Consider the following 55,628-nt stretch of genomic DNA (forward strand, 5'->3'; position numbering starts at 1 on the left):
GGGGGCGGCGGAACCGGATCAACCAAGGCCGGAGCCGGCGCCTCCGGTTCTGCGGGCGGGGCAGGCGGCAGGACGGCTGCCGGACGCGGCGGCTCGACGGGCGGCAGGGGCTCGGTCCAGGCCGCAGGAGGTTCGGGCCAGGCCGCAGGAGCAGGCGGCTCGCGCCACGCCGCGGGAGCGGGCGGCTCGGGCCAGGCCGGCGCGGCCGGCTCAGGCCAGGCGACCGGCGGCTCGGACCAGGCAGCCGGCGGCGTCACCGGGCGGCTCGGCACCAGCGTCTCGGCACGCGCCGGCGCGGCAGGCTCGGGCCAGCTCGGCTGCTGCCACTGGCCAGGCTGCTGGGTTGCATCCTCCTCGCGGGTTGCCCATTGCGGGCTGGCCGGAGGTTGGGGCTGGGGCACCTCGTGAAACCGCACCGGCTCGTGCCAGTGGCCCGACGCCGCGGCCGGTTCGGCCGGCGGCTGCCAGGGCGGCGCCGGCGGCAGGCCCTGCTGCTGCCCGACTTCGGCGGCTGCATTCATCGCCGCACCCAGCAGCGCATAGGGATCCGCATCCGGCACGGGGGCTGGCGCCAGCGTGCGGACCGGCTCGTTGCCGAAGCTGCGGTAACGGATAGCCGGGGCCCGCAACGCGGCAGCGACCCGTGCTACATCCGTATCTTGGCGCATATGAGATGAACCCCCAATCGCGGTGCAACATGCCGTGAACGCGAGGGTTAGGGAATACCTAATCTCAACACGTCGGCAGTTCTATATCGAAGCGAGTGTTGAATCCCGCCAAGCGAGACGTGCGAGCAAGCTAAGTACGGCTGAATAATAGTCCTGTGCCTCATTCGGCGAAGGCCAACGCGGTTGTGATGTGGATTCGGACTGCCTGCCAATAGTCAACTGCGCAACCGAACGTATGCCGGCGGAGGCCTGGTACGGAGAAACTGCATCCGATGCAAAATCCGTCCAGGCCGGCATGCGCTGATGCTGTGGATCGGTCCAGAACCGTGCCGCGCCGGCCGCCGCCGGCTCCCGCCCCATGCCGGCCCAGGCGAGATAGAGCGGCACGCGAAGCGCGTCGTAGGAGAACCGCGCCGGCCAGCCCGGGGCCGGTGCCGGCCTGCCGCCCAACCGCGGCAGCGCCACCCAATCCGCCGGCAAGCCCCAGCGGCCGAATCGCGCCCGGCGCAGCAGCGCCACGCCATCCACCGCCAGCCGCAGCCAGGTCGGGTCCGGCACCGCCTGGGCCAGGGCCCGCAAGGCCGGAAATGCGTAGTAGGAGGGGTTGATGACGATGTGCTCGCGCTGCTCGAACCCGGCGGCGCCGGGCAGCAGCACGGTCTCGTCCCCGACCTCCCGCACCAACAGTCGCAGCACGTCGCGCGCGATGGCGGTGCCCTGGGCGGTCAGGCCGGGCGCCTCCCAGCGCCGCCCGGCGCGCAGCAGCGCCCAGGCGATCATCAGGTCGCCGTCGGTGGCGTTGTTGATGTCATCGACCGCGCCGCCGCGCGCTCCGTCCGGGCGGAAGCGCCAGGCGGACAGCGCATCGTTGGGGCGCGCCAGCACCCGCCGGGTCCAGCCCAGCAGGCGGTCGAAGGTCTCGCGGTCGTCCATCTGCTCGGCACAGAGCAGCGCCCAGCCCTGCCCCTCGCTGTGCGAGATGCCGGCATTGGCGGTGTCCACCACCCGGCCCTCTGCCAGCAGGAAGCGGGCGCAGAAGGCGCGCCAGTGCTCCGCCTCGATCGGCGGCGATGGGTCCAGGCCGGCACGGCCGGGGGACGTGTTGGGGGGGGCCGCGAACGCCGGCATTGCCGGGCTTGCAGCCAGGGAAAGAAGGGCGCGACGGCGGAGCTGTTGGGACATGCAGTCCTAGGGTCGCAGCTGTGGGTGAAGCGGAGGTTGATGGTTAATTCAACAACCTTCTGATGCAAACGTAAAGAACAATACTCCCAGAGGTTGCAGTCGAACCATTCCGCTTCAGGCCAGACCCCCTTGACTGTATTTAGGCGAGCCGGGCGCAGGCCTTGGCTAGCCAGGCGGCGTCTCGTGGCGGCAGTGACGGTCCGACCAGCGCCAGCACGGCGGCGTGGTAGGCATCGACCTGGGTGCGCTCGGCTGCGGTGAGCATCCCTGCCACCACAAGCTGGCGCTCATAGGGGGCGAAGGTCAGCGTCTCGAAATCTAGGAAGGGGCGCGCCTGGCTTGGCAACTGCGCGGCCTGGCGCACCAGCAGCAGGTTCTCGATGCGGATGCCGTAGGCGCCGGGAAGGTAGAAGCCCGGCTCGTTGGACAGCACCATGCCGGGCCGCAGCGGGATCGGCCGCGCGGGCCGGCTGATCCCGGCCGGGCCCTCATGCACGGAAAGAAAACTGCCGACGCCATGTCCGGTACCGTGGTCATAATCCAGCCCGTGCGACCACAGCGGCCGCCGCGCCAGCGCATCCAAATGCGGCCCGGCGACACCTTCGGGAAACCGCGTCGCGGCGAGAGCGAGGTGGCCCTGCAACACCAAGGTATAGTGTAGCGCGAGCTCCTCGGGCGGCGCCCCGGGCCCGGTCCACAGGGTTCGGGTGACATCCGTGGTGCCGTCCCGGTACTGCGCACCGCTGTCGATCAGATAGGCCTCGCCGGGGCGGATCGGGCGGTCGGTCGCCGGTGTCGCGCGATAATGGATGATGGCGCCGTGCTCCCCGGCGCCGCTGATGGCCGGGAAGCTCTCCGCCACGAACAGGGGTGTCTCCGCCCGCAGTGCCAGCAGGTGGGCGGCGGCGGAGATTTCCGTTTCTCCGCCGCGCGGCGCCGCCTCGGCGAACCAGGCGAGGAAGCGGCACAGTGCCACCGCATCCCGCCGGTGCGCGGCGCGGGCGCCCTGCTGTTCCACCGGGTTCTTGCAGGCGCGCGGCAGGCGGCACGGATCCTCCCCGGCCACCGCCTCGGACCCGGTCTCGCGGAGCAGTTGGCCGAAGCGGGCCGGGGTGACGTCGGGGTCCAGGCGGACGCGCTTCCCGGCCAGGCCGCGTAGCACATCCGCCAGCGACTCGGGCCGATGCAGCGCCACGCCGTTGCCGAGATGGGCCCGCAGCGCCGCATCCGTGCGTGCCGGGTCCAGGAACAAGTCCACGCGCGCATCGTCGTGCAGCAGCGCGGTGGCCAGTGCCAGCGGGGTGTGGCCGAGGTCGTCGCCGCGGATGTTCAGCAGCCAGGCCACGGAATGCGGGTCCGCGAGCACCACGGCAGCCTGGCCGGCGCCGCGCAGCATGGCCGCCGCCTCATCCCGCTTCGCCTGCGCCTCACGCCCCGCGAACACCAGCGGGTGCGGCCGGGCCGGGCCGGCGGGTGGCGGCGGGCGGTCGCGCCAGACGGCGTCCACGGGATTGTCGGCCAGCGGCACCAGCATGGCGCCGGTTTCGGCCAGGCGCTCCACCGTGGCGGCCGGGTGCAGCCAGGGATCGTAGCCGATGCGCAAGCCGGCGGCATGGTCGCGCAGGAAGCTGGCGGGTGGCGCCTCGATCAGGTGCCGGAACTCCCACAGAGCCTGGTCCACCTCGGCAGCCGCCTGGGTGGTGTAACGCCCGTCCACGAACAGCACCGCGCGGTCGCGCAGGACCAGGGCGAGGCCGGCGCTGCCGGTGAAGCCGGTCAGCCAAGCCAGGCGCTCGGCGGAAGGCGGGACATACTCGCCGAGGAAGGCGTCGGCACGTGGCACCAGGGCGCCATCGAGGTTGCGGCGCGCCAGCTCGGCCCGGAGCGCGGCCAAGCGGCCTGCGTGTGTCATGGAATGTTTCATACAAGTCCTAACGAAGAAACATATGTCCGACATGTTTCATGCGTCGAACGCATGTCTCTGCTGTGGCTTCGGCGCATCACCTGTGACCTCCGTGCCTCTATATCCCGTCTGCGAAGCGCGGTGGCTCAGGTCGAGGACGACCAGGCCGCCACGCAGCCCAACAGAGGTCATCATGGACGCCCGCCAGAGCCTGGAACAGGTCACCCTGTTCTCCTACCCCACCCCGGACCGCGCCAGCCGCGAGATCGAAGTCCTGCGCCACGCCGCCATCCGCGCGCGCGACCAGGCGATCGCGGACGGGATCCGTCATTTCTTTGCCAGCCTTGGTCGCGGCCTGGTCTTCGTGGGTACGACCATCCGCAGCTGGCCCGACCGTCGCCGCACCTATGAGAACCTGCGCGCCCTGACGGACCGGGAATTGGCCGATATCGGCCTGGTGCGCGGCGAGATCAGCCGCGTGTTCGAGCCCGATTTCCGCCTGCCCGCGAAGCCGGCCGCCAATGGCAACCGCGCCCCGGTGCGCGCCGCCGCCGCGGCCTGATTCGGAACAAGTTACCCGTCGCGATCCTCAGGGATCGGGGCGGAAGCGCGGGGCCGGCACCGGAAGGGGCCGGCCCCGTCGCATGTCCCAGCGCATGTCCTGCGCAGGTTCAGTCCCAGCCCTCGTCGCGCCCGGGAACCCAGACCTCCAGCGTCCCCCGACTGGGGCGCGGGGAGAAGCTGGTGAAGCTGCGGGGCCGGAAACTTCCGCCCAGCGTGGCCGCAAGCCGCTCCGCCATCTCCCGATCACCGGGATTGAAGTAGCGAATCTCGCCGGTCGGCGGCGTGGCCGGCACCACCCGCACTTCCACCGAGCCGCCCAGGCGCTGCGCCTGCCCGGCCAGGCTGTCGGCCAGATCGCGGCGGCTGCGGTGGTGGTGGACGAAGATGCGGGCGGGCCCGCCCGATTCGGCTGCCTGCGGCGCCCGGCCCGGCTCCGGCCCGTCGAACCAGTCCCGATCAGCTTCAGGCGGCTTCGCCACGAACCATTCCGGCGGCAACTCACGCGGCGGCTCAGGCTCCGGCACGAAGGCCGGCTCGTCCGACCAGCGGGAGTCCGGCGCGGCGCGCGCCACAACCGGCCGGGGCGGAACCGGTGGCGCAGGTGGGGGCGGCAGCGGGATGGCAGCGGCCGCGGCGACCTGCTGTTCAGTCGGGGCCGGCGCAGCCGGGGGCGCCACAGGCCGGACCTGCTCGACCGGAACCGGCTCGCGGGCCGCCGCGGGCGGCGGTGGCGCCGGGATGGCCGGGGGCGGGACGGCGGGAGCGTCCCGCACCGGTGCGTCCGCCTCGGCGATCCGGGCCTGGACCGGAGCCGGCGCGGCGGCTTGGCGCGGCGGGCCGAGGTAGTGCAACAGGCCGAACGCGGTCCCCCCCGTCAGGACCGCGGCGATCCAGAACAGGTGCAGCATGCGGAACCGGCCCGGCCGCGCGGGGCGGGAGGCCGGCGCGAGCGGCTGGCGTTCCTCCGGCAATGGCAGCGCCGGACGCATGGGCCGCGCGGCGGCCACCGCACCGGCGGCTGCGGCCTCAGCCGGCTTGGCCGGCGAAGCCGACGCGACGGCGGCTGGCGCCGCCAGCAGGGCCTGCTGCGCCAGCGCCACCCAGTCGCCCTGAACCTCAAGGGGTGGCTCCGCCGCCACGGCGAAATCGAGCAGGCCGGTCAGCCGCCAGACATCGCCGTCGTTCAATTGCACCGTGACGATCGGCAGGAAACCGGGCGCAGCCTCGGCGAATCCGGACGCATCCAGACGCGCGCGAAGCTGCTCCGCCGCCGGGCGCTGGGCATGCGGAGGAAGCTGGACCAGAACGATGCCCTGCCTCGGATCGGCAAGCACGAAATCCGCCTCGACCTTCGATAGGCGCGGATCGGTGGGCGGATCGTTCCGCAGTACCGTCCAGCCGAGTTCGGAGAAGCTGTCGGGGCCGAGGCGCTGGCCCAGGATACGATGCACGCCGTCGCTCGGAACCGGGAGCGCGGAGAGGTCCGAAGTCTCGCCCATCATCCTCCGGGGGTCTGATGCGGCCCTGCATAGGCCGCATGCCCGGCACCCGGCCAGACGCTTCCTTCACGCCTCAGCGGAGTGTGAACAGCCTCAGACGACCATCGCCATCTGCTGCGGATCGAACGCCATCCAGACCGGTTCGCCAACTTCGTGGATCTGCAGCGGTGGCGCGGTGGCGCGCAGGCGCAGGTCGCTGCCCTGCGCCGTCACCACGTAATCCCAGGTCTCGCCGAGGAAGGTGCGCTGCGCCACCACGCCCGCCAGCATCGGTGCGCTGCCGAGTGGCTTCTCCCGATGCAACCCGATGCTCTGCGGACGGACGGAGACCAGGATGTCCCCGCCCTTCGCGGTGTCGGCACCCGGCACCTGCCCGGCCTGCATCGAAATGCCGCCGAAGCCGACCTCGCCGTTGCGGAGCTGCGCCGGCAGCAGGTTGGTGCGGCCGATGAAGCCGGCGACGAAGCGGGTGCGCGGGCGGGTGTAGAGAAGATGCGGCGCGTCCACCTGCTCGATCCGCCCGGCATTCATCACCGCGATGCGGTCGGACGTCGCCATTGCCTCGGACTGGTCATGGGTGACGTAGACGGTGGTGATGCGGAACTCGTCGTGCAGCCGTCGGATCTCGAAGCGCATTTCCTCGCGCAGGTTGGCATCGAGGTTCGACAGCGGCTCATCCAGCAGCAGCACGGCCGGCTTCACCACGATGGCGCGCGCGAGCGCCACGCGCTGCTGCTGGCCGCCCGACAATTCCGCCGGGTAGCGCGCGGCCAGGTGCGCCATCTGCACCACTTCAAGAATCTGCATGACGCGCTGCTTGATCTCGGCGCCGGGAAGCTTGCGCAGCTTCAGGCCAAAGCCGACGTTTTCCGCCACCGTCATGTTCGGCCAGATGGCGTAGCTCTGGAAGATCATCGACATGCCGCGCTTCTCCGGCGGCAACACCGACCCGGGCGCGGAGATTACCTGCCCGTCGAGCGAGATGCTGCCTTCGTTTGGATCGACGAAGCCGGCGATCATCCGCAGCGTGGTGGTCTTGCCGCAGCCGGAGGGGCCGAGAAGGGAGACGAACTCACCCTCCTCCAGCGTCAGGTCGATGCTGTCCACCACGCGGTTGGGGCCATAGGCCTTTGTCAGGCCCTGGATGGAAAGACGCGACATTCTCAGTTTCTCCGCAGCATGAAGTCGCGCCCGGCCAGCTTCATGCCGATGCCGACGAAGACCATGGTGACCAGAAGCAGCAGGCCACCGAAGGCGGCCAGAACCTCGAAATTGCCGGCCTCGCTGAGGTCGTACAGCAGCACCGACATGGTCCGCGTGCGCGGGCCGACCAGGAAGATCGCGGCCGACAATTCACGCGAGGCGACGATGAAGACGATGAGCCAGCCGCCGAGCAGCGATTTTCGAACCAGCGGCGCCGTGACCATGCGGATCGCGTGCAGGCGCCCGCTGCCCAGGATGCGCGCCGCCTCCTCCATCTCCGGATGCACCGCCCGGATGGCGGAGGACGAATTGGCATAGGCAATGGGCAGGAAGCGCGCCGTGAAGGCCAGGATGATGATCGCAGCCGTGCCGTAAAGCGCGAAGGGCGGCGAGGCATAGGCGGCGTAGAAGCCGATCGCCATGACGATGCCGGGGATGACGAAGGGCGCCATCGCCAGGAAGCCGAGCGCATCGCCGAAGGGCACCAGCTTGCGGTTGACGATGTAGGCGACCAGCAGCGCGATGAACACCGCGGCACTCGCCGCGACGGCGGAGAACCAGATGGTGTTCCAGATCGAGGTCATCGCCATCTCATGCTCGAAGATGAGCAGGTAGTAGTTGGCGAAGGTCAGATTGTCCCAGGCGAGGCCCCGTCCCCAGGCCTTGGCGAAGCTGGCCTGCAGCAGCACGAACAGCGGCGCCACCACCGCCATCAACCCGACCAGCGCGCACCAGCCGAACACCACCCAGCGCCAGGGGCCCAGCTTGATCGGCCGGCGCTCGCCGCCCTTGCCGGTCTGCGAGACGAAGCCCTTGCGGGCCAGCAGCAGCCGCTGCACCACGATCATGCCGGCGGTGATCAGCAGCAGCGGCATCGCATAGGCCGCCGCGACCTCGACCCGCACAGGGTATTCGAAGAACTGCCACAACTGCGTGGTGACGACGTTGATGCGGGCCGGGATGCCGATGATGGCCGGCGTGCCGAACAGCGCGATGGCCTCCAGAAACACGATGATGAAGCCGGCCATGATGGCGGGCCAGACCAGCGGCAGCGAGACCTTGCGCATCGCCGTCCATGTGCCGGCGCCCAGAATATTGGCGGCGTCCTCCATTTCCGAAGACACCAGGTCCAGCGCCGACTTGACGAAGATGAAGACCAGCGGGAAAGCGTTCAGCGCGATGACCAGCGCCATGCCGTTGAAGCTGTAGATGTTGAACAGAGGATCCTGCGCGCCGGTCAACCCGCGCCAGGCCAGGTTGAGGAAGCCCGAGTTTGGCCCGGCGAGGAGAATCCAGCCGACCGCGCTGAGATAGGGCGGCAGGATGAAGGCGCCCAGCACCACCGCCCAGGTCAGCCCCTTGAACGGCATGTCCGTGCGCGACACGGCCCAGGCCATCGGCACTGCCATCACCACGGCCATGGTGGCCGAGATCAGGCCGAGCAGCAGCGAGTTCACCAGCGCGTCGACATAGCGCGAACGGCCATAGGCGGAGACGTAGTTGGACAGCGTGAAGGCGCCCGTCCCGCGCGTTTCAAAGCTGACGACCAGCAGCTTGCCGAGCGGGAAGGCCACCAGGAACAGCAGGATCGCGATCAGCGCGACCCACAGCAGCATCACCGGCTCGATCCGCGCGAGCCGGTGCGACAGGCCGCTGCGTGCCGTCGCGGGATGGGAGAGTGCGGGCGCTTCGCTCATCGTTCACACACCGAATGTGTCACGCCAGAGTTCCTTGACCTCGGTCATCTCGTTCTGGATCTGCTGCGGGGTCGGCGTGATCAGCTTGATGTCATCGAGCGGCCGCGCGCCTTCCGGCGGCGGCACGTTGGGCCGCAGCGATTCGGCGTAGTACTGGCGGACGGTCCGCGAATAGGCATCACCGGTGACGAATTCCATGAACAGCTTTGCCGCGTTCGGCTTCGGCGCGTTGGCGATGGCGGCGCTCGGCGAAGGCACCATCAGCGTGCCGTCCGTCGGATAGATCAGCGCCAGCGGATTGCCACGGGAGATACTGAACAGCGTTGCCGCGGAAGGGATGCCGACGCCAACCAGGCGTTCGCCGGAGTTCAGCGTAGTCACCGGGTCCCCGGCGGAACGGCCGATCTGCGGACGGTTGCGCTCCAGCTGCTTGAAGAACTCCTCTCCATACGCCTGGCGCATCATGATCGCCCAGTTGCCGATCGCACCGCTGAAGCCGGGATGCCCGACCGCCAGCTTGTCGCGCCACTTCGGATCAGTCAGCTCCCGCCAGCTCTTCGGCGCCTCCGCCTCGCTCAGCCGGTCGCTGCGCCGGGCGAGCATGTACAGGGCCAGGTAGGTGATCTGGAAATGCCCGTCCGGATCCGCGGCGTCCCGCGCACCCTTGACCATGCCGGCCGCGTTTTCCGGCTTGTAGGGCATCAGCCGGCCTTCGCCCTTCAGGAAGGTGAAGTGGCTGTAGTCGGTGGAGCTGAACACGTCGCACTGCGCGACGCGCGCCCGGGCATCCTGCGACAGCCGCTGGAACGCAACCTGGGAGGTCGTGCGCACCACGTTGCAGCGGACGCCCGGGTAGCGTTCGGTGAAGGCCCGACCGACCGCCTCCGAGGGTTCCGCCTGGAGCTGGCCGGTGTACCAGGTCAGCTCCCCCTCGCGCTGCGCCGCCTCGTACAGCGGACGCTCATGCGCCGGCAGGTCCTGCGCCGCCTGGGCCGCCGCGTTGCGCGCCGGCAGGATGGCGGCGGCGGCGAGGGCCGCCGTGCCGCCGAGCAGTCCCCGCTTGGTGAGATCGGTCATGGTCTTCTCCCTGTTCTTGCTTCAGACGCCAAACGTGTCGCGCCAGGCTTCCCGAACTTCCGGCACGCCCTTCTCCTGTTCCTCCAGGCTCGGCGCCAGCAGTGTCACCTCGGCCAGCGGACGACCGCCTTCCGGCGGCGGCACGTCCGGGCGCAGCGGCTCGTTGAAGGTCAGGCGCACGGTCTGCGACAGCTGCGGGCTGAGCTGGAATTCCATGAACAGCTTCGCCGCATTCGGATGCGGTGCGTTGGCGATGATGGCAGATGGCGAAATGGCGGCCAGCACGCCTTCCGTCGGGTAGATCAACCGCAGCGGGTTGCCGCGGGAGATGGCGAGCGCCGTGGTACCGACCGGTACGCAGAGCCCGACGGAGCGTTCACCCGCATTCAGCGTGGTCACCGGGTCCTGGCTCGAGCGGCCGATCTGCGGGTTGTTGCGCTCCAGCTTGGTGAAGTAGTCCCAGCCATACATCTTGCGCATCTGCACGGCCCAGACGCCGATGGCGCCGCTGAAGCCGGGGTGACCCACCGCCAGCTTGTCCTTCCACTTCGCATCCAGCGCGTCCTGCCAGCTTTTCGGCGCATCCGCCTCGCTGACCAGCCGCGTGTTGTGCGTCATCAGGAACAGGCCGAGGAAGGTGGTGTGGAAGTAGCCATCCGGATCGGCATTCTGGATCGCCGGCAGCAGGCCGCTGGCATGTTCGGGCTTGTACTGCATCAGGCGGTTCTGCCGCTTCAGCATCGTGAAGTGACCCGAATTGGTCGAGCTGAACACGTCGCACTGCGCAACATTGGCGCGCGCATCCTGCGACAGCCGCTGGAACGCCACCTGGGACGTGCTGCGCACCACGTTGCAGCGCACGCCGGGAAAGCGCTCGTTGAAGGCGCGACCGACAGCCTCGGAGGTTTCGGCGTTGTACTGGCCCGAGTACCAGGTGATCTCGCCCTCGCGCTTGGCTGCCTCGTAAAGCTGGCGCTCATGCGCGGGCATGTCCTGCGCCGCGGCATGCTTGGTGGAGCCGATGATGGCGAAGCCGGTGGTGAGGGACAGGAGTTGGCGCTTGCTCAGGCGGCTCATCTTTTTTCCTCCCAGGTTTGGCACGCACGTCACGCGGGTTCAGCGCCCGGTGAACACCGGGGGTCGCTTGGCCATGAAGGCCGCGCGGCCTTCGGCGTAGTCGGCGCTGTCGAAGCAGGCGCGGTACAGCACGTCGAAGCGCGCCTCGTCCGCCTGCTTCGGGTCGCCGGCGATCTGATCGATCGCGACCTTCGATGCACGGATGGACAGCGGCGCGTTGCGCGCCATGGTCTGTGCCATCTCCCGCACCGTCGATTCCAGCTGGTCCGGCGGCACCACGCGGTTCACTAGGCCGACACGCAGCGCCTCCGCCGCATCCAGGAAGCGGCCGGTGAACATGATCTCCTTTGCCACCGCCGGCCCAACCAGCGCCACCAGGCGCCGCAGGCTGTGATAGGCGTAGGCGACGCCGAGCTTTGCCGCCGGGATGCCGAACTTGCCGTCATCCGCCGTGATGCGCAGGTCCGCGACCAGTGCCGTCGCGCAACCGCCACCAATGCAGAAGCCCTGGATCATCGCGATCAGCGGCTTGTCCAGCGCCTCCAACCGCTTGCGCGCAAGCGAGGAGGTGGCGGAGTATTTCGCCTCGGCCTCGGCGCTGTCGCGCATCTTCTCGAACTGGCTGATGTCGGCACCGGAGGCGAAGGCCTTGCCGCCGGCGCCGGACATCACCACAACGCGCACCGCCGGATCATTGGCGAAGCGCTCCGCCGCGGCGGCCACCGCCTCCCACATTTCGAGCGAAATGGCGTTGCGCTTCTCCGGTTGATTGAAGGTCAGCCAGCCAATGCCGTCCTCGATCCGCGCCAGGATCTTAGGCGTGCTCAGGGTGATGTTCATGCCGTCCATGGCGTCGGTTCCTACTGGATCACGCGCGCGGCGCGCAGCTTGGCGATGGCCTCGGCATCGAGGCCCAGCTCGGCCAGGACCTCGTCCGTATGCTGGCTGGCATCGGGCGTCGGCTTGCGGATGGCCCAGGCCACGTCGTGCATGTTGATGGCGCTGCGCACCAGCTTCTGGTCGCCCAGCCTTGGATGCGCCACGGGCTTGGCCATTTCCAGATGCTGCACCTGCGGGTCCGCGAAGGTCTGGTCGATGGTGTTGATCGGGCCGCACGGGATGCCGGCGCCATCCAGCACCTCGATCCAGTGCAGGCTCGGCTTCGTGCGGGTGATCTCCGCGATGGCGGCATTGATGGCGGCGCGATCGTCCGAGCGTCCATCGCGGGTGTCCCAACCCGCGCGCCGCTTCCATTCCGGCTGGCCGAGCGCGTCGCAGAAGCGGTCCCACATGCGCGGCGAGGGCGCGGCCAGTGCGATGGGCTTGTCCGCGGTTGGATACACGCCGGTCGGGATCGCCGTCGGATGGTCATTGCCCGCCTGCCCCGCGACCTGGCCCGCCAGCAGCCAGCGGCTGGCCTGGAAATCCAGCATGAAGACCATGACTTCCAGCAGGCTGGTGTGCACCCAGCGGCCACGCCCCGTCTTCACACGGTCGAACAATGCCATCATCACCGCCAGCGCCAGCAGGTTGCCGGCGGTGAGGTCGGCGACGGGAATGCCAACGCGAACGAAGCCGTGGCCGGGCACGCCGGTGATGCTCATCAGGCCGCCCATGCCCTGCGCGATCTGGTCGACGCCAGCCCGGTGACCGTAGGGCCCGTCCTGGCCGAAGCCGGAGATCGAGCCATAGACGATGCGGGGGTTGACTGCGCTGACGCTGGCGTAGTCCACGCCGAGGCGGAATTTCACCGCGGCGCGCATGTTCTCGATCACCACGTCGGCGGTCTTCGCCAGTTCGAAGAACAGCGCCTTGCCCTGCTCCGACTTCAGGTCGATCTGCATGGCGCGCTTGTTGCGGTGCAGGTTCTGGTAGTCGAAGCCGTCGTGGTCGCCGGCGATGTCACCGCCTTCCGTGGCCGGTGGCGCGATGCGGATGACCTCCGCACCCCAATCCGCCAGGTGGCGCACGCAGGTCGGGCCGGCACGCGCGACGGTCAGGTCCAGCACGCGCAGTCCGGTCAACGGCAGATGTGCCTGGTCCGTCATGCGGCGCGCGCCCGGCCCATGGTCTTGGCCAGCATCAACGTCCTCCCGAACGTGTTCTTTTCTCACTCGCGCCAGCTTGTCAGCCTCCACGTGAACTGTAAACACTTTCCGGGATGGTCGAAGTCGCTTTCCCGCCGACGCCACCCTCCGCAGCCGTACCGGCGGAGGCTCCGTGCGATGCTGCGTTGCGGCATCACGGACGGCTGTTGCGGCGACCGCGTGCCGAGGCGCTCGGCGTCGACGTGACGCGACGGATCGAGGCGCTGATCCTGGACGGGACCTTGGCGCCGGGCGAACGCCTGAACGAGGTGGCGCTGTCCCACAGCCTCGGTGTCAGCCGCGGGCCAGTGCGGGAGGCCGCGCGGGCGCTCGAGAAGACCGGCCTCGTCACCGTCATCATGAACCGAGGCGCCTTCGTCCGGACCCTAGCCATCGCCGAGGCCTGCGACATCTACGCCATCAATGCGGCGCTGCTCGGGCTTGCCGCGGCCGAGGCGGCAACGCGTCTGGGCACCGCGCAGTCCTTGATGCTGCGCTGCATGGTGGACGCCATGGACGCGGCCATCGCCCATGGCGAGCGCGACCGCTTCTTCGGCATCAATTCGAATTTTCATGCGCTCATCATGGCCTGCGGACACAATGCGGAGGCCGAGGCGCTTTACGGCCAGCTTACCCGCAAGTTGATGCTGCTGCGCCGACGGTCGTTCGACCGACCCGGCCACATGCACACCGCGAACCAGGAGCATCGCGCGCTGATGTGCGCCATCGTGGACGGCGATGCGCCGCGCGCGCGGGACCTGGCGGAAGCGCATGCCAGGCTCGGGCGTGCGCGCTTCCTAGAATCCATCGGCCACGCAACGGCTAGGGAGGACCATCCATGACACTCTTCGAACGGATCGGCGTCGATATCGGCCGGCGGCTGAAGCTCGAGGATGCGATCGAATGGGCGGCGGCGAACAACGTCCGCCACATCGACATCCAGCTCGACACCGGCGCGAATGCCGTGAACACCTTCGATGCCAGCCGCGCCCGCGGCATCCGCGCGGCGCTGGAGAAGCACCAGGTGCATCTCGGCCTGCACACGCTGTCCGCCGTGAATGTCGCGGAGTACTCGCCCTTCCTGTCGGAAGCGGTGGATGCCTACATGCGCGCCTACATCGACGCCATGCCGCTGCTCGGCGCCTCCTCCATCGTCGTGCATGCGGGCTACCACTTCACTGCGGATCCCGAGATGCGGATGCAGGCGGGGCTCGATCGCCTGAAGCGCATGGTTGACTACGCCGAGACGAAGAAGGCGCTGTTGCTGCTGGAGAATCTGAACAAGGAACCGGCGGATGCCGAGGTCCACTATCTGGCGCACACGCCGGAGGAGTGGCGCTATTACTACGACGCCATCGACAGCCGCGCTTTCGCGCTGAGCTTCACCGCCAACCATGCGCATCTGCTGCCGGAAGGTGTCGAGGGCTTCCTGGCGCAGATCCCACTGCATCGGGTGGTGGAAGTGCGACTCGCGGATTGCTGGCGCAACGGCCATGAGCAGCACCTGATCCCCGGCGAGGGCGACTTTGATTTCGGCGACATGTTCCGACGCATCGAGGGTGCCGGCTTCAAGGGCCACTACATGAACGCCTTCGGGACATTGGACGACATGGACAAGGCCCGCACCCGCCAGGTCGAAGCCGCCCGCGCCGCTGGGGTCGTCACGTGACACGCATCCGCAGCGTCACCGCCGCCGTCGAGAAGCTGGCGCCGGTGGGCGCGGCGCGCGGTTATGCGGGCCTCGACACGCCGGTCTTCGTGCGCTGCCGCGTGGAGACGGAGGATGGCCTGGCTGGCACCGGCGTCACCGGGCGCTTCCTGGCAGAGGAGGTCGCGGCCCTGCTCAGCCGGATGGGGGAGGCTCTGAACGGTGAGGATGCGCGCAGCATCGAGGCCATACGGACGCGCCTGACCGCGCGCTTCAACCCGCGCAGCGCCACGGGCGTCTTCGTCTCAGCCCTTTCGGCGCTCGACATGGCGCTGTGGGACCTGCGCGCGCGGGCGCTGGGGGAGCCGCTGTGGCGGCTGCTCGGCGGCGCGCGTACCGCCGTGCCCTGCTATGCCACGGTCGGACTGCCAGGCTATGAGGAGGCGGAACTCGTCGCCGTCTGCCGCAACGCCATCGATGCCGGTTTCGTTGGTGCGAAGATGCTCGTCGCCGCCGGCGGGCGCGGGGTGGAGGAGGATGCGCGCCGGGTTCGGGCCGTGCGCCACGCGATCGGCCCGAAGCCGCTGCTGATGCTCGACGCGAATTGCGGCATGAATGTCGCCACCGCGCGACGCCTCGCGCTGATGGTGGAGGAGTGCGATATCGCCTGGTTCGAGGAGCCGGTGCTGCACAACGACCTGGAGGCGCTGGCCACGCTGCGCCGCGCGACCCGCATCCCCATCGCGGCCGGACAGATGGTGCAGTCCATGGCCTGGTTCCGAGAGGCGCTGGCGCGCGGTGCCGTGGACTGGCTGCAACCCAACGCCGCCTTCTGCGGCGGCATCTCCGCCACGCTGCGCATCCTGGCGCTGGCCGAGGCGCATGGCACGCCGGTGGCGCATGCCGGCGGCTGGGACATCGCCAATGCGGCAGTAATGGCCGGGCACGCGGCGGGCGGATTGCTGGAGATGCACGGCGCGCAGCTTGCCCTGCGATCGCGCCTGACGGAGGACATGGTGCCGGAGGGCGGGCTGATGCACATGCCCGACCGCCCGGGCATCGGCTTCGCCTTCCGCGAGACCTAGTCAGCCGGTAGTGGAAACTGGTCGAGATGGCGCTGGTATTCCGGCTCCACGTCGATCCGCGCGGCGGCCAGGAAGCGCACGACGCCGGCGTAGAAGGCGATGATCACCAGCAGGTCGGTGATGCTGACGGCATCCAGGTGCTCCTCGAGTGCGGCGAAGCTTTCGGCGGAGAGATCACCCGCCGCCATCTCCCTCGCCGCGCGCAGTACGACACGTGCGGCGGGTTCCAGCGGCGAGGCCTCGCCACGGCTCTCCGCGGCGATGGCCGCGATATCGGCATCCGTCACGCCAAAGTCGCGGCTGATGGCGACGTGGTGCGACCATTCGTAAGGTGAGCGCGCGGTCCAGCCCATCTGCAGGATCGCGAGTTCGCGCAGGCGGCCATCCAGCACGCTGGTGTGGCGGATGTGATGCGCCAAGCCGAGGAAGGCGCGCGTCATGCCGGGGCTGTTGACCATGGCGCGATACAGGTTCACCGGGCGCACCAGCAGCGGCCGGTCCTCCGGCGCCAGGTCGGCCGGATCGAGGTAGGGCAGGCGTGCCATGCAGGTCTCCCGGACGGTCAGATCGAGTCGAAGGCCACGGGGAAATGTACGGGGAAGGGCGTACCTGCGCCATCCACCGGGCCGGTGCGCCGCAGGCCCTGGCATCGGAGCAACGGCTTCAGCAGTTGCGGGATCACGGCCTGGTTGATGTGCGCGCCGAAGCAGGTGTGCATGCCGTAGCCCCACAGGATGTAGGCATGCGCGGGGCGGTCGGCGCGGAAGGTCTCGGGCTGGTCCAGCGCGATGGGATCGAACATGGCGGAGAGGTTGGCCGCCAGCACCATGGCGCCCTGCGGCACCATCCGCGCGCGCAGCGTACCACGCGCGATCATCGTATCTCGCACCGCGCGGCGATAGATGAAGGGATTTACGGGGTCGAAGCGCAATGCCTCCCACAGCACGCGGGCCAGGGCCGCATCATCATCCTCCCGCGCCGCCCGCTGCGCAGCCGCCAGCGCATCCGGCCGATCCAGCAGCGTGTCCAGCGCCTTGACGCTGGCCTTGGACAGCGTCGGCACCAGGCCGATGAGCAGTCCGATCAGGTTGTTGCGAATGCGGAGGTCATCCATGCCAGGCGCGCCGGCCGCTTGCAGCGCCAGGCAGCGCGCCAGCACGTCGTCGGTACCGGCTGGCGCAGCCTTGCGTTCGGCAATCGCTTCGTCGAGGTAGGCGCGACAGGCGGCGGCGGCATCCAGGGCCGGGCGCGAGACCGCCTCCTCCCCCGCCAGGTCGACGAACAGGTACCAGAACATCCGCGTTGTCCATTGCGCCATTTCGGTGGCGGAGGGGCCGGGCGTGCCGAAGTAGGCGCCGACGAGGCCGGTCAGCACCGGCAGTGTCAGCGTCGCCGGTACATCGATCCGCCCGCGACTCGCCGCGACGATGGCCGCCGCCTCGCGCGCGACGTAAGGCACCACGACATCGGGGAGATCCGTGCGCCGAACCGCGAGGCGCATGTTCGAAACGTCCCGCGTGTAGGCGGCGCTGTCCTGCATGCCGAGGAAGAAGTTCTCGCCGGCGGTAATGGCACGCATCTTCGGCTCGTAGACCACGGCGAAGTCGGATTCGCGCTCCAGCACCTCCGTCACGTCGGCATGGCGGGTGACGATGACGGTGCCGGTGTTCTCATAGGCCGCGATCAGGCGGCGCGACAGCACCAGGTTGGGCGATGTTGCGCGCAGCAGCGCGAAGATCCGGCGCTGGTTCTCGGTGGTGCCGAGCAGTGCCGCGATGCGCGCGGCACGGCCCTCCGCACCGCCATAGGCACGCGCGCCACGCACGGCCAGTCGTCCCGCGGCGCCGAGCGCGGCGCCCGCCATGCGAAGCCTGATCCCTGCCGCGCTGGCCGCACTGCCCAGGAAGCCGCTCATGTCGGGTCAACGATACCAGCGGCGATCATGCGCAGCGCGGTCATGCTGGGCACGAAGAAGTAATCGCCACCGCGGGTCTCCACGAACTGCGGCAGCCGGTCGCAGATGAAGGGCGGCTTGCCGGAGGCCGGGTCCGCGGCGATCACGAACTTCGCGTCTGCGCCGTGGTTGCCGACGATCGGGCAAGTGTCGTTGCCGGTGTTGAAGTCGAGGCCGTACTGCATCCATTGCTGCTGGATGAATTCGAACTGGCGGAACAGGTTGGCGCAGGTAGCCAGCATGACGATCCCGTGGTCGCCCTCATCCGTGGCCGCGCCTGGCTCGGCATGACCATAGGGCAGGCCGCGCCGCAGAATTCGCCGGCGGTTGTTCAGCACGGAGCCATTCCACTGCTTCGGATCCGGTGCGTTCAGCAGCGGGTCCATCATGTCCCGCGTGTTGGACCGGCGCAGATGCGAACCGAACGGGCATTTCGCGCCGAGCGGATCGCCGCGGTAGCTGAAATCCACCAGCGCCCGGTCCAGGGCCGCCAGCGTTGCATTGTCACCGGCACGCATCGCCGCATCCCGACGGTCCCGGAAGGCCTGCCACTCGGCGTAGGTCGCGGCCGCCATCAGCGGCACGCCGTCGGACCAGCGGCCGGCGATCTTTGCCTTCAGCGTTTCGCAGGCTTCGTGCTGCGGCATCTCCATCACCACGGCGAACTGCACCGCCATGCGATCCATGCTGTCGCGGAAGGCGGCGACGTTCTGGTGCAGCTTGCGGTAGGCGATGAAGGTGCCGTTGCGACTGAAATCCAGCGGCATCGGGTTGCCGGCAATCTCCTGCGATTCATCGGGGTGGCCGAGCAGGAACTCGCCGGTGGCGAGGGGCGCCCAGCTCTGGTCGGCCAGCATCTTTCCCTGGCCGATGACGGCAGTGGCCATGCGGTCCGGCGGATACTGGCCCTCGAACACGGCATCGCCGATGGCGTCGACGAAGCCGAAATGCTCGGTCGGCAGCGGCACCATGCTGCCGTCCGGCTGCGCCTCCAGCAGCGCCGACAGGTCCTGCCAGCGCGCGTCGGGGCCGCGGTGGCCGGACAGCAGGGTGACGCCGCCCTCGGTCGCCTCGACCAGCGCCTCGATCTCCCGGGTCAGTTCATCCAGGCGGTCGACCGGCGTGCCGTCCGGGTTCATCTGCGCGTTCAGCGTCAGCAACACATGCACGCGCCGGCGCGGGTCGTCCTGCCACAGCCAGACCGGGTCCCAGGCTTCCGAGATGGCACGCGGAAAATTGTCGCACAGGATGTCGGCACGGGCAGGCATGCCATCGATGAACTCGTCCGGCATGCCGCGCAGCGTGCGGATGGGCACGCCGAGCGCCAGCAGGCCCCAGAAGGTGAAGGCGACGTTCACCGCGACCCGGGGCCGCTTCTGATAGATCGTGCCGGGCGGCTGCGGCCGGCGGTCCGAGGGCCAGCGCAGCGCGGTGGTGACGTAGGGCCGCACCATGTCCAGCAGGTTGCGCCCGGCGCGGGCGTTGGCGACGTGCAGCAGCAGCATACGCCCCTTGGGGAAGCCGAGCCGGCCATAGGCGGTCAGCACGTTGCCCTGGATATCCGCCAGGTCGAGGGTCACGGGCATGCTCATCGCCTCCTCAGCACCGCACCACGCCGGGTTTCTGGGTCGGCGCCGCCGTGTCCTGCGGCCGATGCGCCACGAGGAATTCGCCGAAGGCCGCGTGCAGCGCGGCCGGGCTCGCGCCCTGTGTATCGATCGCCAGTCGCGTGAACTTCTGCTGCAGGTACAGCGCCTTCAGCACGCCCGGCAGGTCCGAATGCGGGGCGGTGGGGAAAGGGTGCGCGGCGGCTGCGTTGATGCGGCCATAGGCCCACCACAGGACCAGCGGCAGCGCCACCAGCCCGGCCAGCGCCAGCAGCCAGAGATCATCATCGACGATCAGCCCGCCGAGCACGCCCAGCACCAAAGCGGCCGCGGCGATAATGGCCGGCGCCAGCAACGGCTTCAGCGGCAGCGGCGACAAGGGCGGCGCGCCGGTCCAATAGTCGTTGAATGGCATCGTCGTCTCGACCTGGCAGTCCCGCATCAGGCGCACGAAGCCGGCGGCATCGGACAGCCGCTCATGCCCATCGCAATGCATCAGGATCTCCCGCAGTTCGTCCTGCGCGACCGACCACAGATGCGCGAGGTATGCGTCGCGGGTGGCCTCGCTGCCATCGGCGGCGTCGAAATCCAGCACGAAGATCAGGTAGGAACAGGGTAGCCGGTCAACCGGGTCCGTGACGTTGGGCTGCGGCGAAAGCTTCAGCGCCACCTTGATCGGGTCGCGCTGCCCGCGCCCGTTGAAGGCGACGTCGTCCAGGATGGCGAAGCGGGCGAAATGCGTGCGGGTGCTGCGGGCGAAGGGACTGTTCAGGCCGATCTTTTCCGTCGCCGGCGTCTGCAACGCCGTGGGCAGCGCCGCCAGCGTCGCGCGCAGCTCATGCAGGTGCGAGGTCACCGTCGCCGCGGTGCGCGGATCGGCACAAAGACCGCTGCGGATCGGGATCAGCGTGGTGAGGAAGTAGTGGCCGCCGTCGAAGTTGGGCATGTCCGGTGCTCCGCCTCAGGTGGGAGGGCGGCGGATCAGCGCCTCCCGGTTCAGGTCGGCGTTCTGCGTGTCGTTGCTCGCCACCGGCGCGTAGCCGTGGGACGGCAGGTCGTTCTGCACCGCGACGAAGGCAAGGCGGAACGCTGTGGCGAATTCCTCCGGCGTCAGCGTCGCATGCTGCCGGGCCAGCGATTCCAGCGCCGCGCGCACCCGCAGCGCCGCCTTGATGTCGCGCTGCGCCGCGCCCGGGGTGGCGTTGTAGTAGTAGGAGGTGTCGATCTGGTTGGCGCGGATGTAGGTCTTGAAGGGCGTGATCGGGATGGAACCCGGGTACTTCGTGCTGGAATACCAGAACAGGTCGAGCCCGTTCGGGATGCCGTCGCTGAAGGCATCGATGTACTGGTCCCAGGTTCCGTTGAAGTTGCTGACGAACAGCATGTAGTCGTTGGCGATGGTGGGCTTTCCTTGGCCGAGATCGGGCCACTGGTCCCGGCGGATCATCACCCAGCGGGCGAAGTGGATGATGGAAAGGCCAAGCAACCCGCCGAGCTGCTGCGGCTGGGTGCGCGCCACCATGAACAGGAAGCGGTTGATCCAGGTCTTCCACGGCCGCATCGGGGTGACGACATTCATCCCGTAGGCCTTGCCCGCAACGTTCGACATGGGCGCCTCTCGTTCCCGAAGCCGCTACGCTATCGCGACGGCCGATCGTTGCAAGGCAAAAGGCTTCCTGCACGCCTTGCGCGAAACCGACTGAAACACGGGCCGCAATGCGCGAAACCCAACGATGGGCCCCTTCCACGGACCGTCAGAGGCCGGCTGTCGGCGCCGAGTCCGCTCTTGCATTTTATAAAATCTAATGGGCAGGATGCAGCATGGCCCTCCCGACCGCCTCCACCCCCGCCTATGCCATCCTGCGCGACCGCCTGCGCCTGGCGATCCTCGACGGCAGCTGGCCACCCGGCACCCACCGCACCTTGGGTGCGCTGGCGCTGGAACATCAGGTCTCCATCAGCCCGGTGCGGGAGGCGCTGCTGTCGCTCGAGGGTGAAGGGCTGGTCGAGATTCGCCAGCATCGCGGCGCCATCGTCCCGCTGCTCGACGCCAAGCTGTTCGCCGACCTGTACGACCTGCGCGGCGCCCTGCAATCCCTGCTCGCCCGTCGCGCCGCGGAGCGGGTGACGGCTTCGGAGCTTGCCGGCATCGCCACCCACGCCACGGCCTTCGAAGCCGCCGCGAAGCGCGACGACGCCGCCGCGGCGTTGCGTCACAACGAGGCTTTCCACGCCGCCATCGACGGCGTCGCCGCCAATCCGCAGGCGCAGGCCGTGGTCGCCGCGCGCACCGCCTTCGTCAACGCGGTCCGCCTCCGCCTCGGCTACGGTCCGGCGCGCATGCTTGCCGCCGCCCGCCAGCACGAGACGATCCTGCAGGCACTGCGGGACCGCAATCCGGAAGCGGCCGCGGAAGCCGCCTTCGCCCATGTCGAATCCGCCAAGCGCGACCTTCTGCAACGGTTTGCCGAAGAACAAGGAAGGAAACCCATGCCATGACCATCACGCGCCGGCTGCTGCTCGGCACCACAGCAGCGGGCCTCGCCGCGCCCCATGTCGCGCGGGCGCAGGGCTGGAAGCCGGACCGGCCGCTGCGCCTCATCGTCGGCTTCGCGCCGGGCGGCACTGCGGACCTGGTCGCGCGGCTGGCGGTGGCGGAGATGGCGAAGGCTCTTGGCCAGAACGTGGTCGTGGAAAATCGCGCGGGCGCCTCCGGCAACATTGCGACCCAGGCCGTGGTGCAGGCGCCGGCGGATGGGCACACGCTGGCGCTGGCCGGCCTGCAACTGGTGACGAATCCCGGGCTGATCGCGCAGCTCGGCTACGACCCGGCGAAGGACCTGCAGATGTGCGGGCAGCTCACGGCGCTGCCCGTGGTGGTGATGGCCAGCGCCAGATCCGGCATCACGACGATCGAGGAAGCGGTGGCCCGCGCCAGGGACCGCGGCGTCACCATCGGCACCGCCGGCGTCGGCACATCGTCCCACCTCGGCGCGGAGCTGCTGTTCCGCACCGTCGGCGGGCGGTTCGAGGGGGTGCAGTATCGCGGCGGCGCGCCGGCCCTCCAGGCGCTGCTGTCAGGCGACGTTGAAATGATGTTCGACCTGGTCGCCAGCTATCAGGCGCCAGCGGCGGCGGAAGGCCGCGTGCGCATCCTGGGCGTCATGCAGCAGGACCGCGCGGAGGGCATGCCGGAGGTGCGATCCTTCGGCGAGGCGGGGCTTCCCGTGGCTGCACAGATGCGGTCCTGGCAGGGCATCTGCGTGCGCGCCGGGGCACCAGAAGGCGCAGTGGCCGCGCTGCATGCGGCGACGGTGGCCACGGTGCGGTCGCCGGCCTTCTCCGATCGGGTCCGGGCGCTGTCCATCGCCCCCGCTGCCAGCGAAAGCCCCGCCGCCTTCGATGCGCTGTACCGCGCGGAACTGCTGCGCTGGACCACGCTGATCCGCGAAGCCGGGATCACCGTGCAATGAGCATGCAGGACCCCGCGGCGCGGCTGCGCGCTGAAGTCAAGGCGATGCGGCTGGACTGGCTGGTGGCGGACCGCGAGGCGCGGACGCTCGTCTCGCTGCCGATCCCGGAGCAGGCGCTTCTCGACCGCTACGCGCAGCTCTACACCGGCGCGGTGTCGGACGTGCTACGGGAACATGCGCTGATGGACCAGGCGCTGCCCCACCGCATCCAGCCGCTGCGCCCGGAACAGCCCTGCACCACCGGCTTCGCCTTCACTGCGAAAAGCGCGCCGAACACCCAGGTGACCGGCGAGATGACGCTGCGCGGCGCGATGCTGGAGGCGATGGGCGACGGCCACTTCGTGGTCTGGGATGCCGGCGGCGCGGAGGATTCCACCGCCTGGGGCGGCGTCATGACAGCGGCGGCCAAGGCGCGCGGCGTGCGTGGCGCGGCCATCGATGGGGGCGTGCGCGACACGCGGCAGGTGATGGATGCCGGATTCCCCTGCTTCGCCCGCTTCCGCCACCCCAACGCCGCGCTCGGCCGCGCCATGTTGTCGCATTTCCAGATCCCAGTCCGCATTGGCACGGTCATGGTGTACCCCGGCGACATCGTGGTGGCCGACATGGACGGCGTCATGGTGGTGCCGCGCGCCCTCGCGCTGCCGGTGCTGGAACGCTGCGAGGAGATCCTCGGACTAGAGAAGGAAATCTTCGGCTGGATCGAGCAGGGCGATTCCGTCGCCGAGATCAGCGCCAAGGGTGGGTATTTCTGATGGGGCCGCGCATCACCGCCGTCCGCACGCATCTGATGCAGGCCGGACCGCTCGGCGTCTCCGGCTGGGGCGACGTGAAAAGCAGCATCACCACGGGCACGCGCAACTGGCTGTTCGTGACGGTGGAGACCGATGCCGGAATCACCGGGCTCGGCGAGGGCAGCGGCTGGCCGCGCGTCGTGGAAACCGCGGTGGGCGATCTGGCCCACATCGTCATCGACCAGGACGCCTTCGATATCGAGCGCATCACCCAGCGCATGACCGTCGCCATGATGGGCCATGGCATGAGCGGCGTCGTCGGCCAGGGCGCCATCGCGGCGATCGACATGGCGCTGTGGGACATCAAGGGCAAGGCGCTCGGCGTGCCGGTGTGGCAGTTGCTCGGCGGGATGATGCGCGACCGCATCCGCGCCTACACCCACGCCTCCACGCCGGAACAGGTGAGGGACGCGGTCGCGCGCGGCTACACGGCCATCAAGACCGGCGGCGTGGCGAACCCGGTGGCGAAGGCGCATGCCATCCGCGCCGCCATCGGCGACGACTGCGACCTGATGATCGACCTGCACGGACCCCCCTGGCTGAGCCTGCCTGACGCCATCAGCATCAGCCGGGAGCTCGGCAAGCTGCGGCCCCTGTTCGTCGAGGAACCGCTGGCCCCTGAGAACATCGAGGGCTACCGCGCGCTGCGCCGTGCCGTGGAGGTACCGCTGGCCGCCGGCGAGCGACATGGCGGGCTGCACGGCGTGGCTCCGCTGCTGTTCGAGAACCTGGTGGACGTGATCCAGCCCGATTCCGGCCGCGCCGGCGGCCTGACCGGGATGCGCAAGCTGGCGGCGATCGCGGAGGCGCGCTTCGCGACGGTGGCGCCGCATTCCGGCTCGCTCGGCCCGGTGGCGGAATTCGCCGCGATCCACCTGCTGGCGGCGATCCCGAACGCGCTGATCCTGGAACGCATGGATCCGGATTGGCCGGGGCGCAGCCAGGTGATCAACGGCGCGGCGCCGCGGATGGTGGATGGGCATGTGATGGTGCCGGATGCGCCCGGCCTCGGCGTGACGCTGGACAAGGCCTTCGTCGCGGCCAACCCGTCGCTGCGTAATGTCGGCCTGCCATCCGGCGGCTGGCCGAGGGGGACGGAGACGGCGACGCTGTACAACCAGCCGCGCACGCCACGCGCCGGAATCCTGCCGGACTGAACGCGACGCCCCGGCCCGCGTTGTCCCTGCACCCCGCAACCTTGCCGGGTGCAACGGGGGAGTGCCGCGCTGGCCATGGTGGAGATCGAGCGGGAATTGCTGCTGGTCGGCGGCGGGCACGCGCATCTCGGCGTGCTGCGCCGCCTGGCGCGGCGCCCCCTGCCCGCCGGCCTCCGTGTCACGCTGGTCGCGCGGGAGGCGGAGGCCATGTATTCCGGGATGCTGCCCGGCCTGATCGCGGGCCGCTTCGCCGCCGAGGATTGTGTGGTGGATCTGCCGCGCCTGGCCCGCGCAGCCGGTGCGCGATTCCTGCGGGCCGAGATCGCCGGCCTGGACCTCACCGCAAACCATGTCCTGTGCGCCGGCAACCGTACGCCGCTGCGCTTCGACCTGCTGTCCCTGAACACCGGCGCCGCGCCCGCACTTGTGCCCGGCGCCGCCGAGCACGCGCTGGTGCTGCGGCCTTTCGATCGCTTCCTGGCCGGCTGGAAAGCCCTGCGTGGCACGAACGGTCCACTGTGCCTGGTGGTGGTGGGCGAGGGCGCCGCCGGGGTGGAAGTGGCGCTGGCGCTTCGGCAGGGCCTGGGCGCCGCGCCCCGCATCGGCCTGGTCGGGCGCGGCGACGCGCCGCTGCCCGGCATGGCACCTGCGGCGCGCGCGGCGGCACGGGCGGCGTTGGTGGCGGGCGATGTCATCTGGCATGGCGGTGCCGCAGTGGCGCGCGTGACGGCACAGACGGTGGTGCTGGCCGATGGTCGCTCCCTGCCCTGTGACCGCGCCATCTGGGCCGCCGGCGCCGCCCCACCCGCCTGGCTGACGGACATCGGGCTGACGCGATGCCCGGCCGGCTTCATCGCGGTGGATGCGGCGCTCCGCAGCCTGTCGCATCCCCAGGTTTTCGTCGCCGGCGACCTCGCGACCGTGGCAGCTCACCCGCGGCCGCGCGCCGGAGTCTTCGCCGTGCGACAGGGGGCGCCGCTGGCGGAGAATCTGCGCCGTGCCCTCGCCGGCGAGGCGCCTCGCCCCTTCACGCCGCAGCGCCGCCACCTTGCGCTGGTCTCCACCGGCTCGCAGGCCATCGCCAGCTGGGGCAGCACGGCGCGCACTGGGCGCTGGGCGCTGCGGCTGAAGGACCGCATCGACCGGCGCTGGATCCGCATGCACGCGGAGATGCCGCCGATGGCGCCACGGCCCGCCCCACCCGCGGCGATGCGCTGCGGCGGCTGCGGCGCCAAGCTGGCCGCGCCGGTGCTGTCGCGCGTGCTCGCCGCGCTGCCTGGCCTGCCACCGCCGGACGACGCCGCGCTGCTGCACCTGCCGGAGGTGCCTGGCCGCACCCTGGTGCAGACCGTGGACATGTTCCGTGCCCCGATCGACGATCCCTTCCTGTTCGGCCGCATCGCCGCCAACCACGCGCTTGGCGACATCGCCGCGATGGGGGGTGAACCGCGCGTGGCCCTCGCCATCGCGGCGCTGCCGCCAGCGGCGGAGGCGGTGCAGGAAGCCGACCTGCTGGCGATGCTGCGCGGCGGCCAGCTTGTGCTGGAAGCCGCCGGGGCACGACTGGTCGGCGGCCACACGGCGGAGGCGTCGGACGCCATGCTCGGCTTCGCCGTGACCGGGGAGGTCGCGCAGCCGATGCTGCGCGCCGGCCTGCGCCCCGGCGACGTGCTGGTGCTGACCAAGCCGCTCGGCACCGGCACGCTGCTCGCCGCCGCCATGCAGGGCGCCGGCCGCGCGGCCTGGGTGGAAGCCGCGCTGGTCGCCATGCAGCAGAGCCCTTTCCCCGCCAGCCGCATCCTGCGCGCCCACGGCGCCACCGCCTGCGCCGACGTCACCGGCTTCGGGCTGCTCGGACACCTGCTGGAGATGCTGCGCGCCTCCGACGTTGGCGCGGTGCTGGATGCGGAGGCCGTGCTGGCGCTGGAGGGCGCGGAGGCGATGCTGGCCGCTGGCCACCGCAGCACGCTCGACCCTGGCAACCGCGCCGCCGCGCTGCCCTTCCTGCATGGCGAGGTGGCGCCCGCGCGGCTTTCGCTGCTGCTGGACCCGCAGACCGCGGGCGGCCTGCTGGCCGGCGTGCCGGCCAGGCAGGCGGAGGCCTGCGTGGCAGCGCTGCGTGCGGAAGGCTATGCCGCGGCGGCGATCGGCCAGGTTGAAGAACAGACCCCCACGATTCGCCTGCAACTCACGCGCATGAACAGGGTTTCATGATCATGCGAACCATCGTGGGTACGATCTGCATCGTCCAGGAAAGCCGCTTTCGGCTGCTGACCGCGGTGGGCCGGGGCCTGCACTTCGTGCTCGCGCACAACGCTAATCTCGAACCGCAGGATCTGCCGGCGCTGGCGCATCGCCAGGTGCGGGTGGACTACGAGCCCGCGCCCGGCCTGCGCGCCCACATCGCCCACGTCCTGGAGGCCACGCCATGAGCAAGCCGCCGATTCGTCGTGCTGCGCGCGCCCTGCGCGACTGGTCCGTGCCGCGTCAGCTCCGCGGCGCGCCGCACAAGACAACGGCCGCCGAAAGCGAAGCCTCCCGCACGCTGCGGCCACGGATGGAACAGGCCGACAAGATCGGCACCTCCATCTGCCCCTACTGCGCCGTTGGCTGCGCGCAACTGGTCTACGCGAAGGGCAACAAGCCGATCCACATCGAAGGTGATCCGCGCAGCCCGATCAACCAGGGCACGCTCTGCCCGAAGGGCGCCGCCACCCTGTCCCTGCTGACCAGCCCCGAGCGCATCGACACATGCCTGCACCGCGCGCCAGGTGCGAAGCATTGGACGCGCGTCGATTTGGACTGGGCCATGCGGCGCATCGCGTACCTCACCAGGCGCACACGTGACGAAGGCTTCGTTGGCCGGCTACCGGACGGCACGCGGCTGAACCAGACGCTGAACATGGGCTCGCTCGGCGGCGCCACGCTGGATAACGAGGAAAACTACCTGCTGAAGAAATTGTTCTCCGGTGGCCTCGGCATGGCCTTCGTGGAGAACCAGGCGAGGGTCTGACACTCCTCCTCGGTGCCCAGTCTGGGTACCTCCTTCGGACGGGGCGCGGCGACGCTGCCCCAGTGGGACCTGGCGCGCGCGGACTGCGTGCTCGTCATGGGCTCCAACATGGCCGAGAACCACCCGATCGCGTTCCGCTTCGTCATGCAGGCGAAGCAGAAAGGCGCCACGGTGATCCACGCCGACCCGCGTTTCACCCGCACCAGCGCCATGGCGGACATCTACGCGCCGCTGCGCGCCGGCAGCGACATCGCCTTCCTCGGCGGCATCATCCGGCACGTGCTGGAGAACGACCTCTGGTTCCGTGACTTCGCGCTGCCCTACACCAACCTGTCCACCATCATCGACGAGGAATATCGCGGGCCGGAGGATCTGGACGGGCTGTTCTCCGGCTGGTCCGAGGAAGGCCGCCGCTACAGCCCGACGAGCTGGCAGTACGAGGGGATGATGATGCCCTCCTCGCTCGCCGAGGCGTTCATCGAGGCGGAGGGCTTCTGCGAGGCGGTAAAGCGGCTGCATGATGGACCGACGCCGAAGGACGAGACGCTGCAGCACCCGCGCTGCGTCTACCAGATCCTGAAGCGCCACTACGCCCGCTACACGCCCGAGATGGTGGAGCGCGTCACCGGCTGCCCGCGCGACGTCTTCCTGAAGGTGGCGGAGGAGATGGCGCGCAACAGCGGGCGGGAGCGCACCGGCACCATCTGCTACGCCGTCGGCTGGACGCACCACAGCACCGGCGTGCAGATGATCCGTGCCGCCGCCATCCTGCAGGCGCTGCTCGGCAATGTCGGCCGCCCCGGCGGCGGCATTCTGGCGCTGCGTGGCCACACCAGCATCCAGGGCAGCACGGACATCCCGACGCTGTACGACATGCTGCCGGGCTACCTGCCGCAGCCGCACGCAATGAAGCCGCACGGCACGCTGGCGGACTACCTGAAAGCCGAGACCAACCCCACGGGCTGGTGGCACAACTTTCCGAAGTATGCCGTGAGCCTGCTGCGTGCCTGGTATGGCGCTGCCGGCAACGCGGAAAACGGCTTCGGCTTCGACATGCTGCAACGCATGACCGGCGACCATTCGCAGTTGCCGATGACGGTCGCGATGCGCGACGGCATCATCAAGGGCCTGTTCGTGATGGGCCAGAACCCGGTGGTCGGCGGCAGCAACAGCCGCCTGGTGCAGCGCGGCCTGGCGCAACTCGACTGGATGGTGGTGCGCGACTTCGCCGAGACCGAGACCGCGAATTTCTGGCGTGACGGCCACATCATCCGCGACGGCGAAATGCGCACGGAGGATATCGGTACCGAGGTCTTCCTGATGCCGGCCTCGCTGGCAGGCGAGAAGGCCGGCAGCTTCACCAACACGCATCGCCTGATCCAGTGGCACGACAAGGTGGTGCAGGCGCCGGGCGACAGCCGGTCCGAGCTGTGGTTCGCCTACCACCTCGGCCGCCTGCTGAAGGAGATGTACGCGGACAGCACGCAGGAGGAGGACCGGCCGATCCAGTCGCTGACCTGGGATTATCCGGTGGATAGCGAGGGCGAGCCGGATGCGGAAGCGGTGCTGCGCGAGATCAACGGCTACACCTGGCCGGAGAAGGTGCAGGTCAGCGGTTTTTCCGAGCTGAAGGACGATGGCTCCACCGCCTGCGGCTGCTGGATCTACAGCGGCGTATTCCCGGAACCCGGCCGCAACCTGGCGCGCGCGCGCAAGCCGGATGGCCCGGACGGGCCCGGCACGCATCTGGGTTGGGGCTATGCCTGGCCGGACAACCGCCGCACGCTGAACAACCGCGCCTCGGCCGATCCTGCTGGAAAGCCCTGGTCCGCGCGCAAACGGCTGGTCTGGTGGGACGAGGATGCGGGCAAGTGGGACAGCCCCGACAAGGTTGATTTCCCGCCGAACAAGCGCCCGGACTTCCAGCCCGACTGGGCGAGCAAGCCGGCCGGCATGGACGCGATCTCGGGCCACCAGCCCTTCATCATGATCCCCGATGGCGTCGCCGGGCTTTTCGTGTCCTCCGGCCTAAAGGACGGCCCGCTGCCGACGCATTACGAGCCGATCGAAAGCCCGGTGCCCAACCTGCTCTACGCACAGGACGCCAATCCCGCGGCGAAGCGCTGGGAGCATGCCGACAACCGGCTGCATGAAACCGGCGACCCACGCTTCCCGCATGTGCTGACCACCTACCGGCTGACCGAGCACCACGCCGGCGGCACGCCGACCCGCAGCGTCGCCACCACGGCGGAGCTGATGCCGGAAGGCTTCTGCGAAATCCCGACCGAACTCGCGCATTCCCTCGGTATCCGCAGCAAGGACTTCGTTGTGCTGTCCACCTTGCGGGGCGAGGTCGAGACGCGGGCGCTGGTGACGGACCGCCTGCGGCCCTTCCGCATCAGGAACCAGCTTGTCTGGCAGCTCGGCATGCCGTGGCATTTCGGTTGGGAAGGCATGGCGACCGGCGACATCGCCAACGTGCTGACCGCCGTCGTCGGCGACGTGAACACGGCGATGCACGAGAACAAGGCGCTGACCTGCGCGCTGCGCCCGGGCCGGCTGTGGCGGGGAGGGCGATGATGGATGGCGGCCTGGCGCATCGGCGCGTGCTGGAGCACACCGACCTCGACCCGCAGAAGCCGATCCCGCAGGAATCGGAAATCACGGCGGGCTGCGTCATCGAGCCGGGGAAAAGCTACGGCTTCTTCACCGACACCACGCTGTGCATAGGCTGCAAGGCCTGCGAGGTGGCCTGCAAGGAATGGAACAACCTGCCCTCCGAAAAGGGCCCGATGACCGGCCACAGCTACGACAACACCGGCGAGCTGGGCGCCCACACCTGGCGCCACGTGACGTTCCTTGAGCGGCTCGAGGGCGCCACGACCATGCCGCCCTACCAGTCGAACTGGCTGATGATGTCCGACGTCTGCAAGCATTGCAGCCCGGCACCCTGCCTGGAGGCCTGCCCGACCGGCGCCCTGTTCCGCACCGAATTCGACACCGTCGTGGTGCAGCAGGATATCTGCAATGGCTGCGGCTATTGCGTGCCGGCCTGTCCCTTCGGCGTGGTCGAACTGGCGAAGGAGGATGGCAAGGCGCACAAATGCACCCTTTGCTACGACCGCCTGAAAGGTGGCCTCGAGCCCGCCTGCGCCAAATCCTGCCCGACGGACAGTATCCAGTTCGGTGAGCTGTCGGACCTCATCGCGCGCGCCGAGCTGCGCGTCGAACAGCTGCATGAACAGGGCCAGCCGAAGGCGTATTTGTACGGCACGCCGGACGGCCCCGGCACCGGCGAGGGCCTGCACCACCTCAACGCCTTCTTCCTGCTGACCGCGCAGCCGGAGCTGTATAACCTGCCGCCGAAGCCGACCCGCCCGGCGCGCAACGCGCGGCCTTCCTTCCTCGCAGGCCTCGCGACGATGGCGGGGCTGGCGCTGGCGGCAGCACTGGTAGGAGTAGGGCGCAGATGAAGCGTTGGAACGGCGAGACCTATCACGGTCGCCAGGTCGCCAAGCCGAGCAGCTTCGACTGGAAGGTCTCCGCCTACATCTTCATCCTCGGCGTCGCCGGCTCCGCGCAGGTCATCGCCGCGGTGGCACGCCCGAACCGCAGCCTGGTGCGCCAGGCGCGGCTGCTGGCGCTCGGCGGCAGCATCCTCGGCCCGCTCGTGCTGATCCAGCACCTGAAGACGCCGTCGCGCTGGTTCAACATGCTGCGCATCGTGCGGCCGACCTCGCCGATGTCGCTGGGGTCGTGGTTGCTGACCGCCTTCGGCGGGCTCAGCGCGCTAACCGCGCTCGGCAGCGTCTTCGGCCGCCGCTGGCCCCTCGCGCGCCGCGTGTCCGAGGCGACGCAAGGTCCCGCCGCCATCGCCGGCGCCGGGATGAGCGTCTACACCGCCTCGCTGCTGTCCTCGACCAGCACGCCGCTCTGGGCCGCCGCGCCGGCACCACTCGCCGTGCAGTTCGGCAGCGCGGCGATGGCCGGCGCGGCTTCCGCCCTGGCCCTGATGCAACGCCGTGGTGGGGAGGACGAGATCGCGCAGCGCCTGGAACGCCTGGCGCTGCTGGCCGGCGGCACGGAGATGCTGGCGAGCCAGGCGGCCAAGGCGCAGTGGCAGCGCGCAGGCGTCGTACCACGCGGCACGCCGAACGCGCTCATCAAGGGCGGCGGCACGATCGCCGGCGCCGTGCTGCCCTTCGCCGCGCATGTGGTTGGCCGTGCGCTGGGTGGCCGGGCGGAGAAGCTGCTGCCGGAGGCGGCGTCGATCGTCATGCTGCTCGGCGGCGCCGCGATGCGCCATGGCGTGCTGACCGCCGGCAATGCCAGCGCCCGGCGACCGGGCGACGTGTTCCGGACGACGCAGCGATGAACGCGGAGGCCTCCGCACGGCGGGTTGCGCTTGCGGCGCTTGATCGCCTGATTGCCGTGGCGCCGCCCAGCACCGTGGAGGAAGCCATGCACGCCCTGAAGTCCGTGGTCGCGCTGCGCGACCTGCAGGTGGCGCGACGCCGCGCGGATGGCGCGTCGGCGGACCTCGACCGGCGCCTGGCCTGCACCAACGCCGTGCTCAGCCTGACCTGGTCCGGCGCCGTTCCCATCATGGGTTTTCGCACCGAACGACTGCAGGAGGCGCGTGCCGCACTTGCGGCGTGCGACGCCGCATGAGCGAGACCTCCCCCGGCGAGATCCGCCCGCCGAAGAAAATCGCCATCGCCACCCGCGCCAAGGGCAAGACCAAGGCGGAACTCGATGCGCCGGTGCTGCTGATGCTGGCGCTGCTGGCCGGTGCCTACATCGCCTTCGGCGGGCTGTTCGCAATGACGGCGCTGGCCGGCACCTCCGATGCCCTGCCCTTCGGACCGGCGCAGGTGCTGGCGGGCGTGGTGTTCTCGCTCGGCCTGATCCTGGTGCTGCTCGGCGGGGCCGAGTTGTTCACCGGCAACACGCTGCTGGTTGTGGCCTGGGCGGAAGGCCGCGCCGGCTTCGCGCCGATCCTTTGGGCGCTGCTGCTGGCCTACATCGCGAACTTCGTCGGCTCCATCGCCATCGTGCTGCTGGCCTTCGCGGCCAACCTGCACATGGCGGGCGATGGCGCCGTGGGGGCGGCGGCGTTGGCCGGGGCGACGCGCAAGGTGGAGCTCGGCTTCGGCGCGGCGCTGGCGAGCGGCATCCTGGCGAACATGCTGGTCTGCCTGGCGGTATGGCTCGCCTTCGGCGCGCGCAGCGCGGCGGACAAGGTCCTGGTCATCATCCCGCCCATCGCCGCCTTCGTCGCCATGGGGCTGGAGCATTCGGTCGCCAACATGTCGCTGATCCCGTTCGGCTGGCTGGTGCAGGGCAGCACGGGGCCGATCGGCCTCGGCAGCTTCCTCGGCAATCTGGTGCCCGTCACCATCGGCAACATCATCGGCGGCGCCGCCATCGGCCTGGCCTATTGGTTCGCCTACCTCCGGCCGCAGCAGGAGTAGGCAGCGCCGCCTCAGCTCTGGCGGGCGGTCACCGCGTTCATGTAGGCGACCGCGTTGTAGTAGCCCTGACGCAGAAGACCCACGACGAAGGTGTTGGTGGGCACACGCTGCGGCACAGGTTCCGGCGCACGCGTCGCTGCCGGTGCGGCAGCCAGCCGTGGGCTGAAGGTGACGATGCAGGCTTGGGAGATGGGTTCGTCGCTCATGGGCCGAGAATACACGGCTTCGTGAGGCGGTATAGCACAAAGTTGATTAGAGCAGAAGATCAACCCTGGATTGCTGGCTGGCGGAGGCGGATGGGAATCGAACCCACCATCCGGGTTGAGCGGATCGCCGGTTTTGAAGACCGTGGGGGCCACCAGGCCGCCTGTCGCCTCCACGGCTTCAACCGCCCGGCACGGCATCCGGTTCCGCCACGATATGGCGCCGGTCGCCAGCGCGCCGCGTCAGCCCCTCCGCATCCAGCCGTTCCAGCAGCGGCACCGCGAATTTCCGGGAGATGCCCAACAGCCGCCCGCAATCACCCACCAGGAAGCCCTCGGCGCGGCCGCCGTAGGCCTGCCGCAGCGCCACCCGTGCGCCGGCGATCGCGGCGCGGTGGAACAGAACTTCCCGCTTCTGCACCGCATCCGGGGCACGCACCAGGCGGCCGGTGCGAACCAGCAGCGCCACGGCCTGCGCCCGCGCCCGCTGCCCCGCCACCACCGCCGCCGCGTCGGGTGGCGTCAGGCCGGCCTCCCGGAAGCTGGCTTCGGTGGCCTCGAGCAGGCTGCGGGCGGCCTGTGGCAGCAGCGCCAGCGGATCCAGGCCATGCCGTGTGAAGCGGCCGGCGGCAAGGTCCAGGCGGCGCGCCGCGACCAGCCGCGCCAGCATGCCCTCCACTGGCGCCCCGGCGGGCAGGGCGGCGCGCAACTCAGCCAGGCCCGGCCCCGGCTCGGCGGGGTTGTCCAGTTGCGCCGCCTCCACCGCCGCCACGGCCGCGGCTTCCAGTGCCGTGCACGCCTCCCGGTGCAGCAACAGGCCGCCCGACAGCCGCACCGCATCCGGCAGAATGAGCGAAGCTGGCAGCACACCCGCGACGCGCGCCAGCGCCGCCGCCGTCGCGCCCCGGGCGCCCGACGCGCGCAGGCGCGATGCCGCGGCATCCAACGGCCCCGCCGCCGCCATGGCCGCCAGCAGCGCTGCATCCCGCGCTGAACGGCGCGGCGGCGCCGGGTCCAGCACCAGCCCGCCACCCACCGTGCGGGACGGGCTGGCCAGGCGCAGCACAAAGCGTTCGCGCACCGGCATCGCCAGCGGCGCATCCAGCCGAAGCTGCGCCACCGCCGAATCTCCGGGCGCCAGCATCGCGCGGTCCAGCAGATGCAGCCGCGCGCCGACCTCCGCCGTGCCGGCCAGCAGGCGCAGTGCGGTGCCACGCGGCAGCGCGGCCGGCGCGGAGGCCAGCAAGTCCACCCGCACGTCCAGCCGCCGTGAATCGACCAGCAGCCCCGGCGCGGCCAGCGCGCTGCCCGGCGGCACCTGCTCCACCGTCACCCCGCGCAACGCCACCGCCACGCGGCGGCCGGGCGAGGCCTGTTCCACCGCCGCGCCATGCATCTGCACGGCGCGCACCCGCGCCGCGGTGCCGCCGGGCCAGATTTCCACCTCGTCTCCCACCCGCAGCGTCGCCCGACGCAGCGCGCCGGTAACGACGGTGCCCGCGCCGGGGCGGGAGAAGGCACGATCCACCGGCAGCCAGGCGCCTTCGGCCGCCTGCACCTCCGCGCGCGCCAGCCCTGCCAATGCCGCGGCCAGTTCCGGCACGCCGTCGCCTGTCACGGCGGAGGTTGCGGTCACAGGCCATTCGCCCAGGCCCAGCCGCGAAAGCAGTGCCCGCGCTTCAGCCTCGGCCGCCGCCCGGTCCTGCACGCGATCGCAGCGCGTCAGCGCCACCACGCCGCGCGAAACGCCGAGCAGCGCCGCGACCTCCGCATGTTCCACCGTCTGCGCCCGCACGCCTTCCGCGGCATCGACACACAGCAGGGCCGCCTCGATGGCGGTGGCGCCGGCGACCATGGTGCGCAGGAAGCGCTCGTGTCCCGGCACGTCCACCAGGTCGATCTCGGCATCGTCCCGCAGCAGGCGGGCAAAGCCGAGCACGATGGAAATGCCGCGCGCCTTCTCCTCCGGCAGCCGGTCCGTCTCCGTGCCGGTCAGCGCCCGCACCAGCGCCGTCTTGCCGTGGTCGACATGGCCGAGCACGCCGACCAGCGCACTTCTCATGCGAGCGCCGCGCGGATGGCGGCGCCCAGCACCGGCATCTCGTCCTCCGCCACGGTGCGCAGGTCCAGCAGCAGGCGGCCGCCGGCGATTCGCGCCATCACCGCCGGCTCGCCCTGGCGCAGCCGGGCGGCCAGCACCTCGGCCGGTCCGGGCAGCGCCAGCAGGCAGCTCGGCAGTTCGACCGCCGGCAGCGATCCGCCACCAACCAGGGAGGTGCCGGGCACGATCTCGCCCTGCGGCAGCAGCGCCAGAAGCCGCTGCGCACGCGCGGATACCTCCGCCACTGGCGCCGTCAGCATCGCCAGCGCCGGGACTGTGCGCACGACCGTCTCCGGGTCGCGATACAGGCGCAGCGTCGCCTCCAGCGCCGCCAGCGTCAGCTTGTCCGGCCGCAGCGCCCGCATCAGCGGATGCGCCGCCAGCCGCGCGATCACCGCCGCCCGCCCGAGCACCAGCCCGGCCTGCGGCCCGCCGAGCAGCTTGTCGCCACTCGCCACCACCACATCGAAGCCCTGCGCCACTGCCTGTGCCAGCGTCGGCTCCGCCGGCAGGCCATACCGGGACAGATCGACCATGGCGCCGCTGCCGAGGTCGACCACCGACAGCAGCCCCCTCTCCCGCGCCAGCGCCGCGATCGCCGCCGCATCCGGCAGCGCCGTGAAGCCGCGCATGGCGAAATTGCTCTGGTGGACGCGCAGCAGCAGGCGCGTCGCGGGGCCGATCGCTGCGGCGTAGTCGGACAGGCGGGTGCGGTTGGTGGTGCCGACCTCCGCCAGCGCCGCGCCGCCCTGGCGGATCACGTCCGGGATGCGGAAGCCGCCGCCGATCTCGACCAGCTCCCCGCGGGAGACCACCGCCTCCCCGCCCGCCGCCAGCGCCGTCATCGCCAGCAGCATGGCTGCGGCGCCGTTGTTCACCACCAGCGCGGCCTCAGCGCCGGTTAGTTCGGCCAGCAGCGCGCCGCAGGCGGCGTGACGGTGGCCGCGGCGGCCGGTCTCAAGGTCCAGTTCCAGGTTGCAATAGCCGCCGGCCAGCGCCGCGAATGCGGCCTGGGGCAGCGGTGCGCGGCCGAGATTGGTGTGCAGCACGACCCCGGTGGCGTTGATGACGCGGCGCAGGCCGGGCCGGGCCGCCGAATCCAGTGCCGCCGTGGCCGAGGCGAAGGCACGTGGCGCGGAGAAACCGATGCCGGATTGCCGTAGCGCCGCCAGCTCCGCTCGCAACGCCGCCACTACCGCCGGGCGCGGATGCCGCGCCAGCAGGGCCGCCCCCTCCGGCATGGCGAGCAGCCGGTGCAGGGCGGGCAGGGCGCGCGGGTTGAACTGGTCCATTACGGGCATGACGGTCCAGCCACGCCGGGGTTCCCGCAACCATTGCTCGGCCGGCGCTTTATCCGGACATGACAAGCCATGGACCGGGCGATTGGGTCGGCGACCTCGCCGAATGGGCGGCGGCCGGGCTGGAATTCGCGGGAGTGCTGGTGCTGCTGGTCGGCGTCATAGCCACGAGCGCACTGTATTTGCGCGCCGGGTTCAGCCGTGGAAAGCCGGGCTGGTCCGACTCCTTCAAGCCCTACCGCGCCAATCTCGGCCGGGCGATCCTGCTCGGCCTGGAACTGCTGGTGGCGGCGGATATCGTCCACACCGTCGCCGCGCCGATGACGTTGGCGACGGTCGCGGCTCTCGGCCTGGTGGTGCTGATCCGGACCGTGCTCAGCCTGTCGCTGGAAGTCGAGATCGAGGGTCGCTGGCCCTGGCAGGGCCCGAAGGGCTGAGGCACCACAGCAGCCACGCCGCGCCCATCCCCACCGCCACCGCCAGATCCAGCCAGGGCGCAGGCTGCGCGACCGGTGCGTCCGGCCGCACCACCCACCAGAGATGCGCGCCGAACTGCACCAGCAGCAGCCAGCACACCGCCACCATGCGCCAGCGCCCGTGGTCCGGCGGCGCTGCCAGGGCGATGGCCAGCAGCAGCGCCGGCAGGGCGAGGCCGAGTTGCACCCAGCCCCAATCCCCCAGCCGGCGCAGGTACCAGGCCGATTCCTCCGGCAGGTCGGCCATCCACACCACGATGAACTGGCTGAACCACAGCCACAGCACGGCGAGCCCCAGCGTCAGCAGCGCCCGTTCCAGCCCGGGCAGCCCATCCGAATCCGGATGCGGGCGGCCCGCGAGGATAGCCGCCGCCAGCGCCGCCGCCAGCCCCTGCACCCACAGCGAGAACCCCTGCAGGCTGGGGTACCAGGCAGTGTCGCGCGACAGCACCCAGTCGAAGCCGGCCAGCGTCATCGTCGGCAGCAACAGGGTCAGCGCCAGCGCCGACAGCCCCTGGTGCCGCCCCGGCCGCGCCAGCCACCAGCCGAGCACCGCCCAGACCAGCAGGTAGCCGGCGGCACGCAGCCGAAATCCAGTGGGTTGCAGCATCGCGGCGCGGAGGCCGTCATCCGGGCCGGTCTCCTCCGCTATCCAAGGATACAGCGTCTCGACGCTCCACAGCACCGGCAGCGCCATCAGCGCCAGCAGCGGCAGGCTGCGCGCGGCGGCTTCCAGTGGCGGGCGGACCGGCGCCAGCCATTCCTCCCGCAGCAGATGGCCGAGCGCCAGCACACCGATGGCTCCCACGCCCAGCAGCGTCCACAGCAGGAAACCGGCGAGCCAGGCCTCCGCCAGGACCGGCCCGCCGAAGCCGATGGCCAGGGCGACGGCCAGCGCCACGGCCAGGGCGGCGAGAAGCTTCACGGTGCCAGCCTCTCGACGAAGCGCGCGATCGCCCAGCGGTCGGCCGGGGCGATGCGATCGGCGAAGGGATGGGCGCGGGCGCGGTTCTCGGCGATCACCGCCATGCTGTCCGCTGCCTCCGCCGGCAGCGGCGGCGGCGCCGGGAAGCCGCGCGCGACGACGGGGCCATCGCCGGCGCCGGACTGGCCATGGCAGGGCGTGCAGTGGATGGCGTAGCGCGCCTCGCCCCGCGCCAGCAGCGCCGGCGTCACCTCCGGCCCCGGTGGCGCCAGCGCCTGGCGTCGCGCGGCCTCGCCCTGCGCCACCGCGCCAGGCGGAGGCGGGGCGGGCGGGGCGGGCGGCGTGCTGGCGGGCCAGCCATCGCAGGCTGCCAACAGAACCATCGGCAAGAGAAGGATGGGCAGCAGGCGCCTCATTCCGCCACCTCGCTGATGCGCAGCGGCTTGTGCGGGCGCAGCAGGTGGCGCGCCTCGGCGGCGTCGAGGCCAGGGTCGCCGGTGAACAGGCACAGGAAGAACCGGTCCTCGCTGGCGCGGCCGAAGCCGGGGGCGGCGAAGACTGGGTGGCTCAGCCGAGGCAGGCGGTTCAGTGCCAGCATGCCGACCAGCGCGCCGGCCGCGGCCCACAGGATCGCGACGATGGTGGTGGCCGGCAGGAAGGCCGGCCACGCATGAAGCGGCCGGCCCCCGACATTGATCGGATAGACCTGCACGCTGAGCCACCACTGCGTCGCATAGGCCAGCACCGCGCCGAACAGCCCGGCGCCGATCGCGATCCACGCCACCGAAGCACCATGCACGCCGAGCAGCTTCGCCGCATCCGGCACCGGGAACGGCGCATGCGCATCCATCCGGCGCCAGCCGAATCTGCGGGCGGCGCGCAGCGCTTCCACCATCGCATCCTGTTCGGCGAATTCAGCGACGATAGCGGCGGTCCTACCCTCGGTCATGGCACGTCCGCCTCGCTCTCCTCGTGCCGCGTCTCGAACATGGACACCACCGGGACGAAGCGGGCGAAGCCCAGCATCAGCAGCACGAACAGCCCCACCGTGCCGGCCAGCAGCGTCCATTCCGGCACCGTCGGCACATACAGCGGCCCGATGCGCGGCAGGTGGTCGCGCAGCAGCCCGCCGGCGACGATGGAGAAACGGTCGAGCCACACGCCGGCCGCGGCTGCCAGCCCGATCGGGACCGCCCAGCGCGCCTGCTGTCGGAACCGGCGCAGCCACAGCAGTTGCGGCACCAGCACGATCAGCGCGAAGCCGCCCCAGTACAGCCCTGCATAGGCGCCGAAGGCGCGGGCCAGCATGGCATCCCGCGTCACCGCATCCTCCAGCACCGCGACCAGCAGCGCCTCGGCATAGACGTAGCCGCACAGCAGGGCACTGGCCGCCATCAGCTTGCCCAGCAAATCGATGTCACCATCGTCGATGAAGCGTTCCAGCCGCAACCCGCCGCGCAGCAGCGCCGCCAGCGCCAGCACAACGCCGAGGCCCGACGGCACGCCGGTTGCCACCACATGCAGTGGCAGCCGGGCCTGATGCCATTCGGGGACCAATGTCGTGGCGAATTCCAGCGCGACGATGGTCTGCGCCGAGACCAGCATCGGCAGCACCAGCGCCGCGACAAGCCGGTAGGCCGCCTGGTGCCGCGCCCAATGCACCACGGAGCCACGCCAGCCCAGCGCGAACACGCCATAGATCCGCGCCGAGACCATGCGCCGCTTCGCCACCGCACGGTCGCGCATGGTGGCGAGATCCGGGATCAGGCCGGTATACCAGAACAGGCCGGTGACCACGACATGCGACATGATGCCCCAGAAATCCCACACCAGCGTGCTGCGGAAATTCGGCCACACCGCGTAGGTCGCGGGATAGGGCACGGTCCAGTAGAACAGCCACGGCCGGCCGAGATGCAGGATGGGATACAGCGCCGCCGCCGCCACCGCCGCCAGCGCCGCGGCCTCCGCAAAGCGGTTGACCGCCGTGCGCAGACCGTGCCGGCGCAGCACCAGGATCACGGCGAACAGGCTGGCGGCATTGGCGATGCCGATCCACCAGACATAGTTGATCAGGTCGAAGCCCCAGACGAAGGGCACGTTGGTGCCCCACAACGCCGTGCCCCGCAGCAGCAGCGCCACCACCGCATAGGCCAGCAGCAGCGTCGCAAGCGCCGCCGCCGCGACCGAGAGCCCGAAGCGCCAGCCGAAATCCGGCCGGAGCGGCGTGTCGGAGACCGGCCGCGTGTCGAAGTCGACACTCATCCTTCCGGGACCAGCCGCGCGAGGTAGGTGGTGCGCGGCCGCGTATCCAGGTTGCCGAGCAGCGCGTAGTTGCGCGGCTGCGCCTTGGCACGCGAAACGGCACTGGCGGGATCGTTGATGTCGCCGAAATGGATGGCGCGTGTCGGGCAGGCGTCCTGGCAGGCCGTGCGTACCTCACCGTCGCGAATCGGGCGACCCTCCTGCCGCGCCACGTCGCGCGCCGCCTCGATGCGGTGCTGGCAATAGGTGCATTTCTCGATCACGCCACGCGGGCGGATCGGCACATCCGGATTGCGCACCGGCACCGCATTCGCCTGCCGTCCGTAATCCGTCCAGTTGAAGCGCCGCACCTTGTAGGGGCAGTTGTTGGAACAGGTCCGCGTGCCGATGCAGCGCGGATAGACCATGACGTTCAGGCCCTCATTGTCATGCACCGTGGCGTTGACGGGGCAGACCACCTCGCACGGCGCCTTCTCGCAATGCATGCAGGGAACAGGCTGGAAATCCACCGCCTCCTCCGACCGCACGAGATCGACGCGCAGCCAATGCATCGCCCGGCCGCGCGCCATCTCCTCCGGCCCCACCACCGGCACGTTGTTCTCCGCCTGGCAGGCGATGGCGCAGGCGTTGCAGCCGATGCAGGTATCGAGATCGATCGACATGCCCCAGGCATGGCCGGGATACTCCCAGTCGTCGTACAGCGATCGCGGCGGCGGCAGCGGCGGGATGGCCGCCTCCACCCCGATGCGCCGCACCCGCGGTGTGCCATCCGCCAGGTCTTGACCATAGCTGGTGTCGAGCAACGCCACGGCCCCGTTGAGCGGCCGCAGCGCCAGCCCCGGCGCAACCCAGGGTGCCTCGGCGGGTCGGAGTCGGTAGGCGTCGAAGCCGACCTCGCCGGGAACCCCGCCCGCCGCGCGTCGCCCACCGCCCAGCGGCAGCGTCACCACCCCAACGGCCTGGCCCGGCATCACCAGCACGGGCGCGCGCAGCGTGCGGCCTGCCAGTTGCAGCTCGACCTCCGTGCCGTCCCGCAGCCCCAGCGCCGCAGCATCCGCGGGTGCGATCAGTGCGGCATTGCCCCAGGCAAGGCGGCTGAGCGGCCGCGGCAGTTCCTGCAACCAGGCGAGCGGCGCAAAGCTGCCATCCTGCAGGTGCGGATCGGGCGCAAAGACCGCGACCGGTCCGGAAGCGGCCGGCGTCGCGGCGGGCAACGCGAAATCGGTGCGCATCGCGGGCCGGCGCGCCGGCGGAGCGCTGTCCTCCACCACCCCGGCCTCCAGCCCCGCCAGCCAGCGCTCCTCGAGGGCCGCATCCCCCCACGCTGCGCGCCAGGTGTCCCGCACCAGCGCCTGCCCATCGCCAGGCAGCCCGGCCAGGCGCGCCAGGATCTCCTCCGACGTCGTCGCGGCCTCCACCAGCGGCACCGTCACCGGCTGGCGCAGCGCCGCCGTTCCGTCATGGGCGAGGCTGTCGCCCCAGCTTTCCAGCGGATGCCGCAGCGGCAGGTGCCAGCCGCAAGCCAGCGCCGTCTCGTCCGGATACAGCCCGGCATGCAGCGTCTGCGGCACGCGCCGCAGCAGCCCGGCCATGTCGAGATCCGCCGCCGAGTCCTGCAACGGGTTGGCATCGAGCACCAGCAGATGCGTCACCGCCCCGGCATCCCTCGCCAGCTCCGCCAGCGTGCCTGCCTCGGCGGCCACCGGATCTGCGATGTGCGGGACCTCCGCGCCCAGCGCCGCGTTCATCGCATGCGCCAGCGCGTGGACCGCCACGCTTTGCCCGCGCCCGGCCAGCACCAGCGCGTCCGGGCCCGCGGCGCGCAGCGCGGCGGCGATGCCGGCAGCGTCCGGATGCGTCGCACCCTGCACCGCCGTGACCCCAAGCGCCGCCGCCACGGCCCGCGCCAGCGCCTCGATCTGCGCCGGCGGCAGCGCCAGGCGACGATCCGCCTTCGAACCCGTCAGCGTCGGCGTCGGTTCCGCCACGATCAGCGCCGGCAGCCGTCCCGCCTCGCGCCCCACATGGCGCGCCAGCGCCCAGCCCCGCGCCTGCGCGATCTGCGCCGGGCCTGGCCCGAGCAGGTCCGCGCCAAGGGACAGCACGCAGCGGGCGCGCGCCAGATCCGGCAGCGGCACCAGCGCCTCCCCGAACGCCAGGCGCGCGGCCTCGGCCGCCGCCGCATCGGCCAGCGGCGCGTGCACATGCCAGCGCGCGCCCGGCCAACGCTGTAGCACGGCCGCGATCAGCCGGCGCCGCGTGGGCGAGGAGACCGGTCCGGTCAGGATGCGCAAGCCCTCCCCGCCCCGCGCCGCCAGCACGCCGCGCTGCTCCTCCAGCCACGCCGCGAGGGGCGCGGCGTCCCGCAGCACGCGCCCCTGCCGCCGAATGCGCCGCGACCGCGCCGGGTCGTGCAACCCCAGCACGGCGGATTCCAGGAAGATGTCGGTGGCACCCAGGCTGCCTGGGTGCCGCGGATTCCCCTCCACCTTGACGGCGTGGCCGGCACGGGTCCGCACCAGCACGCCGCGGCCGATGCCGTCGAGGTCGAGCACGGTGGCGTAGCGGCCGGTCTCCTCCGCCACGCCGCGCGCGCGCGCATACAGCGGGCTACCGAATTCGCTGCCCGCGTCGCAGCCGGCGGCCGCCGCCAGGGCCAGGGAGGCACCGGCGGCGCGCAGCACGCTGCGTCGGTCCGCGCTCGGCGGCGCCAAGGCATCGGGCGGCAAGGCGTCGGGCGGCAAGGCATCGGGCGGCGTCATGCAGGCAGCGTCATGAAGGGCGGCTCCGTCGGCACGCCAGGCCGGCGCTGCACCGGTGACGCAGCAGCAGGCCGCTTGGTTCCCGGCCGATGCAACCGTGACGGGCCAATCGACGTTGGCGAGGCATGGACCGGACACGACGCGGCCTCGCGCTGCTGCTGCTGCTCGCAGGCTGCGGGGAGGCTGCGCCTCCGGCGGAGTTGCGCATCGTCGGCGGCGATGCGGCGCGCGGCCGCGCCGTCATCACCGAGCATGGCTGCGGCTCCTGCCATGTGATTCCCGGCATCACCGGCGCCGTCGCCTGGGTCGGCCCGCCGCTGATGGAATGGGCACGGCGCGGCTATGTCGGCGGCAGCCAGTCCAACACACCGGAGAACCTGGTGGCGTTCCTGCGCAACCCGCAGGCGCTCTCTCCAGGCTCCGCGATGCCCGCGCTCGGCCTGACGGAAGCCGAGGCGCGCGATGCGGCGACCTACCTCTACACCATCGGGCAGGCGCCCGCCGTGCCCGCCGGGATGCCGCTGGCGGAAGGCGAAGCGGGCACGCGGCCAGAGCCACGGATGCGCCCCCGGGCGGAGGCGGGCCCGGCTCAGTAGCCGACTCCGCAGGGCGGCAGGACCAGCGACGGCGCCGCCTGGAACAGCACGGCGAGCATGGCGTAGGCGGCCGCGGCGGCGGTGAACCAGTGGCGGAACCCGGGCTCCGCCTCGCCGCCGCCCGTCAGTCGTGTGGTGCCGATGGCACGACGCAGCAGAAGCGCCAGGGGAAGCAGCACCAGCAGCGTGGCGACCACCACCAGCACCGGCACCCAGGGCAGGCCGAGCAACGTGGCGCCTTCCCTTCCGCGTTCGCAGGCGAAGGCGTTGATGGCGTAGATCATCGTGAAGTGCAGCGCCCACAGCACGAAACCCGCGGTGATGCCGACAACGGAGAAGGCGGAGCGTGGTGCGCGGGCTGGACTCATGCCAGCAGCCTCGGGAAGCCGTGCAGCAGTGCCAGCCCGACCAGGCCCTGCCCGACGGTGTACAGCCAGAACAGCCGGGTGTTGTCCATGGTCAGCCGCCGCTCGCCATCCAGCATCCCCGCCAGCGACCGCGCCAGCGTATAGCCGCCCATCAGCAGCGCGATCAGCACATGTGCCGCCTGCCAGACGTACATCCCCCAGGAGGCGGCGCCATAAGCGTGCACCGTCGGATGGATGACGCCCTGCCACAGGGACCAGCCATCGGCCAGCAGACCGCCCGCCAGCAGCGCAAGTCCAGCCAGCAGCAGGATGCGGTGCGGCCAGGGTGAAGTGCCGCCCAACATCCGTCCGGCGGCGGAGACCGCCACCGCGGCCGTGACGTAGAAGCCGAGCGCCGCGAGGCCCCAGCCCGTCACCGGCAACCCCTGGCCCGGCGGTGGCCACAGCGCATCGCCATTGACCAGCCAAAGGAACAGGTAGCTGCCGCACAGGCACGCATAGGCCGTGCCGCTGACCAGCATGGTGCAGACCATCGCCCACCAGGACGCCGTGACCGGCCCGGTGGCATGGGTCGGCAGGATGATGCCGGCGCCAATATCGGCCTGGCGCGTCCGAGACGGCGCGTGGTCCGACCCGGTCCAGAGCCAGCTGATGAAGGCGGCCAGCGCCACCACGCCCGCCACCGCCGCCAGGATCGGGAAGGGCCACACCAGCGCCAGGAAGAACACCGCCGTGCCCACCGCCGCGACCACATGGCTCCAGCCCGGGCCGCCGACGAAGGCGATGTATTGCGGCGTCGCCTCCGCCGGGCTGGTGATCAGCGCCTCCCGCCGGCCGGTCGCGGCAAAGGGCAGGAAGTGGCCGCCGGCCTCGACCTGGCGCTTCAGGTCAGGGTCATGCCACAGCGGATAGCGGTCCCGCACCAGCGGGATGCTGCGCAGGCCGTAGCTCGGCCCCGCGATCCATTCCATGGTGCCGGCGTTCCAGTGGTTCTCCTGCTGGTCCTGCCGGCCGAAGCGGAAGTTCTTCGCGACGTCGACCAGCAGCACCAGCGCACCGGCCGCGAACATGGCGGCGCCGACCGAGGAGATCAGGTTCCAGATCTCCAGGCCGAAGCCGGTGGGAAAGGTATAGATGCGACGCGGCATGCCCATGAAGCCGCTGATGTGCATCGGGAAGAAGGTGACGTTGGTGCCGAGGAACAGCAGCCAGAACGCCCATTTGCCGAGCCGTTCCGACAGCGGCGCGCCCACTGCCGGCGCCCAGTAGTACAGCGCCGCGAACAGCGGGAACACCATGCCGCCGATCAGCACGTAGTGCAGGTGCGCCACGATGAAGTAGGTGTCGTGCGCCTGCCAGTCGAACGGCGTGACGGACACCATCACGCCGGTCAGGCCGCCGATGACGAAGATGAACAGGAAGCCGAGGATGAACAGCGACGGCGTGGTGAACTGCACGCGCTGGCCGGCGCTGGCATAGGTCGCGATCCAGGCGAAAACCTGCAGGCCGGAGGGGATGGAGACCGCGAAGCCTGCCGCCGCGAAGAAGGACAGCGACAGCGGCGGGATCCCGGTGGCGTACATGTGGTGCACCCACAGCCCGAAGCTGATGAAGGCGGTGCCGACCAGCGCCAGCACCACCAGCGAATGTGCGACAAGCGGCTTGCCCGCCATCGCCGGCACGATCATGGACACCATCGCCGCCGCCGGCAGGAAGATGACGTAGACTTCCGGATGACCGAAGAACCAGAACAGATGCTGCCACAGCATCGGGTCGCCGCCCCGCTCCGGCAGGAAGAACGGCCAGTCGAAGGCGCGTTCCAGCTCCAGCAAGGTACTGGCGATGATCACGGCAGGAAACGCGAAGATCACCATGCCCGCGAACACCAGGATGCCCCACGCATAGACCGGCATCCGCCCCAGCGTCATGCCCGGCGCCCGGCAGCGCAGGATTCCGACGATCAGCTCGATGGCACCGGCAATGGCCGAGATCTCGATGAAGCCGATTCCCAGCAGGTACATGTCGGTGTTGATGCCTGGCGAATAGGCCTTGCTGGTCAACGGCGGGTACATGAACCAGCCACCATCGGGTGCGACGCCGAAAAAGATGCTGCTGTAGAAGCACAGACCGCCGATCAGATAGATCAGGAAGGCGTAGGCGCCGAGGCGCGGGAACGGCAACTCGCGCGCGCCGATCATCGCCGGCAGCAGCGTGATCGCCACCGCTTCCACCGCCGGCACGGCGAACAGGAACATCATCACCGTGCCGTGCATGGTGAAAAGCTGGTTGTAGGTGTCGGGGTTCACCAGCGTCAGGCCCGGGAAGGCCAGCTGCGCCCGGATCACCAGCGCCAGCAGCCCGGCCAGCAGGAAGAACAGCAGCGCGGTGGCCACGAACAACGGCCCGACCAGCCCGTTGTTCACCTCGCCGATCGCCCGCCAGCCCGGTGGCTGCCGCCAGATGCGCTTCAGCTCGGCCAGCTCGGCCTCCGGCCGCGGCAGCGTGTTCGGGGTCTCGACCTGGTGCGGCTGCGTGTCCATCAGCGCAACGCCTCCATCCAGGCCGCGACCGCGCGCAGATCGTCGCCGCTCAGCGAACGCCCGAAGGATGGCATCGCATTGCCCGGCTTGATGTCCTGCGACCCGGCGACCCAGCCGGCCAGCGTGCCGCGATTGTTTTCCAGCGCACCCGCGCCGATCGTGAGGCGGGAGCCGATGCGCGACAGGTCCGGCCCCAACCGCCCCTGCCATTCCGTGCCGCGCACCGCATGGCAGGCGCCGCAGCCGGCCTCGCCGAAAACCTCCCGCCCGCGCGCCTGTTCGGCATTGGCCGGTTCCGGCACCGGGTCGCGCTGCCGCGCCAGCCAGGCCTCGAAATCCGCCGGCTCCTGCGCCACCGCCCAGAAGGCCATCAGCGTGTGCTGCGTGCCGCAGAATTCGGTGCACTGCCCGCGCATCACGCCGGGCCTGTCGGCGCGCAGGCGCTGCCGGTTCGCCTTGCCGGGGATCATGTCCATCTTGCCGTGCAGGTTCGGAATCCAAACGCTGTGGATCACGTCGCCCGAGGTCAGGATCAGTTCCACCTCCCGCCCCACCGGCAGGTGCAGTTCATTGGCGGTGACGGCGCCCTCACCGGCATCCGGGTAGCGCACTTCCCACCAGTACTGCCGCGCGATGATCTCGATGCGCAGCGGGTCATCACTCTGGGGCACCACCAGGGCGCGCGAGACGCCGAGCGAGTACACCAGCAGTGCGATCAGCGTGACGGTCGGGAACACGATGCCGCCGCCGATCACGAAGCGCCGGTTGCCGATGGCGTTGCGCACGCGCGCCGGGGCGATCAGCGCGAAGACCAGCAGGCCCATCACCAGCGCGAAGATCGCGGTGCCGCCGATGAACAGCACCCAGCTGAGCACGGCGATGCGTGCCGCCTGGTCGCCCAGCGGATCGAGCGGCGTCTGCACGCCGCTGCATGCGCCGAACAGCAGCAGCAGCGGCCACAGCCACACCTTCTCACGCATTCATCGTCCCCAGCTCCCAGCCTCGGCAACGCGTCGTGACCGCGCCGGTTCCGTGCACACCGGATCCTCACTCACCGGATCCCCGCTCACCGGTCCCGCACTTACCGGTCCCGCACTCACCGGTGGCAGGTGGAGCAGTTGGTCAGTTCGGAAATTTCGGTGCCGTGGTGCTGCACCGGCCGCGCGGCCGGCGCGTCGCGGTGGCAGTCCAGGCACCAGCCCATCGAAAGCGTTTCCGCCTTCACCGTGCGCGGCATCTCCTGCACCGCGCCGTGGCAGGTGGCGCACGTCACGCCGGCGCCGATATGCGCGGCATGGTTGAAGCGCACATGCTCCGGCAGCCGATGCACGGACGACCAGGTGACCGGGGTGTCGAGCCGCAGTGCCGTCTCCAGCGGCGCGAACTGCGCGCCGACATTCCACACCTGGCTGTGGCAGCCGAGGCAGGTTTCCGCCGTGGGCATGCCGGCGCCGGCGGCGTGTTCGACGGTGGCGTGGCAGTAGCGGCAGTCCAGCCCGATCTGGCCGGCATGGATCGCGTGGCTGAACGGAATCGGCTGCGGCGCCGGCTCGCCGACGTTCCAGGCGCCGCCGGAACGGCTCCAGGCAAAGGCCGCTGTGGCCAGCAGCACCAGCGCCGCGGCCCCGATGATCAGCAGGCCACGCAGGCGGCTGTCGGCGCGCGGCGAAAACAGCTGCTTCATGCTTTCGCCTCGCGCGCCAGGGCTTCCATCGCATCGCGCAGGCTGCCATCGGATTTGCCGAAACCGACCCAGGGGTCCGCGCTGATGCGCCCTTGGTTCAGCGCATGCAGGGTCCAACCGGCCGGGTCCAACCCCGGCTTCACCGCGGACCAGGCCACCGGTCGCGCCACTGGCGCGCCGGGCCGCCCACGTGGGGACCAGGAGGCGATGGCGGTGGAGAGCCTGTCGTTGCGCAGGTAGTCGAGGAAGATGCGCCCCTTGCGCGCCTTCTTCGCCAGCGCCGTGGTGTAGGCCTTCGGCTGGTCGCGTTCCATCAATCCACAGACCAGGCGCGCGAAGGCCTTGGCCTCCGGCCAGCCCGGCCCGTCGCCTCGCTTCGGCGGCGCCAGCCCCACCACCACATGCAGGCCCTTGCCGCCGGTGACGCGCGCGAAAGGCTTGAGGCCCAGCGCCTTTAGCCGATCGCGCAAGTCAAGCGCAGCCTCGATGACGCGGTCGAAGGGCACGCCCTCATCAGGGTCCAGGTCGAAGACCAGCCGGTCCGGCACGCCAGGCGTATCCGCGCGCGCCCCCCAGGGGTGCAACTCCACCGCAGAGACCTGCGCCAGCGCCGCCAGCCCCGCCGCGTCATCGATCCGCATGAACGGCTTCGGCTGACCCTCCACCTGCACCGCACCGATCAGCGGCGACTGGCCCGGCATCGCATGGCGCTGGAAGAACAGCCCGCCCTCGATGCCATCGGGCGCCCGCAGCAACGACAGCGGCCGGCCCGCGACATGCTCCAGGATCCGGTCGGCATGGCGGGCGTAGTAGGCGGCGAGGTCGGCCTTGGTGAGCGCGGGCGTGGCATCCGTCGCCGGCCACAGCACGCGATCCGGGTTGCTCATGCCCAGCGGCGGCTTCGCCTTCCGGCGCGGCGCCGGCTCCTGACGTGGCGGGTCCTGCGGCGGCGTCACCTGTGCCGCCGGCTTGTCCTCGCGCAGGCCCTGGAAGCTGGCATGGCGCATCAGCCCGTCCTCGGTCCAGCCGCCATGGGCGACCTCCACAACCAGTTCCGGCTCCACCCACACCACGTCCGACAGCTTTGCCGCCTGCTTCCCGCTGAAGGGCGAACTGCCGCGTTCCAGCTTCGACAGCCGCTGCAGGAGATCCGCCGCCGGCGCCGCCTGGAAGCCGGTGCCGACCCGCCCGAGATAGGCCAGCTTGCCGCCCCGCCAGGCACCGGCCAGCAAAGCGCCAAGGCCGTTGCCGCGCAGCCCGCGGGTGAAGCCGCCCACCACGAATTCGTCACGCCCACGACACTTCGACTTCGCCCAGGCCGCGCCACGGCCGGCACGATAGGCGGCGTGGCGCTGCTTGGAGACGATGCCCTCCATCGAAAGCCGGCAGGCCGAGGCCAGCACCGCGGCACCCGGTGCCGGGAAATGATCGAGGAAGCGCAGCACTGGATGCTTCGCCGGAAGGCGCTTGCGCAGCACCTGCTTGCGCGCCTCCAGCGTCTCCCCACGCAGGTCGCGCTTGCCGTCATGCAGCAGGTCGAAGGCGAAGAACACAAGCGCCGCGTCGCTGGCGCCGGACAGCACCGCCTGCAGCGTCGGAAAATCCGGCTGGCCCTGCGCATCCAGCGCCGCCGCCTCGCCATCGATGATGCCATCAGGCAGCGTCGCCGCGGCCTTCGCGATCGAGGAGAAGCGGTCGGTCCAGTCGAGGCCGGTGCGCGTGCGCAGGGTCGCCTTGCCCCCTTCGGTGCGCATTTGCAACCGGTAGCCATCGATCTTCAGTTCGTGCAGCCAGTCCTCGCCACGCGGCGGCGTGTCGACCAGGCGGCAGAGCTGCGGCTCGAAGAATTCGGGCAGGCCCGCTGGCTTCGTCTTCGGCGCCGCCGCATCTTTCATCTTTGGCGCCGCCGCACCTTTCGTCTTCGGCGCCGCCGCACCGTTCGCAATCTGCTCCAGCGTGCGCCCGCTGAGCACGGAGGTCTTCGCTGCCAGCACCGCGTCGCCCTTGCCGGGCGTCGCCATGCTGTCCTTTTCCTTGATCAGCAGCCAGTTGTTGCGCGCTTCCTTCCTGCCACCACGCGGCTTCATCCGCACCAGCACGAAGCCGCCCTTCAGCCTCTCGCCGGACAGCACGAATTTCAGCTCGCCCTTGGCCAGGTCCTGATCCACCTTGGCGACATCGAGCGGCGCCCAAAGCCCACGGTCGAACACCTGCACCGTGCCACCGCCATAATCCGGCTTCGGGATGCTGCCCTCGAACCCGGCATAATCCAACGGATGATCCTCGACCTCCACCGCCAGGCGCTTGTCGGCGGGATCGAGCGAAGGGCCGCGCGTAACGGCCCAGGATTTCAGCACCCCGCCCCATTCCAGGCGGAGATCGTAGTGCAGGCGCCGCGCATCGTGCCGCTGCACGACGAAGCTCAGCCGCGCGCCCGCCGCCGCGACCTCGCCCCGCGGCTCCGCCGTGCGCGCGAAATTCCGCTTGGCGCGATAGCGCTGCAAGGTGTCCGCGGCCGGCATCACTTCGCCGCGGCGCGCTTGCGTGGCGCCGGCTTCGCCTTGGGCTTCGTCTTGGATGGCGCCTTCGCCTTGGCAGCCGTCTTCGCCTTCGCCGCCACCCGCGCCGGCGCCTTCGCCGAAGACCCTTCAAGGCTGCGGCGCAGCGCCTCCATCAAGTCGATCACGTTGTCCTCGCGCGGCGCCGGGGCCCTGGTGCCGCCGCCATCGCCATCCCGCTTGCTCTCGATCAGTGCCCGCAGCGCATCCTCGTAGCGGTCCTTGAACTCGGCGGGATCGAAGGGCCCGGCCTTCTGCGCGATGATCCGCTCGGCGATCTCGATCATCCCGGCATCGGCCTTGAGCTTCGGTACATCCTCGAAGTATTCGTCGGATCCGCGCACCTCGTCATGCGTGCGCAGGGTCGTCACCAGCATTCCGGCGCCGCGCGGCTCGATCGCCACGATGCGTTCCCGCGTGCCCATCACCACCCGCGCCAGAGCCACCTTGGCGGATTTCTCCATGGCGGTGCGGATCACCACGAAGGCATCCGCGCCCGCCTTGCCATCCGGCACCAGGTAGTAGGGATTGTCCCAGTAGATGCGGTCGATCTCGGCGGCATCGACGAAGCGCTCGATGTCGATGGTCTTGGTCGACTCCAGGCGGACCGACTTGATTTCCTCGTCGGTCAGCAGGATGTACTCGTCCTTCTCGATCTCGTAGCCGCGCACCAGGTCGCGCCGCTCCACCTCATCGCCCTCCGCATCGAAGGTGCGGGTGCGGATACGGTTGCCGGTTTCCGGATTGATCAGGTGGAAGCGCACGTCATGCGCGGTGGTCGTCGCCGGGAACAGGGAGACGGGGCAGGACACCAGCGAAAGCCGCAGATGCCCGCCCCACGTTGGCCGTGCCGCCATGTCTCCCCCTCCTCCCGGCCCTGGATCAGGCGGCCTTCAGCGCGTCCTTGTGGACCGACTTCGTCGCCACCTGCGTCAGCAGCGCGTCCGTCGCCTTTTCCTCCTCCAGCGTCGCCTTCAGCAGCTCCACGATATTGGTCTGCTTCTGCGCCTGCGCCCAGGCCATCAGCGTGCCGTAGCGCGCCATCTCGTAATGCTCGATGGCCTGGCCGGTGGCGATCAGGCCGGCGTCGCGCACCGCGCTCGGCTCCGGCGCCTCCTCCATCAGCTCCTCGCCCTCCGCGATCAGGCCCTGAATCGCCTCGCAGGTCTGGCCCTGTGCGCGCTTCCCGAGGATCTGGAACACCTGCTGCAGGCGCTCGATCTGGCCCTCGGTCTGGTCCTTGTGCTCCTTGAACGCCGTCTTCAGCTCCTCGCTGTGCGCGGCGCGCGCCATCTTCGGCAAATTCTTCAGGATCTGGCGCTCGGCGTAGTAGATGTCCTTGAGGGTCATCAGGAACAGATCGTCCATCGTCTTCATCATGGCGGGTCTCCGCGATTGGGTGAGGGCATGCAGCCCTGCGGCACAGGCGCGCCGCGGCAGATGAAGAACCGCCCGCCGAGGACGGAGTTTCCCGCGATCTGCCACAATCGCGTCACCATCCGGCCGCCTGCGTAAGAAACCCCGCGCCCCCCGCCCGGTTCAGGTCGCACAACCGCCAGCCGGAATGTGCCAATGCCCAGCGAGACCAAGGACCTGCAGCCGAAGCAGCACCAACACCACCAGCCCGGCTCCGAGGCGGCGATGGACCCGCAGCCGCGATCCTTCATGGAAAACTGGCGCGCCGCCGGCAAGCTCACCGGAAGGACAGCGCTGATCACCGGCGGCGATTCCGGCATCGGCCGCGCCGTCGCCATCGGCTTCGCCAAGGAAGGCGCCGACGTGTTCATCCTCTACAAGGACGAGCATGAGGATGCCGAGGAGACCCGCGCCCATGTCGAGCGCACCGGCCGCCGTTGCCAGATCATGCCGGGCGACATCGGCGATGCCGCCTTCGCGCGCGAAGCCGCACGCATCGCCGCGCAATTCCTCGGCGGGCGCATCGACATCCTGGTGAACAACGCGGCGGAACAGCACCCCTGCAAGGACTTCGCCCAGATCCCGGAGGCGCAGGTTGAACGCACCTTCCAGACCAACATCCTCGGCATGTTCTGGCTGACCAAGGCGGCGCTGGCGCACATGCCGGAGGGTGGTGCGATCATCAACAGCACTTCCATCACCGCCTATCGCGGCAGTGCCGAGTTGGTGGACTATGCCTCGACCAAGGGCGCCATCCTCGCCTTCACCCGCAGCCTGTCGCAGGCTCTGTGGAAGCAGCGGAAAATCCGCGTGAACGCCGTGGCGCCAGGCCCGATCTGGACGCCGCTGATCCCATCCTCCTTCGACGAGGAGCGCACGGCGCAGCACGGCGCCAGCGCCACCATGGAACGTGCCGGGCAGCCGGACGAGGTGGCGCCGAGCTACATCTTCCTCGCCTCGGAGCAGGATTCTTCCTACATCACCGGGCAGGTCCTGCACCCGAATGGCGGCACGGTGGTGAACGCCTGACACAGGAGCTTCGCATGGCCGACAAGACCCCCGACGACACCAAGCACATCCCCGAAGGCGCAAGCGGCACCGGCATCCGCGCCGGCACCGCGAAGCAGGGCACCGACAACCGGCCGGATATCGGCGACGAGAAGTCGGGCAGGAAGCTGCAGGAGCAAGCGGCCTCCAAGCCCACCGACGACCTGGCGCCGGAGGCCAAGGGCGGCGCCGGCGGCGGGCGGCGCTGGGCCGGGGATTCCTGAAACACCTTGCGCAGCCGGCCCGGTGGACCATCTCCGCCGGGCCATGACCCACCAGATGCGACCACCCGCCGCCGCCGACCTGCCCGCCTGGCTGGTCGGCGAATTGCGGTCAGACCATGCCGGGGAAACCGGCGCCGTGATGATCTACCGCGGCATCCTCGCCTTCAGCCGCGACCCGGCCATCCGCGACTTCGCGCATCGCCACGGCGCCACCGAGCAGGGCCACCTGGACCTGCTGGAGGCGGTGCTGCCGCCTGGCCAACACTCCCGCCTGCTGCCGATCTGGCGCGTCGCCGGCTGGCTGACCGGCGCGCTGCCCGCGCTGGTCGGCAGCCGCGCCGTCTACGCCACCATCGACGCCGTCGAGACCTTCGTCGATCACCACTACCAGGCGCAGATCGACCGGCTGGACGCGGAACGCAGCCACCCCGACCTCCGCGCCATGCTGGCGCATTGCCAGGCGGAGGAGGTGCATCACCGCGACGAGGCGCGGGACGCCGCCGATGCGCCTGCAGGTCCACTGCTGCGCGGCTGGGCCTGGCTGGTCGGCACCGGCTCCGCCGCCGCGGTGCACGCCGCCCGCCGGATCTAGCCCGCCCCCCGTCCATGCGTTACCGCAGCCCTGGCACCAGGGGGATCGGCGCATGGATGAGGAGACGGATGCGCTGGTGCTCGGTAGCGGTGCCGCCGGGCTGACCGCGGCGCTGACCGCCGCGGCTTCCGGCCTTCGCGTGACGGTGCTGGAAAAGACAGACCGATTGGGCGGCACCAGCGCCATGTCCGGCGCCGGCACCTGGATCCCCGCCAACCACCACGCGGAAGCCGCCGGCCTTGCGGACACCCCCGAGGAAGCGCTCGCCTATATCCGCGCCGCCGCGCCGGAGGGCTGGGCGGCAACCGAGGATGCGCTATGGCAGCGCCTGGTCACCGCCGCCCCGGCCATGCTGCGCTTCCTCGAGGCGCATTCGCCGCTGCGCTTCCGCCTGACGCCAGAAGGCGATCCGCTGCGCCACCTGCCCGGCGCCAAGCCGCGCGGCCGCATGCTGTCGCCGCTGCCGCTCAGCCGCTTCCGGGCTGGCCGCTTCGCCTTCCGCATCAGGCAGTCCACCATCCCGGAGATCTTCACCTATCACGAGGCGGTGGAGACGGACCTCTATCACCACCCCTACCGCACCGCGCTCCGCCTGCTGCCGCGGCTGGCCTTGCGCCTGCTGACCAACAGCCGCGGCAAGGGCACGGCGCTGATCACCGGGCTGCTGCGCGGCTGCCTCAATGCCGGGGTGCGGATCGAACTTTCGGCCCGTGCCGTCGCATTGCTGACGGATGACACCGGCGCGGTCATTGGGGCGGTGGTCGAGCGGAATGGCCTGCGCACGAAGCTTCTCGCCCGACACGGCGTCGTCATCGCCACCGGCGGCTTCGAATGGGATGCGGCGCTGCGAGCGCGGCATTTCCCGGGGCCGGTCGACTATCTCGGCAGCCCCGAGGGCAATACCGGCGACGGCCATCGCATGGCGGAAGCCGCCGGCGCCGCCCTGGCGCATATGGACCAGGCGACGCTGACCCCGGCGGTGCCGGTGCGCCACGCAGGCCACCTCATGGCCCGACCGGTGCCGTTCCACACCGAGCCCAACGCCATCCTGGTCAACCGCCACGCCGTCCGCTTCGTCAACGAGCTGACCTTCAACATCGGTGAGGCGGTGGATATGCGCGACGCCACCGGCCAGCCGGTGCACCTGCCTTGCTGGGTGATCAGCGACGCCACGCTGCCGGACCGCCTGCCGCCGGCGAAGTGGGCGGCACGCGCCGATCCTGGCTGGATGCGCCGCGCCGAGACGCTGGAGGGCCTGGCCGCCCTGGTCGGACTGGACCCGGCGACGCTGGCCGCCACCGTGGCCCGCTACAACGCCGCCTGCATGGTGCAGCGGGACGAGGATTTCGGCCGGCCCTCCGCCGCCGATGCCGCTGCCAGTGGCGACCGGCGGCGGCGCGGCGGCCTGGCGCCG

Annotated in this window: 51 protein-coding genes and 1 tRNA gene (2 of these 52 cut by a window edge); 21 read left to right on the forward strand and 31 right to left on the reverse strand. The window is 70.4% G+C overall.

Translation table 11 applies throughout. The features are described from left to right. The 3 genes from ACLF3G_RS05490 to ACLF3G_RS05500 form a co-directional block, all read right to left on the reverse strand. On the reverse strand, positions 1-668 hold the 5' portion of the coding sequence (locus tag ACLF3G_RS05490) for a hypothetical protein (RefSeq protein WP_430668334.1). The gene continues 634 nt to the left of window position 1, outside the view; only the first 668 of its 1,302 coding nucleotides appear in the window; it begins with the start codon at positions 666-668; the stop codon falls past the left edge of the window. An 81-nt stretch (positions 669-749) separates the two neighbouring features. Then, positions 750-1,796, reverse strand: coding sequence for a glycosyl hydrolase family 8 (locus ACLF3G_RS05495; RefSeq protein WP_430668335.1), 1,047 nt, complete (start codon positions 1,794-1,796; stop codon positions 750-752). Positions 1,797-1,989: 193 nt separating this feature from the next. Further along, complete coding sequence (locus ACLF3G_RS05500; RefSeq protein ID WP_430668336.1) at positions 1,990-3,762, reverse strand: aminopeptidase P family protein; 1,773 nt, start codon at positions 3,760-3,762, stop codon at positions 1,990-1,992. 184 nt (positions 3,763-3,946) lie between these two features. On the opposite strand from ACLF3G_RS05500, the gene ACLF3G_RS05505 reads away from it, so the two are divergent. Further along, positions 3,947-4,315, forward strand: coding sequence for a DUF1127 domain-containing protein (locus ACLF3G_RS05505; protein WP_430668337.1), 369 nt, complete (start codon positions 3,947-3,949; stop codon positions 4,313-4,315). A gap of 109 nt (positions 4,316-4,424) precedes the next feature. On the opposite strand, the gene ACLF3G_RS05510 is transcribed toward ACLF3G_RS05505, so the two are convergent. The 7 genes from ACLF3G_RS05510 to ACLF3G_RS05540 form a co-directional block, all read right to left on the reverse strand. Further along, a complete protein-coding gene (locus ACLF3G_RS05510; RefSeq protein ID WP_430668338.1) occupies positions 4,425-5,768 on the reverse strand; it encodes a hypothetical protein in 1,344 nt (447 codons plus the stop codon). A gap of 141 nt (positions 5,769-5,909) precedes the next feature. Next, positions 5,910-6,977: an ABC transporter ATP-binding protein gene (locus ACLF3G_RS05515; RefSeq protein WP_430668339.1), complete on the reverse strand. Its 1,068-nt coding sequence runs from the start codon at positions 6,975-6,977 to the stop codon at positions 5,910-5,912. A gap of 2 nt (positions 6,978-6,979) precedes the next feature. Then, complete coding sequence (locus ACLF3G_RS05520; protein WP_430668340.1) at positions 6,980-8,716, reverse strand: ABC transporter permease; 1,737 nt, start codon at positions 8,714-8,716, stop codon at positions 6,980-6,982. 3 nt (positions 8,717-8,719) lie between these two features. Beyond that, a complete protein-coding gene (locus tag ACLF3G_RS05525; protein WP_430668341.1) occupies positions 8,720-9,793 on the reverse strand; it encodes an ABC transporter substrate-binding protein in 1,074 nt (357 codons plus the stop codon). A 21-nt stretch (positions 9,794-9,814) separates the two neighbouring features. Continuing rightward, positions 9,815-10,870, reverse strand: coding sequence for an ABC transporter substrate-binding protein (locus tag ACLF3G_RS05530; protein WP_430668342.1), 1,056 nt, complete (start codon positions 10,868-10,870; stop codon positions 9,815-9,817). A gap of 39 nt (positions 10,871-10,909) precedes the next feature. Continuing rightward, on the reverse strand, positions 10,910-11,710 hold the full coding sequence (locus tag ACLF3G_RS05535) for an enoyl-CoA hydratase (protein ID WP_430668343.1): 801 nt from the start codon (positions 11,708-11,710) through the stop codon (positions 10,910-10,912). A gap of 20 nt (positions 11,711-11,730) precedes the next feature. Continuing rightward, the gene (locus ACLF3G_RS05540) at positions 11,731-12,918 is read right to left on the reverse strand and encodes a CaiB/BaiF CoA transferase family protein (protein ID WP_430668344.1); all 1,188 of its coding nucleotides are present in this window, start codon (positions 12,916-12,918) and stop codon (positions 11,731-11,733) included. 206 nt (positions 12,919-13,124) lie between these two features. On the opposite strand from ACLF3G_RS05540, the gene ACLF3G_RS05545 reads away from it, so the two are divergent. The 3 genes from ACLF3G_RS05545 to ACLF3G_RS05555 are packed head-to-tail and all read left to right on the forward strand — an operon-like array spanning position 13,125 to position 15,690. Then, positions 13,125-13,799, forward strand: coding sequence for a GntR family transcriptional regulator (locus tag ACLF3G_RS05545; RefSeq protein WP_430668345.1), 675 nt, complete (start codon positions 13,125-13,127; stop codon positions 13,797-13,799). Next, complete coding sequence (locus tag ACLF3G_RS05550; protein WP_430668346.1) at positions 13,796-14,626, forward strand: sugar phosphate isomerase/epimerase family protein; 831 nt, start codon at positions 13,796-13,798, stop codon at positions 14,624-14,626. The genes ACLF3G_RS05545 and ACLF3G_RS05550 overlap by 4 nt, the downstream gene beginning before the upstream one ends. Continuing rightward, on the forward strand, positions 14,623-15,690 hold the full coding sequence (locus ACLF3G_RS05555) for a mandelate racemase/muconate lactonizing enzyme family protein (protein WP_430668347.1): 1,068 nt from the start codon (positions 14,623-14,625) through the stop codon (positions 15,688-15,690). Before ACLF3G_RS05550 ends, ACLF3G_RS05555 begins: the two co-directional genes overlap by 4 nt. Here ACLF3G_RS05555 and ACLF3G_RS05560 read toward each other — a convergent pair. Genes ACLF3G_RS05560 through ACLF3G_RS05580 form a run of 5 tightly spaced genes read right to left on the reverse strand, consistent with a single transcriptional unit; the run spans position 15,687 to position 20,860 of the window. After that, positions 15,687-16,235, reverse strand: a complete 549-nt coding sequence (locus ACLF3G_RS05560; RefSeq protein ID WP_430668348.1) for a carboxymuconolactone decarboxylase family protein — start codon at positions 16,233-16,235, stop codon at positions 15,687-15,689. The two genes, ACLF3G_RS05555 and ACLF3G_RS05560, sit on opposite strands and share 4 nt — an antisense overlap. Before the next feature lie 17 nt (positions 16,236-16,252). Further along, positions 16,253-17,605, reverse strand: a complete 1,353-nt coding sequence (locus ACLF3G_RS05565) for a cytochrome P450 (RefSeq protein ID WP_430668349.1) — start codon at positions 17,603-17,605, stop codon at positions 16,253-16,255. Beyond that, positions 17,602-19,230 carry a Dyp-type peroxidase gene (locus tag ACLF3G_RS05570; RefSeq protein WP_430668350.1) on the reverse strand — a complete coding sequence of 543 codons (1,629 nt, stop codon included), beginning with the start codon at positions 19,228-19,230 and terminating at the stop codon, positions 17,602-17,604. Before ACLF3G_RS05570 ends, ACLF3G_RS05565 begins: the two co-directional genes overlap by 4 nt. A gap of 13 nt (positions 19,231-19,243) precedes the next feature. Continuing rightward, complete coding sequence (locus ACLF3G_RS05575) at positions 19,244-20,197, reverse strand: hypothetical protein (RefSeq protein ID WP_430668351.1); 954 nt, start codon at positions 20,195-20,197, stop codon at positions 19,244-19,246. 15 nt (positions 20,198-20,212) lie between these two features. Further along, positions 20,213-20,860, reverse strand: coding sequence for a hypothetical protein (locus ACLF3G_RS05580; protein WP_430668352.1), 648 nt, complete (start codon positions 20,858-20,860; stop codon positions 20,213-20,215). Between the two features lie 212 nt (positions 20,861-21,072). Here ACLF3G_RS05580 and ACLF3G_RS05585 point away from each other — a divergent pair, with 212 nt between their 5' ends. The 11 genes from ACLF3G_RS05585 to ACLF3G_RS05635 all read left to right on the forward strand — a co-directional run bounded on the left by ACLF3G_RS05585 (position 21,073) and on the right by ACLF3G_RS05635 (position 33,162). Then, the gene (locus ACLF3G_RS05585; RefSeq protein ID WP_430668353.1) at positions 21,073-21,750 is read left to right on the forward strand and encodes a GntR family transcriptional regulator; all 678 of its coding nucleotides are present in this window, start codon (positions 21,073-21,075) and stop codon (positions 21,748-21,750) included. Then, positions 21,747-22,724: a Bug family tripartite tricarboxylate transporter substrate binding protein gene (locus tag ACLF3G_RS05590; RefSeq protein WP_430668354.1), complete on the forward strand. Its 978-nt coding sequence runs from the start codon at positions 21,747-21,749 to the stop codon at positions 22,722-22,724. The genes ACLF3G_RS05585 and ACLF3G_RS05590 overlap by 4 nt, the downstream gene beginning before the upstream one ends. Continuing rightward, positions 22,721-23,479 carry an RraA family protein gene (locus ACLF3G_RS05595; RefSeq protein ID WP_430668355.1) on the forward strand — a complete coding sequence of 253 codons (759 nt, stop codon included), beginning with the start codon at positions 22,721-22,723 and terminating at the stop codon, positions 23,477-23,479. The genes ACLF3G_RS05590 and ACLF3G_RS05595 overlap by 4 nt, the downstream gene beginning before the upstream one ends. Then, positions 23,479-24,675, forward strand: coding sequence for a mandelate racemase/muconate lactonizing enzyme family protein (locus ACLF3G_RS05600; protein WP_430668356.1), 1,197 nt, complete (start codon positions 23,479-23,481; stop codon positions 24,673-24,675). The genes ACLF3G_RS05595 and ACLF3G_RS05600 overlap by 1 nt, the downstream gene beginning before the upstream one ends. Before the next feature lie 75 nt (positions 24,676-24,750). Continuing rightward, positions 24,751-26,889, forward strand: coding sequence for a selenide, water dikinase SelD (gene selD, locus ACLF3G_RS05605; RefSeq protein WP_430668357.1), 2,139 nt, complete (start codon positions 24,751-24,753; stop codon positions 26,887-26,889). A gap of 2 nt (positions 26,890-26,891) precedes the next feature. Further along, positions 26,892-27,107: a hypothetical protein gene (locus tag ACLF3G_RS05610; RefSeq protein ID WP_430668358.1), complete on the forward strand. Its 216-nt coding sequence runs from the start codon at positions 26,892-26,894 to the stop codon at positions 27,105-27,107. Further along, positions 27,104-30,268, forward strand: a complete 3,165-nt coding sequence (gene fdh / locus ACLF3G_RS05615; RefSeq protein ID WP_430668359.1) for a formate dehydrogenase — start codon at positions 27,104-27,106, stop codon at positions 30,266-30,268. Before ACLF3G_RS05610 ends, fdh begins: the two co-directional genes overlap by 4 nt. Then, positions 30,265-31,161, forward strand: a complete 897-nt coding sequence (locus ACLF3G_RS05620) for a 4Fe-4S dicluster domain-containing protein (protein ID WP_430668360.1) — start codon at positions 30,265-30,267, stop codon at positions 31,159-31,161. Before fdh ends, ACLF3G_RS05620 begins: the two co-directional genes overlap by 4 nt. Then, positions 31,158-32,063, forward strand: coding sequence for an NrfD/PsrC family molybdoenzyme membrane anchor subunit (gene nrfD, locus ACLF3G_RS05625; RefSeq protein WP_430668361.1), 906 nt, complete (start codon positions 31,158-31,160; stop codon positions 32,061-32,063). The genes ACLF3G_RS05620 and nrfD (ACLF3G_RS05625) overlap by 4 nt, the downstream gene beginning before the upstream one ends. Continuing rightward, positions 32,060-32,359 carry a hypothetical protein gene (locus ACLF3G_RS05630; RefSeq protein WP_430668362.1) on the forward strand — a complete coding sequence of 100 codons (300 nt, stop codon included), beginning with the start codon at positions 32,060-32,062 and terminating at the stop codon, positions 32,357-32,359. The genes nrfD (ACLF3G_RS05625) and ACLF3G_RS05630 overlap by 4 nt, the downstream gene beginning before the upstream one ends. Then, positions 32,356-33,162, forward strand: coding sequence for a formate/nitrite transporter family protein (locus ACLF3G_RS05635; protein ID WP_430668363.1), 807 nt, complete (start codon positions 32,356-32,358; stop codon positions 33,160-33,162). Before ACLF3G_RS05630 ends, ACLF3G_RS05635 begins: the two co-directional genes overlap by 4 nt. Before the next feature lie 11 nt (positions 33,163-33,173). Here the strand turns inward: ACLF3G_RS05635 and ACLF3G_RS05640 are convergent, their stop codons facing one another. The 4 genes from ACLF3G_RS05640 to selA all read right to left on the reverse strand — a co-directional run bounded on the left by ACLF3G_RS05640 (position 33,174) and on the right by selA (position 36,758). Then, positions 33,174-33,368 carry a hypothetical protein gene (locus tag ACLF3G_RS05640; protein WP_430668364.1) on the reverse strand — a complete coding sequence of 65 codons (195 nt, stop codon included), beginning with the start codon at positions 33,366-33,368 and terminating at the stop codon, positions 33,174-33,176. A gap of 78 nt (positions 33,369-33,446) precedes the next feature. Beyond that, a tRNA-Sec gene (locus tag ACLF3G_RS05645) sits at positions 33,447-33,540 on the reverse strand. Between the two features lie 6 nt (positions 33,541-33,546). Beyond that, on the reverse strand, positions 33,547-35,427 hold the full coding sequence (selB, locus tag ACLF3G_RS05650) for a selenocysteine-specific translation elongation factor (protein ID WP_430668365.1): 1,881 nt from the start codon (positions 35,425-35,427) through the stop codon (positions 33,547-33,549). Beyond that, the gene (gene selA / locus ACLF3G_RS05655) at positions 35,424-36,758 is read right to left on the reverse strand and encodes an L-seryl-tRNA(Sec) selenium transferase (protein WP_430668366.1); all 1,335 of its coding nucleotides are present in this window, start codon (positions 36,756-36,758) and stop codon (positions 35,424-35,426) included. Before selA ends, selB begins: the two co-directional genes overlap by 4 nt. 68 nt (positions 36,759-36,826) lie before the next feature. On the opposite strand from selA, the gene ACLF3G_RS05660 reads away from it, so the two are divergent. Continuing rightward, entirely contained in the window at positions 36,827-37,201 is a 375-nt protein-coding gene (locus ACLF3G_RS05660) for a DUF1622 domain-containing protein (protein WP_430668367.1), read from the forward strand. Here the strand turns inward: ACLF3G_RS05660 and ACLF3G_RS05665 are convergent. From ACLF3G_RS05665 to ACLF3G_RS05685, 5 genes are read right to left on the reverse strand one after another with little or no spacing between them, the layout of a single operon-like run. Further along, complete coding sequence (locus ACLF3G_RS05665) at positions 37,140-38,165, reverse strand: hypothetical protein (protein WP_430668368.1); 1,026 nt, start codon at positions 38,163-38,165, stop codon at positions 37,140-37,142. The genes ACLF3G_RS05660 and ACLF3G_RS05665 overlap by 62 nt on opposite strands. After that, the gene (locus ACLF3G_RS05670) at positions 38,162-38,548 is read right to left on the reverse strand and encodes a c-type cytochrome (RefSeq protein ID WP_430668369.1); all 387 of its coding nucleotides are present in this window, start codon (positions 38,546-38,548) and stop codon (positions 38,162-38,164) included. The genes ACLF3G_RS05665 and ACLF3G_RS05670 overlap by 4 nt, the downstream gene beginning before the upstream one ends. Positions 38,549-38,577: 29 nt before the next feature. Continuing rightward, complete coding sequence (locus ACLF3G_RS05675; protein WP_430668370.1) at positions 38,578-39,114, reverse strand: DUF3341 domain-containing protein; 537 nt, start codon at positions 39,112-39,114, stop codon at positions 38,578-38,580. Beyond that, positions 39,111-40,427, reverse strand: a complete 1,317-nt coding sequence (gene nrfD / locus ACLF3G_RS05680; RefSeq protein ID WP_430668371.1) for an NrfD/PsrC family molybdoenzyme membrane anchor subunit — start codon at positions 40,425-40,427, stop codon at positions 39,111-39,113. The genes ACLF3G_RS05675 and nrfD (ACLF3G_RS05680) overlap by 4 nt, the downstream gene beginning before the upstream one ends. Continuing rightward, a complete protein-coding gene (locus ACLF3G_RS05685; protein ID WP_430668372.1) occupies positions 40,424-43,189 on the reverse strand; it encodes a 4Fe-4S dicluster domain-containing protein in 2,766 nt (921 codons plus the stop codon). The genes nrfD (ACLF3G_RS05680) and ACLF3G_RS05685 overlap by 4 nt, the downstream gene beginning before the upstream one ends. A 125-nt stretch (positions 43,190-43,314) precedes the next feature. On the opposite strand from ACLF3G_RS05685, the gene ACLF3G_RS05690 reads away from it, so the two are divergent. Then, the gene (locus tag ACLF3G_RS05690) at positions 43,315-43,785 is read left to right on the forward strand and encodes a c-type cytochrome (protein ID WP_430668373.1); all 471 of its coding nucleotides are present in this window, start codon (positions 43,315-43,317) and stop codon (positions 43,783-43,785) included. On the opposite strand, the gene ACLF3G_RS05695 is transcribed toward ACLF3G_RS05690, so the two are convergent. From ACLF3G_RS05695 to ACLF3G_RS05725, 7 genes are all read right to left on the reverse strand, one after another. Continuing rightward, complete coding sequence (locus tag ACLF3G_RS05695; RefSeq protein WP_430668374.1) at positions 43,779-44,153, reverse strand: hypothetical protein; 375 nt, start codon at positions 44,151-44,153, stop codon at positions 43,779-43,781. The two genes, ACLF3G_RS05690 and ACLF3G_RS05695, sit on opposite strands and share 7 nt — an antisense overlap. Then, positions 44,150-46,693 carry a cbb3-type cytochrome c oxidase subunit I gene (locus ACLF3G_RS05700; RefSeq protein WP_430668375.1) on the reverse strand — a complete coding sequence of 848 codons (2,544 nt, stop codon included), beginning with the start codon at positions 46,691-46,693 and terminating at the stop codon, positions 44,150-44,152. Before ACLF3G_RS05700 ends, ACLF3G_RS05695 begins: the two co-directional genes overlap by 4 nt. Then, the gene (gene coxB, locus ACLF3G_RS05705; protein ID WP_430668376.1) at positions 46,693-47,673 is read right to left on the reverse strand and encodes a cytochrome c oxidase subunit II; all 981 of its coding nucleotides are present in this window, start codon (positions 47,671-47,673) and stop codon (positions 46,693-46,695) included. Before coxB ends, ACLF3G_RS05700 begins: the two co-directional genes overlap by 1 nt. 116 nt (positions 47,674-47,789) lie before the next feature. Then, positions 47,790-48,377 (reverse strand): cytochrome c3 family protein, encoded by a 588-nt coding sequence (locus tag ACLF3G_RS05710; RefSeq protein ID WP_430668377.1) that lies wholly within the window; start codon positions 48,375-48,377, stop codon positions 47,790-47,792. Then, positions 48,374-50,899 carry a DNA ligase D gene (ligD, locus tag ACLF3G_RS05715; protein WP_430668378.1) on the reverse strand — a complete coding sequence of 842 codons (2,526 nt, stop codon included), beginning with the start codon at positions 50,897-50,899 and terminating at the stop codon, positions 48,374-48,376. The genes ACLF3G_RS05710 and ligD overlap by 4 nt, the downstream gene beginning before the upstream one ends. Then, complete coding sequence (locus tag ACLF3G_RS05720) at positions 50,899-51,792, reverse strand: Ku protein (RefSeq protein WP_430668379.1); 894 nt, start codon at positions 51,790-51,792, stop codon at positions 50,899-50,901. The genes ligD and ACLF3G_RS05720 overlap by 1 nt, the downstream gene beginning before the upstream one ends. A gap of 25 nt (positions 51,793-51,817) precedes the next feature. Further along, positions 51,818-52,315, reverse strand: coding sequence for a ferritin-like domain-containing protein (locus ACLF3G_RS05725; protein ID WP_430668380.1), 498 nt, complete (start codon positions 52,313-52,315; stop codon positions 51,818-51,820). Between the two features lie 192 nt (positions 52,316-52,507). Here ACLF3G_RS05725 and ACLF3G_RS05730 point away from each other — a divergent pair, with 192 nt between their 5' ends. The 4 genes in view from ACLF3G_RS05730 to ACLF3G_RS05745 are tightly spaced (at most 52 nt apart) and all read left to right on the forward strand, a layout consistent with a single transcriptional unit that may run on beyond the window. Continuing rightward, complete coding sequence (locus ACLF3G_RS05730; protein WP_430668381.1) at positions 52,508-53,380, forward strand: SDR family oxidoreductase; 873 nt, start codon at positions 52,508-52,510, stop codon at positions 53,378-53,380. 14 nt (positions 53,381-53,394) lie between these two features. Further along, complete coding sequence (locus ACLF3G_RS05735; RefSeq protein ID WP_430668382.1) at positions 53,395-53,622, forward strand: hypothetical protein; 228 nt, start codon at positions 53,395-53,397, stop codon at positions 53,620-53,622. A 43-nt stretch (positions 53,623-53,665) separates the two neighbouring features. Beyond that, a complete protein-coding gene (locus ACLF3G_RS05740; protein ID WP_430668383.1) occupies positions 53,666-54,214 on the forward strand; it encodes a demethoxyubiquinone hydroxylase family protein in 549 nt (182 codons plus the stop codon). Positions 54,215-54,266: 52 nt separating this feature from the next. After that, positions 54,267-55,628, forward strand: the 5' portion of a protein-coding gene (locus ACLF3G_RS05745) for an FAD-dependent oxidoreductase (protein ID WP_430668384.1). 255 nt of this gene lie beyond the right edge of the window; only the first 1,362 of its 1,617 coding nucleotides appear in the window; it begins with the start codon at positions 54,267-54,269; the stop codon falls past the right edge of the window.

Source organism: Falsiroseomonas sp. HC035, assembly GCF_050563525.1.
Classification (GTDB): Bacteria; Pseudomonadota; Alphaproteobacteria; order Acetobacterales; family Acetobacteraceae; genus Falsiroseomonas.

Coding starts and splice junctions, on each gene's coding strand:
- selA (WP_430668366.1), bottom strand. CDS start 36,758: ATGGACCAGTTCAACCCGCGCGCCCTGCCCGCCCTGCACCGGCTGCTC.
- ACLF3G_RS05565 (WP_430668349.1), bottom strand. CDS start 17,605: ATGAGCGGCTTCCTGGGCAGTGCGGCCAGCGCGGCAGGGATCAGGCTT.
- ACLF3G_RS05525 (WP_430668341.1), bottom strand. CDS start 9,793: ATGACCGATCTCACCAAGCGGGGACTGCTCGGCGGCACGGCGGCCCTC.
- ACLF3G_RS05560 (WP_430668348.1), bottom strand. CDS start 16,235: ATGGCACGCCTGCCCTACCTCGATCCGGCCGACCTGGCGCCGGAGGAC.
- ACLF3G_RS05515 (WP_430668339.1), bottom strand. CDS start 6,977: ATGTCGCGTCTTTCCATCCAGGGCCTGACAAAGGCCTATGGCCCCAAC.
- ACLF3G_RS05505 (WP_430668337.1), top strand. CDS start 3,947: ATGGACGCCCGCCAGAGCCTGGAACAGGTCACCCTGTTCTCCTACCCC.
- ACLF3G_RS05530 (WP_430668342.1), bottom strand. CDS start 10,870: ATGAGCCGCCTGAGCAAGCGCCAACTCCTGTCCCTCACCACCGGCTTC.
- ACLF3G_RS05500 (WP_430668336.1), bottom strand. CDS start 3,762: ATGACACACGCAGGCCGCTTGGCCGCGCTCCGGGCCGAGCTGGCGCGC.
- ACLF3G_RS05630 (WP_430668362.1), top strand. CDS start 32,060: ATGAACGCGGAGGCCTCCGCACGGCGGGTTGCGCTTGCGGCGCTTGAT.
- ACLF3G_RS05580 (WP_430668352.1), bottom strand. CDS start 20,860: ATGTCGAACGTTGCGGGCAAGGCCTACGGGATGAATGTCGTCACCCCG.
- ACLF3G_RS05535 (WP_430668343.1), bottom strand. CDS start 11,710: ATGAACATCACCCTGAGCACGCCTAAGATCCTGGCGCGGATCGAGGAC.
- ACLF3G_RS05495 (WP_430668335.1), bottom strand. CDS start 1,796: ATGCCGGCGTTCGCGGCCCCCCCCAACACGTCCCCCGGCCGTGCCGGC.
- ACLF3G_RS05575 (WP_430668351.1), bottom strand. CDS start 20,197: ATGCCCAACTTCGACGGCGGCCACTACTTCCTCACCACGCTGATCCCG.
- nrfD (WP_430668361.1), top strand. CDS start 31,158: ATGAAGCGTTGGAACGGCGAGACCTATCACGGTCGCCAGGTCGCCAAG.
- ACLF3G_RS05640 (WP_430668364.1), bottom strand. CDS start 33,368: ATGAGCGACGAACCCATCTCCCAAGCCTGCATCGTCACCTTCAGCCCA.
- ACLF3G_RS05550 (WP_430668346.1), top strand. CDS start 13,796: ATGACACTCTTCGAACGGATCGGCGTCGATATCGGCCGGCGGCTGAAG.
- ACLF3G_RS05720 (WP_430668379.1), bottom strand. CDS start 51,792: ATGGCGGCACGGCCAACGTGGGGCGGGCATCTGCGGCTTTCGCTGGTG.
- ACLF3G_RS05740 (WP_430668383.1), top strand. CDS start 53,666: ATGACCCACCAGATGCGACCACCCGCCGCCGCCGACCTGCCCGCCTGG.
- ACLF3G_RS05570 (WP_430668350.1), bottom strand. CDS start 19,230: ATGCCCGTGACCCTCGACCTGGCGGATATCCAGGGCAACGTGCTGACC.
- ACLF3G_RS05635 (WP_430668363.1), top strand. CDS start 32,356: ATGAGCGAGACCTCCCCCGGCGAGATCCGCCCGCCGAAGAAAATCGCC.
- ACLF3G_RS05725 (WP_430668380.1), bottom strand. CDS start 52,315: ATGATGAAGACGATGGACGATCTGTTCCTGATGACCCTCAAGGACATC.
- ACLF3G_RS05610 (WP_430668358.1), top strand. CDS start 26,892: ATGCGAACCATCGTGGGTACGATCTGCATCGTCCAGGAAAGCCGCTTT.
- ACLF3G_RS05620 (WP_430668360.1), top strand. CDS start 30,265: ATGATGGATGGCGGCCTGGCGCATCGGCGCGTGCTGGAGCACACCGAC.
- ACLF3G_RS05675 (WP_430668370.1), bottom strand. CDS start 39,114: ATGACCGAGGGTAGGACCGCCGCTATCGTCGCTGAATTCGCCGAACAG.
- ACLF3G_RS05585 (WP_430668353.1), top strand. CDS start 21,073: ATGGCCCTCCCGACCGCCTCCACCCCCGCCTATGCCATCCTGCGCGAC.
- ACLF3G_RS05600 (WP_430668356.1), top strand. CDS start 23,479: ATGGGGCCGCGCATCACCGCCGTCCGCACGCATCTGATGCAGGCCGGA.
- ACLF3G_RS05595 (WP_430668355.1), top strand. CDS start 22,721: ATGAGCATGCAGGACCCCGCGGCGCGGCTGCGCGCTGAAGTCAAGGCG.
- ACLF3G_RS05590 (WP_430668354.1), top strand. CDS start 21,747: ATGACCATCACGCGCCGGCTGCTGCTCGGCACCACAGCAGCGGGCCTC.
- selB (WP_430668365.1), bottom strand. CDS start 35,427: ATGAGAAGTGCGCTGGTCGGCGTGCTCGGCCATGTCGACCACGGCAAG.
- ACLF3G_RS05690 (WP_430668373.1), top strand. CDS start 43,315: ATGGACCGGACACGACGCGGCCTCGCGCTGCTGCTGCTGCTCGCAGGC.
- ACLF3G_RS05730 (WP_430668381.1), top strand. CDS start 52,508: ATGCCCAGCGAGACCAAGGACCTGCAGCCGAAGCAGCACCAACACCAC.
- ACLF3G_RS05735 (WP_430668382.1), top strand. CDS start 53,395: ATGGCCGACAAGACCCCCGACGACACCAAGCACATCCCCGAAGGCGCA.
- ACLF3G_RS05685 (WP_430668372.1), bottom strand. CDS start 43,189: ATGACGCCGCCCGATGCCTTGCCGCCCGACGCCTTGCCGCCCGATGCC.
- ACLF3G_RS05670 (WP_430668369.1), bottom strand. CDS start 38,548: ATGGTTCTGTTGGCAGCCTGCGATGGCTGGCCCGCCAGCACGCCGCCC.
- ligD (WP_430668378.1), bottom strand. CDS start 50,899: ATGCCGGCCGCGGACACCTTGCAGCGCTATCGCGCCAAGCGGAATTTC.
- ACLF3G_RS05700 (WP_430668375.1), bottom strand. CDS start 46,693: ATGGACACGCAGCCGCACCAGGTCGAGACCCCGAACACGCTGCCGCGG.
- selD (WP_430668357.1), top strand. CDS start 24,751: ATGGTGGAGATCGAGCGGGAATTGCTGCTGGTCGGCGGCGGGCACGCG.
- ACLF3G_RS05710 (WP_430668377.1), bottom strand. CDS start 48,377: ATGAAGCAGCTGTTTTCGCCGCGCGCCGACAGCCGCCTGCGTGGCCTG.
- ACLF3G_RS05540 (WP_430668344.1), bottom strand. CDS start 12,918: ATGACGGACCAGGCACATCTGCCGTTGACCGGACTGCGCGTGCTGGAC.
- ACLF3G_RS05660 (WP_430668367.1), top strand. CDS start 36,827: ATGACAAGCCATGGACCGGGCGATTGGGTCGGCGACCTCGCCGAATGG.
- nrfD (WP_430668371.1), bottom strand. CDS start 40,427: ATGAGTGTCGACTTCGACACGCGGCCGGTCTCCGACACGCCGCTCCGG.
- ACLF3G_RS05695 (WP_430668374.1), bottom strand. CDS start 44,153: ATGAGTCCAGCCCGCGCACCACGCTCCGCCTTCTCCGTTGTCGGCATC.
- coxB (WP_430668376.1), bottom strand. CDS start 47,673: ATGCGTGAGAAGGTGTGGCTGTGGCCGCTGCTGCTGCTGTTCGGCGCA.
- ACLF3G_RS05520 (WP_430668340.1), bottom strand. CDS start 8,716: ATGAGCGAAGCGCCCGCACTCTCCCATCCCGCGACGGCACGCAGCGGC.